The organism is Micromonospora sp. DT229 (assembly GCF_049844505.1).
Classification (GTDB): domain Bacteria; phylum Actinomycetota; class Actinomycetes; order Mycobacteriales; family Micromonosporaceae; genus Micromonospora.
On record NZ_JBNCLD010000022.1, the window covers coordinates 1 to 57,671 of the forward strand.

52 protein-coding genes and 1 pseudogene (1 of these 53 running past the window's edge) are annotated in these 57,671 nt (G+C 70.2%); 27 read left to right on the forward strand and 26 right to left on the reverse strand.

The features are described 5' to 3' along the window. Positions 1 to 129 precede the first annotated feature (129 nt). The 9 genes and pseudogenes from ACLQ2T_RS25470 to ACLQ2T_RS25510 form a co-directional block, all read right to left on the reverse strand. Positions 130 to 540: pseudogene (locus ACLQ2T_RS25470) on the reverse strand (lysine transporter LysE); the annotation flags it as partial. A 230-nt stretch (positions 541 to 770) separates the two neighbouring features. Further along, positions 771 to 1,214 (reverse strand): metal-sulfur cluster assembly factor, encoded by a 444-nt coding sequence (locus ACLQ2T_RS25475; protein ID WP_425768886.1) that lies wholly within the window; start codon positions 1,212 to 1,214, stop codon positions 771 to 773. Then, positions 1,211 to 1,687, reverse strand: a complete 477-nt coding sequence (sufU, locus tag ACLQ2T_RS25480; RefSeq protein ID WP_425768887.1) for a Fe-S cluster assembly sulfur transfer protein SufU — start codon at positions 1,685 to 1,687, stop codon at positions 1,211 to 1,213. The genes ACLQ2T_RS25475 and sufU overlap by 4 nt, the downstream gene beginning before the upstream one ends. Continuing rightward, positions 1,687 to 2,991, reverse strand: a complete 1,305-nt coding sequence (locus tag ACLQ2T_RS25485; protein WP_425768888.1) for a cysteine desulfurase — start codon at positions 2,989 to 2,991, stop codon at positions 1,687 to 1,689. The genes sufU and ACLQ2T_RS25485 overlap by 1 nt, the downstream gene beginning before the upstream one ends. A gap of 26 nt (positions 2,992 to 3,017) precedes the next feature. Further along, positions 3,018 to 3,791: a Fe-S cluster assembly ATPase SufC gene (sufC, locus tag ACLQ2T_RS25490; protein WP_327024995.1), complete on the reverse strand. Its 774-nt coding sequence runs from the start codon at positions 3,789 to 3,791 to the stop codon at positions 3,018 to 3,020. Continuing rightward, positions 3,791 to 4,117 (reverse strand): non-heme iron oxygenase ferredoxin subunit, encoded by a 327-nt coding sequence (locus ACLQ2T_RS25495; RefSeq protein ID WP_425768889.1) that lies wholly within the window; start codon positions 4,115 to 4,117, stop codon positions 3,791 to 3,793. Before ACLQ2T_RS25495 ends, sufC begins: the two co-directional genes overlap by 1 nt. Continuing rightward, on the reverse strand, positions 4,117 to 5,259 hold the full coding sequence (sufD, locus tag ACLQ2T_RS25500) for a Fe-S cluster assembly protein SufD (protein WP_425768890.1): 1,143 nt from the start codon (positions 5,257 to 5,259) through the stop codon (positions 4,117 to 4,119). The genes ACLQ2T_RS25495 and sufD overlap by 1 nt, the downstream gene beginning before the upstream one ends. A 77-nt stretch (positions 5,260 to 5,336) precedes the next feature. Continuing rightward, positions 5,337 to 6,767, reverse strand: a complete 1,431-nt coding sequence (gene sufB, locus ACLQ2T_RS25505; protein ID WP_425768891.1) for a Fe-S cluster assembly protein SufB — start codon at positions 6,765 to 6,767, stop codon at positions 5,337 to 5,339. Continuing rightward, positions 6,764 to 7,555, reverse strand: a complete 792-nt coding sequence (locus ACLQ2T_RS25510; protein WP_425768892.1) for a helix-turn-helix transcriptional regulator — start codon at positions 7,553 to 7,555, stop codon at positions 6,764 to 6,766. Before ACLQ2T_RS25510 ends, sufB begins: the two co-directional genes overlap by 4 nt. A gap of 97 nt (positions 7,556 to 7,652) precedes the next feature. On the opposite strand from ACLQ2T_RS25510, the gene ACLQ2T_RS25515 reads away from it, so the two are divergent. Then, positions 7,653 to 8,636, forward strand: a complete 984-nt coding sequence (locus ACLQ2T_RS25515) for a COX15/CtaA family protein (RefSeq protein ID WP_425768893.1) — start codon at positions 7,653 to 7,655, stop codon at positions 8,634 to 8,636. A 169-nt stretch (positions 8,637 to 8,805) separates the two neighbouring features. Here ACLQ2T_RS25515 and ACLQ2T_RS25520 read toward each other — a convergent pair whose 3' ends face one another. From ACLQ2T_RS25520 to ACLQ2T_RS25530, 3 genes are all read right to left on the reverse strand, one after another. Beyond that, positions 8,806 to 9,729 carry an ATP-grasp domain-containing protein gene (locus tag ACLQ2T_RS25520; protein ID WP_425768894.1) on the reverse strand — a complete coding sequence of 308 codons (924 nt, stop codon included), beginning with the start codon at positions 9,727 to 9,729 and terminating at the stop codon, positions 8,806 to 8,808. A 6-nt stretch (positions 9,730 to 9,735) separates the two neighbouring features. Continuing rightward, positions 9,736 to 10,071 (reverse strand): hypothetical protein, encoded by a 336-nt coding sequence (locus tag ACLQ2T_RS25525; protein WP_425768895.1) that lies wholly within the window; start codon positions 10,069 to 10,071, stop codon positions 9,736 to 9,738. Between the two features lie 256 nt (positions 10,072 to 10,327). Then, the gene (locus ACLQ2T_RS25530; protein ID WP_425768896.1) at positions 10,328 to 11,284 is read right to left on the reverse strand and encodes a heme o synthase; all 957 of its coding nucleotides are present in this window, start codon (positions 11,282 to 11,284) and stop codon (positions 10,328 to 10,330) included. 280 nt (positions 11,285 to 11,564) lie between these two features. On the opposite strand from ACLQ2T_RS25530, the gene tkt reads away from it, so the two are divergent. The 11 genes from tkt to ACLQ2T_RS25585 all read left to right on the forward strand — a co-directional run bounded on the left by tkt (position 11,565) and on the right by ACLQ2T_RS25585 (position 25,518). Next, a complete protein-coding gene (tkt, locus tag ACLQ2T_RS25535) occupies positions 11,565 to 13,703 on the forward strand; it encodes a transketolase (RefSeq protein WP_425768897.1) in 2,139 nt (712 codons plus the stop codon). Between the two features lie 17 nt (positions 13,704 to 13,720). Continuing rightward, a complete protein-coding gene (gene tal, locus ACLQ2T_RS25540; protein WP_425768898.1) occupies positions 13,721 to 14,866 on the forward strand; it encodes a transaldolase in 1,146 nt (381 codons plus the stop codon). Positions 14,867 to 15,166: 300 nt separating this feature from the next. Next, positions 15,167 to 16,681 (forward strand): glucose-6-phosphate dehydrogenase, encoded by a 1,515-nt coding sequence (zwf, locus tag ACLQ2T_RS25545; RefSeq protein ID WP_425768899.1) that lies wholly within the window; start codon positions 15,167 to 15,169, stop codon positions 16,679 to 16,681. Positions 16,682 to 16,712: 31 nt separating this feature from the next. After that, on the forward strand, positions 16,713 to 17,729 hold the full coding sequence (locus tag ACLQ2T_RS25550; protein ID WP_425768900.1) for a glucose-6-phosphate dehydrogenase assembly protein OpcA: 1,017 nt from the start codon (positions 16,713 to 16,715) through the stop codon (positions 17,727 to 17,729). Between the two features lie 58 nt (positions 17,730 to 17,787). After that, positions 17,788 to 18,552 carry a 6-phosphogluconolactonase gene (gene pgl / locus ACLQ2T_RS25555; protein WP_425768901.1) on the forward strand — a complete coding sequence of 255 codons (765 nt, stop codon included), beginning with the start codon at positions 17,788 to 17,790 and terminating at the stop codon, positions 18,550 to 18,552. A 185-nt stretch (positions 18,553 to 18,737) separates the two neighbouring features. Beyond that, on the forward strand, positions 18,738 to 19,940 hold the full coding sequence (locus ACLQ2T_RS25560; protein ID WP_425768902.1) for an ATP-grasp domain-containing protein: 1,203 nt from the start codon (positions 18,738 to 18,740) through the stop codon (positions 19,938 to 19,940). Between the two features lie 11 nt (positions 19,941 to 19,951). Next, on the forward strand, positions 19,952 to 20,983 hold the full coding sequence (locus ACLQ2T_RS25565) for a Gfo/Idh/MocA family oxidoreductase (RefSeq protein ID WP_425768903.1): 1,032 nt from the start codon (positions 19,952 to 19,954) through the stop codon (positions 20,981 to 20,983). Further along, the gene (locus ACLQ2T_RS25570; protein WP_425768904.1) at positions 20,971 to 22,197 is read left to right on the forward strand and encodes an ATP-grasp domain-containing protein; all 1,227 of its coding nucleotides are present in this window, start codon (positions 20,971 to 20,973) and stop codon (positions 22,195 to 22,197) included. The genes ACLQ2T_RS25565 and ACLQ2T_RS25570 overlap by 13 nt, the downstream gene beginning before the upstream one ends. Before the next feature lie 34 nt (positions 22,198 to 22,231). Then, positions 22,232 to 23,491, forward strand: coding sequence for an ATP-grasp domain-containing protein (locus ACLQ2T_RS25575; protein ID WP_425768905.1), 1,260 nt, complete (start codon positions 22,232 to 22,234; stop codon positions 23,489 to 23,491). After that, positions 23,488 to 24,840, forward strand: coding sequence for an MFS transporter (locus ACLQ2T_RS25580; RefSeq protein ID WP_425768906.1), 1,353 nt, complete (start codon positions 23,488 to 23,490; stop codon positions 24,838 to 24,840). The genes ACLQ2T_RS25575 and ACLQ2T_RS25580 overlap by 4 nt, the downstream gene beginning before the upstream one ends. A gap of 54 nt (positions 24,841 to 24,894) precedes the next feature. Beyond that, a complete protein-coding gene (locus tag ACLQ2T_RS25585) occupies positions 24,895 to 25,518 on the forward strand; it encodes a phosphoribosylanthranilate isomerase (protein WP_425768907.1) in 624 nt (207 codons plus the stop codon). Here the strand turns inward: ACLQ2T_RS25585 and ACLQ2T_RS25590 are convergent. Then, positions 25,442 to 27,055: a PLP-dependent aminotransferase family protein gene (locus ACLQ2T_RS25590; RefSeq protein ID WP_425768908.1), complete on the reverse strand. Its 1,614-nt coding sequence runs from the start codon at positions 27,053 to 27,055 to the stop codon at positions 25,442 to 25,444. The genes ACLQ2T_RS25585 and ACLQ2T_RS25590 overlap by 77 nt on opposite strands. Positions 27,056 to 27,574: 519 nt before the next feature. Between ACLQ2T_RS25590 and ACLQ2T_RS25595 the strand changes: the two genes are divergently transcribed. The 12 genes from ACLQ2T_RS25595 to ACLQ2T_RS25650 are packed head-to-tail and all read left to right on the forward strand — an operon-like array spanning position 27,575 to position 40,306. Next, complete coding sequence (locus tag ACLQ2T_RS25595; protein WP_425768909.1) at positions 27,575 to 28,921, forward strand: nucleotide sugar dehydrogenase; 1,347 nt, start codon at positions 27,575 to 27,577, stop codon at positions 28,919 to 28,921. Then, positions 28,921 to 29,985, forward strand: coding sequence for an anthranilate phosphoribosyltransferase (trpD, locus tag ACLQ2T_RS25600; protein WP_425768910.1), 1,065 nt, complete (start codon positions 28,921 to 28,923; stop codon positions 29,983 to 29,985). Before ACLQ2T_RS25595 ends, trpD begins: the two co-directional genes overlap by 1 nt. A gap of 32 nt (positions 29,986 to 30,017) precedes the next feature. Then, a complete protein-coding gene (locus ACLQ2T_RS25605; protein ID WP_425768911.1) occupies positions 30,018 to 30,809 on the forward strand; it encodes an indole-3-glycerol phosphate synthase TrpC in 792 nt (263 codons plus the stop codon). Continuing rightward, positions 30,806 to 31,993, forward strand: coding sequence for a tryptophan synthase subunit beta (gene trpB, locus ACLQ2T_RS25610; protein WP_425768912.1), 1,188 nt, complete (start codon positions 30,806 to 30,808; stop codon positions 31,991 to 31,993). Before ACLQ2T_RS25605 ends, trpB begins: the two co-directional genes overlap by 4 nt. Continuing rightward, positions 31,990 to 32,781: a tryptophan synthase subunit alpha gene (gene trpA / locus ACLQ2T_RS25615; protein ID WP_425768913.1), complete on the forward strand. Its 792-nt coding sequence runs from the start codon at positions 31,990 to 31,992 to the stop codon at positions 32,779 to 32,781. Before trpB ends, trpA begins: the two co-directional genes overlap by 4 nt. Then, a complete protein-coding gene (locus ACLQ2T_RS25620; protein ID WP_425768914.1) occupies positions 32,778 to 33,935 on the forward strand; it encodes a DegT/DnrJ/EryC1/StrS family aminotransferase in 1,158 nt (385 codons plus the stop codon). The genes trpA and ACLQ2T_RS25620 overlap by 4 nt, the downstream gene beginning before the upstream one ends. A gap of 2 nt (positions 33,936 to 33,937) precedes the next feature. Further along, a complete protein-coding gene (locus ACLQ2T_RS25625; protein ID WP_425768954.1) occupies positions 33,938 to 35,056 on the forward strand; it encodes a DegT/DnrJ/EryC1/StrS family aminotransferase in 1,119 nt (372 codons plus the stop codon). Continuing rightward, on the forward strand, positions 35,053 to 35,916 hold the full coding sequence (locus ACLQ2T_RS25630) for a sugar phosphate isomerase/epimerase family protein (protein WP_425768915.1): 864 nt from the start codon (positions 35,053 to 35,055) through the stop codon (positions 35,914 to 35,916). The genes ACLQ2T_RS25625 and ACLQ2T_RS25630 overlap by 4 nt, the downstream gene beginning before the upstream one ends. Then, positions 35,913 to 37,196, forward strand: coding sequence for a M20/M25/M40 family metallo-hydrolase (locus ACLQ2T_RS25635; protein WP_425768916.1), 1,284 nt, complete (start codon positions 35,913 to 35,915; stop codon positions 37,194 to 37,196). Before ACLQ2T_RS25630 ends, ACLQ2T_RS25635 begins: the two co-directional genes overlap by 4 nt. Before the next feature lie 10 nt (positions 37,197 to 37,206). Beyond that, positions 37,207 to 38,316 (forward strand): Ldh family oxidoreductase, encoded by a 1,110-nt coding sequence (locus ACLQ2T_RS25640; protein ID WP_425768917.1) that lies wholly within the window; start codon positions 37,207 to 37,209, stop codon positions 38,314 to 38,316. Then, on the forward strand, positions 38,313 to 39,635 hold the full coding sequence (locus ACLQ2T_RS25645; protein WP_425768918.1) for a Gfo/Idh/MocA family protein: 1,323 nt from the start codon (positions 38,313 to 38,315) through the stop codon (positions 39,633 to 39,635). Before ACLQ2T_RS25640 ends, ACLQ2T_RS25645 begins: the two co-directional genes overlap by 4 nt. Beyond that, positions 39,632 to 40,306 carry a B3/B4 domain-containing protein gene (locus tag ACLQ2T_RS25650; protein WP_425768919.1) on the forward strand — a complete coding sequence of 225 codons (675 nt, stop codon included), beginning with the start codon at positions 39,632 to 39,634 and terminating at the stop codon, positions 40,304 to 40,306. The genes ACLQ2T_RS25645 and ACLQ2T_RS25650 overlap by 4 nt, the downstream gene beginning before the upstream one ends. On the opposite strand, the gene ACLQ2T_RS25655 is transcribed toward ACLQ2T_RS25650, so the two are convergent. The 9 genes from ACLQ2T_RS25655 to rapZ form a co-directional block, all read right to left on the reverse strand. Next, positions 40,293 to 41,231 carry a DMT family transporter gene (locus ACLQ2T_RS25655; protein ID WP_425768920.1) on the reverse strand — a complete coding sequence of 313 codons (939 nt, stop codon included), beginning with the start codon at positions 41,229 to 41,231 and terminating at the stop codon, positions 40,293 to 40,295. The genes ACLQ2T_RS25650 and ACLQ2T_RS25655 overlap by 14 nt on opposite strands. 66 nt (positions 41,232 to 41,297) lie before the next feature. After that, complete coding sequence (locus ACLQ2T_RS25660; protein WP_425768921.1) at positions 41,298 to 41,642, reverse strand: RNA polymerase-binding protein RbpA; 345 nt, start codon at positions 41,640 to 41,642, stop codon at positions 41,298 to 41,300. Between the two features lie 137 nt (positions 41,643 to 41,779). After that, on the reverse strand, positions 41,780 to 42,034 hold the full coding sequence (gene secG / locus ACLQ2T_RS25665) for a preprotein translocase subunit SecG (RefSeq protein WP_327024981.1): 255 nt from the start codon (positions 42,032 to 42,034) through the stop codon (positions 41,780 to 41,782). A gap of 95 nt (positions 42,035 to 42,129) precedes the next feature. After that, positions 42,130 to 42,921 (reverse strand): triose-phosphate isomerase, encoded by a 792-nt coding sequence (gene tpiA, locus ACLQ2T_RS25670; protein WP_425768922.1) that lies wholly within the window; start codon positions 42,919 to 42,921, stop codon positions 42,130 to 42,132. Then, positions 42,921 to 44,144 carry a phosphoglycerate kinase gene (locus ACLQ2T_RS25675; RefSeq protein ID WP_425768923.1) on the reverse strand — a complete coding sequence of 408 codons (1,224 nt, stop codon included), beginning with the start codon at positions 44,142 to 44,144 and terminating at the stop codon, positions 42,921 to 42,923. The genes tpiA and ACLQ2T_RS25675 overlap by 1 nt, the downstream gene beginning before the upstream one ends. A gap of 52 nt (positions 44,145 to 44,196) precedes the next feature. Beyond that, positions 44,197 to 45,201, reverse strand: coding sequence for a type I glyceraldehyde-3-phosphate dehydrogenase (gene gap / locus ACLQ2T_RS25680; protein ID WP_425768924.1), 1,005 nt, complete (start codon positions 45,199 to 45,201; stop codon positions 44,197 to 44,199). 322 nt (positions 45,202 to 45,523) lie between these two features. Next, entirely contained in the window at positions 45,524 to 46,504 is a 981-nt protein-coding gene (gene whiA, locus ACLQ2T_RS25685) for a DNA-binding protein WhiA (RefSeq protein ID WP_425768925.1), read from the reverse strand. A gap of 54 nt (positions 46,505 to 46,558) precedes the next feature. Continuing rightward, on the reverse strand, positions 46,559 to 47,533 hold the full coding sequence (locus ACLQ2T_RS25690) for a gluconeogenesis factor YvcK family protein (protein WP_425768926.1): 975 nt from the start codon (positions 47,531 to 47,533) through the stop codon (positions 46,559 to 46,561). Beyond that, positions 47,530 to 48,444 (reverse strand): RNase adapter RapZ, encoded by a 915-nt coding sequence (gene rapZ / locus ACLQ2T_RS25695; RefSeq protein ID WP_425768927.1) that lies wholly within the window; start codon positions 48,442 to 48,444, stop codon positions 47,530 to 47,532. Before rapZ ends, ACLQ2T_RS25690 begins: the two co-directional genes overlap by 4 nt. 232 nt (positions 48,445 to 48,676) lie before the next feature. On the opposite strand from rapZ, the gene ACLQ2T_RS25700 reads away from it, so the two are divergent. Beyond that, positions 48,677 to 49,327: a hypothetical protein gene (locus ACLQ2T_RS25700; protein ID WP_425768928.1), complete on the forward strand. Its 651-nt coding sequence runs from the start codon at positions 48,677 to 48,679 to the stop codon at positions 49,325 to 49,327. Positions 49,328 to 49,400: 73 nt separating this feature from the next. On the opposite strand, the gene ACLQ2T_RS25705 is transcribed toward ACLQ2T_RS25700, so the two are convergent. From ACLQ2T_RS25705 to ACLQ2T_RS25715, 3 genes are all read right to left on the reverse strand, one after another. Beyond that, positions 49,401 to 50,099, reverse strand: a complete 699-nt coding sequence (locus tag ACLQ2T_RS25705) for a hypothetical protein (protein WP_425768929.1) — start codon at positions 50,097 to 50,099, stop codon at positions 49,401 to 49,403. 88 nt (positions 50,100 to 50,187) lie between these two features. Next, positions 50,188 to 50,493: a hypothetical protein gene (locus ACLQ2T_RS25710; protein WP_425768930.1), complete on the reverse strand. Its 306-nt coding sequence runs from the start codon at positions 50,491 to 50,493 to the stop codon at positions 50,188 to 50,190. Positions 50,494 to 50,530: 37 nt separating this feature from the next. Beyond that, on the reverse strand, positions 50,531 to 51,103 hold the full coding sequence (locus ACLQ2T_RS25715) for a GNAT family N-acetyltransferase (RefSeq protein WP_425768931.1): 573 nt from the start codon (positions 51,101 to 51,103) through the stop codon (positions 50,531 to 50,533). 123 nt (positions 51,104 to 51,226) lie between these two features. Between ACLQ2T_RS25715 and recQ the strand changes: the two genes are divergently transcribed. Further along, positions 51,227 to 53,131 (forward strand): DNA helicase RecQ, encoded by a 1,905-nt coding sequence (gene recQ / locus ACLQ2T_RS25720; protein ID WP_425768932.1) that lies wholly within the window; start codon positions 51,227 to 51,229, stop codon positions 53,129 to 53,131. 85 nt (positions 53,132 to 53,216) lie between these two features. On the opposite strand, the gene uvrC is transcribed toward recQ, so the two are convergent. Further along, positions 53,217 to 55,154 carry an excinuclease ABC subunit UvrC gene (gene uvrC / locus ACLQ2T_RS25725; protein ID WP_425768933.1) on the reverse strand — a complete coding sequence of 646 codons (1,938 nt, stop codon included), beginning with the start codon at positions 55,152 to 55,154 and terminating at the stop codon, positions 53,217 to 53,219. Between the two features lie 193 nt (positions 55,155 to 55,347). Between uvrC and ACLQ2T_RS25730 the strand changes: the two genes are divergently transcribed. Beyond that, positions 55,348 to 57,671 carry the 5' portion of a penicillin acylase family protein gene (locus tag ACLQ2T_RS25730; protein ID WP_425768934.1) on the forward strand. It continues 940 nt past the right edge of the window, so only the first 2,324 of its 3,264 coding nucleotides appear in the window; it begins with the start codon at positions 55,348 to 55,350; the stop codon falls past the right edge of the window.

Sequence of the window (57,671 nt, forward strand, 5' to 3'; positions counted from 1 at the left end):
GGATCAACCGCTCGTCCACAGTAGAAAAGATCTACCAGACCAGGCCGCCCAACCGCCACCCGAGACACGCTCTTAGTGTCCATTCAGCAGCATGGCGACAGCGAGCGCGGCGATGATGACGCTTGATGACAGCGCCGTGAAGTAGACGACGGTGGCCGGATTGAGCAGGGTCAGCGCGAGGATCCCGGCGAACGCCCGGATCGGGGTGTCCAGGTCCCGTCTCACAGCCCGGCCGGTGCCCGCTTCCTGGCCCGCCGAGCCGCGCGGCCGCAGCGCCCGCCACGCCCCCGGCCAGGCCCAACAACACCGCCGCCGCGACCAGCCGCAGCGGCGTGGCGAACGGTGCCAGCCAACCGGCGACCACGGCCCGCCGAACGCCGCCACCCCGGCATAGATCCTGTCGGCGGCGGACGCACCGACCCGGAACGAGGTCCGCGCGGCGAGCCCGAGGATGAGTACGGCGATCGCGCCGACGGGAATGGCCACACCGTAGCCGGCGACCAGGCCGGCCAGGAATGCGCCGGTCACGACGGTCGACAGGGGATCGAGACGCAACGTGCCGAGTTCTGCTGCCGACCCGCGACGACGGTCACGGTGACAGGGGACGGCTCAATCGGAAGCGCCTCGCACACACACATGATCTTGCACGAGGCCGCCGCCTCACGCCAGCGGTTGACGTCCGGCGAATCCTGGGCTGACCTCGGTAAACCCACGCAGAAGACGCCCGGAGCACCGGCCGTGGCCGGGCTCCGGGCGCCTGGATATCCGCGTCAGACGTTGAAGCCGAGGGAGCGGAGCTGATCCCGACCCTCGTCGGTGATCTTGTCCGGTCCCCACGGCGGCAGCCAGACCCAGTTGATCCGGATGTCGTTGACCAGGCCGCCACCCGGGCCGGTGGTCAGCGCCTGGCGGGCCTGGTCCTCGATCACGTCGGTGAGCGGGCAGGCCGCCGACGTCAGCGTCATGTCCAGGGTGGCCACGTTCTCGTCGTCGACGTGCACCCCGTACACCAGGCCGAGGTCGACCACGTTGATGCCCAACTCCGGGTCGACGACGTCCTTCATCGCCTCCTCGACGTCGGCCACGACGGCCTTGCCGCGCGCTGCCGACGTCACCGCACCGGCGGCGGGCGTCGCCGACGCATCGATGGCCGGCGTCGCCGCGCTGTCGGTCGCCACGGCGCCCGACTCCGGCGTGCTGGTTTCCTCGGTCATGCCTTCACCTCCGTCGGGCTCGCGCCCACACCGGCGCGTGCCGCGGCGTCCTTGAACGCCATCCACGGCAACAACGCGCACTTGACCCGGGCGGGATAGCGGGCGACACCCTCGAACGCCACCCCGTCGCCGAGCACCTCCTCGTCCGGCGTGACCTGGCCACGGCCGGACATCAGCGCCACGAACGCCTCGTGCACCTGGAACGCCGCCGCCGCCTCCCGGCCGGTCAACAGCTCGTGCAGCACGCTGGCCGACGCCTGGCTGATCGAGCAGCCCATGCCGTCGTACGACACGTCGTGCAGCACCTCGCCGTCGGTGGCCACCCGGACGGTCACCTCGTCACCGCAGGTGGGGTTGACGTGGTGCGCCTCGGCCACCCGGTCGGTCGGCTCGACGGGGTCGCGCAACCCGCGCCCCTGCGGGTGCTTGTAGTGATCCAGGATGATCTCCTGGTAGAGCGATTCAAGCTGCATCAGCCGAATACCTTCCGCACCTTCTCCAGGCCCGCCACCAGGGCGTCGATCTCCTCGGTGGTGGTGTAGAGGTAGAACGAGGCCCGGGTCATCGCCGGCACCCCGAAGCGGGTGCAGACCGGCCGGGCGCAGTGGTGGCCCACCCGCACCTGCACACCCAGGGAGTCGAGCACCTGCCCGACGTCGTGCGGATGCACGTCGCCGAGGGCGAAGGAGATCGTGCCACCCCGGCCGACCGGCACGTCCGGGCCGAAGATCCGCAGGCCGGGCACGCTACCCAGAGCATCCAGGGCGTACGCGGTCAACTGCTTCTCGTGCCACTGGATCGCCCGCATGTCGAGCGCGGTGAGGTAGTCCACGGCCGCACCCAGGGCGACCGCCTCGGCGATCGGCGGGGTGCCCGCCTCGAACCGGGTCGGCGGCGCGGCGAACGTCGAGCCGGCCAAGCTCACCGTCTCGATCATCGAACCGCCGCCGAACACCGGCGGCATCGCGGCGAGCAGTTCGCCCCGCCCCCACAACACCCCGATGCCGGTCGGGCCGCACATCTTGTGCCCGGTGAAGACGATGAAGTCCGCGTCCAGGTCGACCACGTCGATCGGCATGTGCGGCACGGACTGCGAGCAGTCCCACAGCAGCAGCGCGCCCACCTCGCGGACCCGCTCGGTGATCCGCGCGGTGGCGTTGACCGTGCCGAGGATGTTGGACATGTGCACCAGCGAGACGATCTTCGTCCGCTCGGTGACCAGCTCCGTCAACCCCGACTCGTCCAGCCGACCCTGCTCGGTGACCGGGAACCAGCGCAGGGTCGCACCGGTCCGTTCGGCCAGCAACTGCCACGGCACGATGTTCGAGTGGTGCTCCATCTCGGAGATGACGATCTCGTCACCGGGCCCGAGCCGGAACCGCTCGTCGGCGTCCGCGCGCAGCGAGGCGTTGGAGAAGGCGTACGCCACGATGTTGATCGCCTCGGTGGAGTTCTTGGTGAACACCACCTCGTCGACGCTGGGCGCGTTGATGAAGCCGGCCACCTTCGCCCGCGCCGCCTCGTACCCCTCGGTGGCCTCGGTGCCCAGGGTGTGCACCGACCGGGACACGTTGGCGTTGTGCCGCTCGTAGTGCTCGCGCAGGGCGTCGAGCACCTGGCGCGGCTTGTGCGAGGTGTTGGCGCTGTCCAGGTAGACCAGCGGGTGGCCGTTGACCTGCCGCCCCAGGATCGGGAAGTCGGCACGTACCGCCGCCACGTCGTAGCGCGGCAGGTCGTCGTACTGCGGCATCCCCGGCGGGATCGCGATGGTGGTCATCGTCGTGACCAGCCTTTCCTTGGGACTCAGGCCCGCGCCGAACCGGCCCCGGCCGCGTACCGCTCGTAGCCTTCTTCCTCGAGCTTGTCGGCCAGCTCCGGGCCGCCCTGCTCGACGATCCGACCGGCCACGAAGACGTGCACGAAGTCCGGCTTGATGTAGCGCAGGATCCGGGTGTAGTGGGTGATCAGCAGCAGGCCGGTGTCACCGGTGTCGCGCACCCGGTTCACCCCCTCGCTGACCACCCGCAGGGCGTCCACGTCCAGGCCGGAGTCGGTCTCGTCGAGGATGGCGATCTTCGGCTTGAGCAGCTCCAGCTGCACGATCTCGTGCCGCTTCTTCTCACCGCCGGAGAAGCCCTCGTTGACGTTGCGCTGGGCGAAGGCCGTGTCCATGTGCAGCCGCTCCATCGCCCCGCGCAGCTCGGCACCCCAGGTACGCAGCTTCGGCGCCTCGCCGTCGATCGCGGTCTTGGCGGTACGCAGGAAGTTCGCCACCGACACGCCGGGCACCTCGACCGGGTACTGCATGGCCAGGAAGAGACCGGCCCGGGCCCGCTCGTCGACGGAGAGTTCCAGCACGTCGACACCGTCGAGGGTCACCGAACCGCCGGTGATCTCGTACTTCGGGTGCCCGGCGATCGAGTACGCCAGGGTCGACTTGCCGGAGCCGTTCGGGCCCATGATGGCGTGGGTCTCACCGGAGCGGACGGTCAGGTCGACACCGGCCAGGATCGGCTTGAGCTCACCCTCGGGCAGCTTGACCGATACCTGCAGGTCACGGATCTCCAGGGTGCTCATTATCGGGTCACTCCATTGCTCGGCGTCAGGCTGACGTAGATGTCGCCGTCGCGGACTTCGACGGGGTAGACAGGGACGGGTTCGGTCGCGGGCAGGCCGGTCGGCTCGCCGGTACGCAGGTCGAAGCGGGAGCCGTGCAGCCAGCACTCCAGCGTGCAGCCCTCCACCTCACCCTCGGAGAGCGCCACGGCGGCGTGCGAGCACTCGTCGTGCACGGCGTAGAACCGGTCGTCCTCGCCGTGCACCAGCGCGATCTGGGTGCCCTCGACGTCCGCGCTGATCACGGTGCCCTTCGGCAGGTCCTCGACCGCACAGATCCGGATCATCAGGCGCCCGCCTTGGACAGCCGCGCCTCGATGGTCTCCCCCAGCCGCTCGCGCAGCTCCTCCACCGGGATCTTGTTGAGCAGCTCGGCGAAGAAGCCCCGCACCACCAGGCGACGGGCCTCGGCCTCCGGGATGCCCCGGGCCATCAGGTAGAACAGCTGCTCGTCGTCGAAGCGGCCGGTGGCGCTGGCGTGACCGGCGCCGGCGATCTCGCCGGTCTCGATCTCCAGATTTGGTACGGAGTCCGCCCGGGCGCCGTCGCTGAGCAGCAGGTTCCGGTTGATCTCGTACGTGTCGGTGCCGGTCGCCTCGGCCCGGATCAGCACGTCACCCACCCAGACCGTACGGGCGCTGGCACCCTGCAACGCGCCCCGGTAGCCGACGTAGCTGCGGCAGTCCGGCACGGTGTGGTCGACCAGCTGACGGTGCTCCTGGTGCTGACCGGAGTCGGCGAAGTAGACGCCGTACAGCTCGGCCTCACCACCCCGGTCGGTGTACTCCACCGTGGTGTACTGCCGGACCAGGTCACCGCCGAGGGTGACCTGCACGTGCTGCACCCGGGCGTCGCGGCCCAGCTTCACCTTCAGGTGCTGGGCCTGCACGGCGTCGTCGGCCCAGTCGGCGACCGTGATCAGGGTCAGCTTCGCCCCGTCCCCGACGGTCACCTCGACGTTGTCGGCCAGGGTCGCCGAGCCCACGTGCTCCAGCACCAGGATCGCCTCGGCGAACCGGCCCACCTCGACGAAGGTGTGCCCGAAGGCCACCCCCTCGCTGCCCTCGCCGACCACCCGCAGCAGAGCCGGACCGCTGACCACCGCGTCCTGGGCAACCCGGACCAGCAGCGCCTGCTCGGCACCGCCGTAGGCCAACGCGCTGACCCGGTCGAAGGGGGTGAGCACGCTACCGACCCGGGGGTCGTCGCGGCCGATCCGCTCCACCAGCACACCCTCGGGCAGGTCGGCGTACTCGTGCCGGACCGTGCCGGTGGCGACCCGGTCGTCGCCGACCAGAGCGCGCAGCCGCTTGAGCGGGGTGAAGCGCCACTCCTCCTCCAGGCCGGTCAGGGCCGGGAAGTCGGCGACGTCGTACGAGCGCAGCGCCTGCGACTTGGTGGTCGGCGGCGCGGAAGCCTGGATAGTCATCTCGTCCTTGGTCTGTTCTTGCGACGACGGTCTGGTGCTGGGTTGGCGGGCCGGGCTTACCGGCCCGCCGGGCGGGGTCAGCCGACCGCGCCCTCCATCTGCAGCTCGATCAGGCGGTTGAGCTCCAGGGCGTACTCCATCGGCAGTTCCTTGGCGATCGGCTCGATGAAGCCACGCACGATCATCGCCATCGCCTCGTCCTCGCTCAGGCCCCGGCTCATCAGGTAGAAGAGCTGGTCCTCGCTGACCTTGGAGACGGTGGCCTCGTGCCCCATGGAGACGTCGTCCTCACGGATGTCGACGTACGGGTAGGTGTCCGAGCGGGAGATGGTGTCCACCAGCAGGGCGTCGCACTTGACCGTGCTGGCGCTGCTGTGCGAGCCCTCCAACACCTGCACCAGACCCCGGTACGAGGTCCGGCCGCCACCGCGGGCGATCGACTTCGACACGATGGTGCTGCTGGTGTGCGGTGCCGCGTGCACCATCTTGGCCCCGGCGTCCTGGTGCTGCCCCTCGCCGGCCATGGCCACCGAGAGCACCTCGCCCTTGGCGTGCTCGCCGGTCATGTAGACCGCCGGGTACTTCATGGTCACCTTGGAGCCGATGTTGCCGTCGATCCACTCCATGGTCGCGCCCTCGTGGCACACCGCGCGCTTGGTGACCAGGTTGTAGACGTTGTTCGACCAGTTCTGGATGGTGGTGTAGCGGCACCGGGCGTTCTTCTTGACGATGATCTCGACGACCGCGCTGTGCAGCGAGTCCGAGGAGTAGATCGGGGCGGTGCAGCCCTCGACGTAGTGCACGTAGGCACCCTCGTCGACGATGATCAGGGTCCGCTCGAACTGGCCCATGTTCTCGGTGTTGATCCGGAAGTAGGCCTGCAACGGGATCTCCACCTGCACGCCCTTCGGCACGTAGATGAACGAGCCACCGGACCACACGGAGGTGTTCAGGGCGGCGAACTTGTTGTCGCCGACCGGGATCACCGTGCCGAAGTACTCCTTGAAGATGTCCTCGTGCTCCTTGAGGGCGGTGTCGGTGTCCAGGAAGACGACACCCTGCTCCTCCAGGTCCTCACGGATCTTGTGGTAGACCACCTCGGACTCGTACTGCGCCGCCACACCGGCGACCAGCCGCTGCTTCTCCGCCTCCGGGATGCCCAGCCTGTCGTAGGTGTTCTTGATGTCCTCGGGCAGGTCCTCCCAGCTGGTGGCCTGCTTCTCGGTGGACCGGACGAAGTACTTGATGTTGTCGAAGTCGATCCCGGTGAGGTCGGCGCCCCAGGCCGGCATGGGCTTGCGCTCGAACAGCCGCAGGCCCTTCAGCCGCAGGTCGAGCATCCAGGCCGGCTCGTTCTTCTTGGCCGAGATGTCCCGCACCACCGCCTCGTTGAGACCACGCTGAGCCACAGCCCCGGCGACGTCCGGGTCGGCCCAGCCGTACTCGTAGTTGCCCAGGGCGGCGAGCTGCTCCTCCTGGGTCAGGGGCTGGACGATCTGCTCGGTCATCTATCTGTCCTCACAGTGGTGACGGTCATACCGGACTGGGCAGGCGGCGAGCCGGGAATGTGCGTGGTGCACACCCCGTCGCCGTGCGCGATGGTGGCCAGGCGTTGCACGTGCGTGCCGACCAGGCGGGAGATCACCGTGGTCTCGGCCTCGCACAGCGCGGGGAACTCGGCGGCCACGTGTGCCACCGGGCAGTGGTGCTGGCAGAGCTGGCCGCCGGAGGCGATCGTGGACGCACTGGCAGCGTAACCCTCGGCGGTCAGTGCGGCGGCGAGTGCCTCCGCGCGAGCCATCGGGTCGTCCCCGGCGTCGGCCAGGGCCGCGTGGCAGCGGGCCTCCAGGGCGGCCACCTGCTCGGCGGCGAACTGCTCCACCGCGCGTGGGCCACCGGTGCGCGCGATCCAGCGCAGCGCGGCGGTGGCCATGTTGTCGTAGTGGTGGGTGCCACAGCGACTACGGGCGGCATCGGTCAGCAGGAAGACCTTGGCCGGTCGGCCCCGCCCCCGGTGACCGCGTACCGTCTGCTCCCGGGCGACCACGTCGCCGTCGGCGAGCATCGCGTCGAGGTGCCGGCGGATCGCCGCCGGGCTGAGCCCCAGCGCGCCGCCCAGTTGGGCGGCGGTGGCGGCCCGGCGCTCCAGCAGCAGCTGGGTGACCCGGTCGCGGGTCGACAGGTCGGCGCTCGAAGCGCCCTCGGCGACCGGCCGGGCGGGGGCGGGCGGCAGCGTACGACCGGCGGCCGAATCGCCCGCCGGCTGGTACTCAGGGAGCCCTGCCGCCTTTTTCACAACGCCCACGTTACGTAATTCAACCAGGCCCTGCAAACGGCGTACCGGTGATCCGAACCACCGATCCGGCGGAGTCACCCGATCGGGGACAACTACGGTGCGTAGGATTCGCTCCGTGAAGCCACCTGCCCGGTTCTCGGTCTCCACCACGCTGCTCCGCCGCCTGGCGTTCGCCAACATCGTCGCGAACGTGGTGATCGTCGTGACCGGCGGGGCGGTCCGGCTGACCGCCTCGGGCCTCGGCTGCCCCACCTGGCCCAGGTGCACCGATGATTCGTACACCACGACCGCCGAGATGGGCGTGCACGGGGTGATCGAATTCGGCAACCGGCTGCTCACCTTCGTCCTGGTGGCGATCGCCGGTGCCACCCTGCTGGCCGTCCTGGCACACCGCCCGCGTCGACGGGGTGCGCTACCGCTGGCGCTGGGCGTCGTGCTGGGCATCGTGGCGCAGGCCGTGATCGGCGGCATCACCGTACGCACCCAACTGCACCCCTCGATCGTCGGCATCCACTTCGTGGTCTCGATGCTGCTGCTGCTCGTCTCGTACGCCCTGTGGCGGCAGGTGCGCGAACCCGACGGCCCGAAGGTCGCCCTGGTTCCCCCGGCGCTGCGGACCCTGACCTGGATCACGGTGCTGGTCAGTGCGGCGGTGATCATCGTCGGGGTGCTGGTCACCGGCAGCGGCCCGCACGCCGGTGACGCCGACGCGGTCCGCAACGGGCTGGACCCGCAGACCATCTCCCAGGTACACGCCGACCTGGTCTTCCTGCTGATCGGCCTGACCGTCGGCCTGTGGCTGGCGCTGCGTGCCCTCGGCGCCCCGGCCGGGACGGTACGGGCCGCCCGCACCCTGCTGGTGGTCGAGCTGGCCCAAGGCGTGATCGGCTTCGTGCAGTACTTCGCCAACCTGCCGGTGCTGCTGGTCGGCGCCCACATGCTCGGCTCCTGCCTGGTCTGGCTGGCCACCCTGTCGGTGCTCTGGTCGATCCGGGAACGTCGCCCGGTCGACCCCGGCACCACCGCCCCGCACACCCGGACCGGCACGCGGACCCAGGAACCGGTCGCCACCCACGCCTGACCCGCCCCAGCGCCGCACGCCCCACACCACCCGAAGGGCCCGCCGACCCGAAGCCGGGAACTCCAAGATCACGCTCGATGCCGGATCGAGTGGCTTCGGTCGCGAGGAAGGCCACTCGATCCGGGATCGTGTCAGCCCAGCTCCGCGGCGACGGCGTCGGCGGTGCGGGTCAGGCGGCGGTGCGGGTCAGGTGGAGGTGGATGGCCTCGGCGAGGCGGTCCGGGGCACCCTCGGCGTAGCCGAGGAACAGGGCGGGCTCGGTCAGCTCCAGCTCCACGAGCACGGGGTCACCCTCCGGGCCGGGAATCAGGTCCACCCGGGCGTAGAGCAGGCGGTCCGACCCGCCGGGCAGCGCGGCCAGCGTCCGCTCCGCCACTACGAGCTGGTCCCCGGTGGCGGTCCGCGGATCGATCTCCTCGGCCTTGTACAGCCCCTCCGTACCCAGGTCGGGGCCGGTGAGCATCGGCCCCTTGCGGATGGCGTGGCTGAACGTCAGCCCCTGCGGACCGGCGAAGTAGAGCAGGGCGGTCTCCCCCACGGTGTCCACCGCACTCAGGTACGGCTGGATCATGGTGATCCGGCCTGCGGCGCCGAGCCGACGGACGTGCGCCACGGCCAGTTCCCGGTGCTCCGGATCGGCAAGGTCGTAGCGGCCGGTGTCCTGGCTGCCGGCACTGACCGAGGGCTTGATGACGTACCCGCCTTCGTCGGCGGGAGGTTGCCAGTCCTCGCCGGGCAGCACCCAGCTGGTGGGCACGGTGGGCACCCCGGCGGCGGAGAGCTCGTCCAGGTAACGCTTGTCGGTGTTCCACCGCACCACCTCGGCCGGGTTGGCCAGGCGGGGCACCCCGGCGGCCCAGGCGACGAACTGGGCGTGGCGGAACGTGTAGTCCCAGGGCGAGCGGAGCACGACCAGGTCGTACCCGGCCCAGTCGACGGTTGGGTCGTCCCAGACGGCCGGTTCGGCGGTGATGCCGCGCTCGGCCAACGGGGCGATCACGAGGCGATCGTCCGCTTCGAGGTCGATGAATTCGGTGCAGGTGACGAGAGCGACCCGGGGTTCCCCCCGGGTCGACTGGTGGTGGTCGGTCAACTTATCTCAACGGGCCATCGTGCGTCGGGCCATCGATCGCCAGAGGTCGTTGCTCGGGCGCATCTGGTCCATCAGTTCCCGCTCCCAGGCGTTCTCCACGGCTACCCCGGCCTGCGCGCAGGCCTCCCGGGCGACGACCGTGTCCTGTGCGAACTGGTCGCCCCACGCACCGTCCGAACCCACCAGGACGATCCGTGCGCCGCGCTTGCCGACGTACTCGATGACCGCCTTCGCCCCACCGTGTCCGGTGGCGAACGACTTGATGCCCGCGACCAGCCCGTTGGGGGCCGACCCGGAGGAGGTCTGATCAGCCGTCAGCGTCGTATCGGAACCATCTGCCATACCGCGAAGCCTAAGCAGACATGGGGCCGTACGCAGGAGAACCGTAAGCGTTTTGTGATACCGATAACGCCGAGGTTTACCCAGGCAGCGATGCCTTTTGCCCGTATTTACCCGGACCAAAGCGGCCACACCGGTCGGCCAGACCGGGGTCAATGGCCCAGATCACCCGGGTCACCCGACGAACCTGATGTGTTGACAATTCCGACAACCGAGCCATCGGCGGCCACCCTTGACGAGAGGGCCCCGGCGTTACACCTCAGAGGAGGGCGTCGAGGGCAGCGGCGGCGAAGACGATGGTCAGGTAGGTCGTGGACCAGTGGAACAGCCGCATCGGCTTGACCGGCTCGCCCCGCCGGGCCCGACCGGCCAACTTGTGCGCCTCGATGATGAAGATCGCGCCCACCACCGCGGCCGGCACCCCGTACACCGGGCTCAGACCCAGCGCCCAGACGGCCAGCGAGGAGAGCACCGTCAACCAGGCGAAGAAGACGATCTCGGCGTTCACCCGGCGGACGGAGGCCACCACCGGCAGCATCGGGATGCCGGCGCGGGCGTAGTCGTCCTTGTACTTCATCGCCAGCGGGTAGAAGTGCGGCATCTGCCAGAAGAAGACCACCGCGAACAGACCCCAGGCGACCGGGGACAGGGTGCCGGTCACGGCCGCCCAGCCGATCAGCACCGGGGCGGCCCCACACGCTCCGCCCCAGAAGGTGTTCGCGGCCGTGGTCCGCTTGAGCCACAGGGTGTAGACCAGGTCGTAGTAGACGATCGCGGCCAGGGTCAGCCCGGCGGCCAGCAGGTTGGTGAAGGCCGCCATCAAGACGATCGAGACCACCGCCAGCACCAGACCGAAGATCAGGGCGTTACGCGGCGTCACCGTGTGGGCGGGCAGCGGGCGGCGCTTGGTCCGCCGCATCACCTGGTCGATGTCGCGGTCGATGTAGCAGTTGAGCACGCTGGCCGCCCCGGCGGCGAGCGAGCCACCGACGAGCACCACCGCCATCAGCCACAGCGAGGGCAGACCGCCGTGCGCGAGCATCATCGCCGGCACGGTGGTCACCAGCAGCAGTTCGACGATGCGCGGCTTGGTCAGCGACACGTACGCGGCCACCACCGCCCGCACCTCGTGCGAGCGGGCCGGCGACTCCTCCGCCGAGCGCACCGGCGACTCCCCGGCAGGGTCACTGACCGGGCGCTCGGTGATCATGCTCACGGATTGCCACCTTCCGGCGTGGGCAGGGGAGGTCGGGACGGTCGGACCCAGCGGATCGACATACAACCGCCCCACACACTACGCGCTGTCGTTTTGGCTGCCCGGGCGACCCGGCAACGGTGCCAACCGTCACACCGACGGTGGATCCGCGCAGCTGAACCCGGCGACCGACCGGAACCGTACAGACCAGCATGTTGAGATCCTCGGGCGCACGTTTAGGCACGCTCGATAGGGTCACCAGTGAGGGTTCCGCCCAACTCGCCGAGGAGCACTAACCACCGTGGCTGCCAAACGACCCGAGCACCCCGCATTTGACTGGTCCGACCTCGACCGCCGCGCCGTGGACACCGTCCGCGTGCTGGCCATGGACGCCGTGGAGAAATCCGGCAACGGCCACCCCGGTACGGCGATGAGTCTCGCCCCCGCGGCATACCTGTTGTTCAACCGGGTCATGCGGCACAACCCGGCCGACCCGTCGTGGCCCGGTCGGGACCGCTTCGTGCTGTCCGCCGGTCACTCCAGCCTGACGCTCTACATCCAGCTCTTCCTGGCCGGCTACCCGCTCAGCCTGAGCGACCTGAAGTCGCTGCGGCAGTGGGGCTCGCTCACCCCGGGGCACCCCGAGCACGGGCACACCCCGGGTGTGGAGACCACCACCGGCCCGCTCGGGCAGGGCATGGGCAACGCCGTCGGCATGGCCATGGCGGCCCGCCGCGAGCGCGGTCTGTTCGACCCCGAGACCGAGCCCGGCGAGTCCGTGTTCGACCACCACATCTGGTGCATCGCCTCCGACGGTGACATCGAGGAGGGCATCAGCCACGAGGCCAGCGCCCTGGCCGGGCACCAGCAGCTGGGCAACCTCTGCGTGATCTACGACGACAACGAGATCTCGATCGAGGACGACACCCGGATCGCGATGAGCGAGGACGTGGCGGCCCGCTACGCGGCGTACGGCTGGCACGTGCAGACGGTCGACTGGCGCAGCGGTGACGCCGACCAGGGCGACTACCACGAGAACGTCGAGGAGCTGTACGCGGCGCTGCTGGCCGCCAAGGCGGAGACCAGCCGCCCCTCGTTCATCGCCCTGCGCACCATCATCGGCTGGCCGGCGCCGAACAAGCAGAACACCGGCAAGATCCACGGCTCGGCGCTGGGTGCCGACGAGGTGGCCGCCACCAAGAAGGTCCTCGGCTTCGACCCGGCCGTCTCGTTCGAGGTGGCCGAGGAGGTGCTGGCCCACGCCCGGGGCGCCCTGCCCCGGGGCGAGGCCGCCCAGCAGGAGTGGTCCACCGCCTTCGGCGCCTGGTCCGAGGCCAACCCCGAGCGCCGCGCCCTGTACGACCGGCTGGCCGCCCGGGCCCTGCCGGAGGGCTGGACGGAGGTCCTGCCGGAGTTCCCGGCCGACGCCAAGGGGGTGGCCACCCGGGCCGCCTCCGGCAAGGTGCTGGGCGCCCTGGCCCCGGTGCTGCCCGAGCTGTGGGGCGGCTCCGCCGACCTGGCGGAGAGCAACAACACCACGATGAAGGGCGAGCCCTCCTTCGTGCCCAGCCAGTACGCCACCAAGGAGTTCCCCGGCCACGAGTACGGCCGCACGCTGCACTTCGGCATCCGTGAGCACGCCATGGGCGCGATCCTCAACGGCATCGCCCTGCACGGTGGCACCCGCCCGTACGGCGGCACCTTCCTGGTGTTCAGCGACTACATGCGGCCCTCCGTACGGCTGGCCGCGCTGATGAAGCTGCCGGTGGTCTACGTCTGGACGCACGACTCGATCGGCCTCGGCGAGGACGGCCCGACCCACCAGCCGGTGGAGCATCTGACCGCGCTGCGCGCCATCCCCGGTCTGGACGTGGTCCGCCCGGCCGACGCCAACGAGACCGCCTGGGCGTGGCGGCAGGCCCTGGAGCACACCGACCGGCCGACCGCCCTGGCGTTGAGCCGTCAGCCGCTGCCGACCCTGGACCGTTCCCAGCTGGCCGGTGCCGAGGGGGTCGCCAAGGGCGGCTACGTGCTGGCCGAGGCGTCCAACGGCAAGCCGCAGGTGATCATCGTCGGCACCGGATCCGAGGTGCAGCTCTGCCTGACCGCCCGGGAGCGCCTGGAGGCCGACGGCACCCCCACCCGGGTGGTGTCGATGCCCTGCCAGGAGTGGTTCTACGAGCAGGACGAGGCCTACCGGGAGTCCGTGCTGCCGCGCGGGGTGAAGGCCCGGGTGAGCGTGGAGGCGGGCATCGGGATGTCCTGGCGCGGGATCGTCGGCGACTGCGGCGAGATCGTCAGCCTGGAGCACTACGGCGCCAGCGCCCCGCACTCGGTGCTGTTCGAGCAGTTCGGCTTCACCCCCGACCGGATCGTGGCCGCCGCGCACGCGGCGCTGACCCGGGCCGGGGACATCACCGGTTTCACCACCGGCAACTGAGGGGAGCGTTGGCGCACATGACTACCGACAGGCTGGGTGAGCTTTCCGCCGCGAAGGTGGCGGTCTGGCTCGACGACCTTTCTCGGGTACGACTGTCCTCCGGCGGGCTGGACCAGCTGCGCCGGGAGAAGCACGTGGTCGGGGTGACCACCAACCCGACGATCTTCGCCAAGGCGTTGAGCGACGCCGACACCTACGACGGGCAGCTGCGGGACCTGGCCGTGCGGGGGGTCGACGTCGAGGAGGCGGTCCGCATGCTCACCACGTACGACGTGCGGTGGGCCTGCGACGTGATGCGCCCGTCCTACGACGCCAGCGGCGGGGTCGACGGCCGGGTCTCCATCGAGGTGGACCCGCGGCTGGCTCACGAGGCGGAGCGCACCGTGGCCGAGGCCAAGGCGCTGTGGTGGCTGGTCGACCGGCCGAACCTGTTCATCAAGATCCCGGCGACCCAGGACGGCCTGCCGGCGATCACCGCCACCCTGGCCGAGGGGATCAGCGTCAACGTGACCCTGATCTTCGGGCTGGACCGCTACTCGCAGGTGATGGAGGCCTTCCTCGCCGGCATGGAGCAGGCCAAGGCCAACGGCCACGACCTGTCCAAGATCGCCTCGGTGGCCTCCTTCTTCGTCTCCCGGGTCGACACCGAGGTGGACAAGCGGCTGGAGAAGATCGGCTCGGAGGAGGCCAAGGCCCTGCGCGGCAAGGCCGCCGTGGCCAACGCCCGGCTGGCGTACGAGCGCTACAGCGAGGTCTTCGGCAGCGACCGCTGGCAGGCCCTGGCGGCGGCCGGGGCGCACCCGCAGCGCCCGCTGTGGGCCTCCACCTCGACGAAGAACCCGGACTACCGGGACGTCATCTACGTCGAGGAGCTGATCGCCCCCGGCACGGTCAACACCATGCCGGAGGCGGTCATCCACGCCTACGCCGAGCACGGCGAGACCCAGCCGGACACCGTCACCAACGCCTACGACGACGCCCGGCAGGTCTTCGAGCGGCTGGCCGCGGTCGGCGTCGACATGGCCGACGTGATCGAGGCCCTGGAACGGGAGGGCGTGGAGAAGTTCGAGGCCAGCTGGCAGGAACTGCTCGACGGGGTACGCAAGTCGCTGGTCGCCGCCGCGAAGGGCACCGGTCACCCGGGCGGCGCCGCCCAGGCGTAGGCGCCCCGGTCTCCCCGCGCCGCCGCCGATGACCGGTGGCGGCGCGGGTGATCCGGGGGCCCACGGTTGGGTAGCGTTCTTCAGGTAACCGGTACGGTCGATGTTGATCTGCCGGTGCCCGGTGAGCCGTATTCCTCTGGGAAGCTACCGGCGGCACAGGCCGGTGATCGGCGGGCCCAAGCCGGTCGGCGGGGCCCGCCGCGGTGACCGCGCCGGACCGACCGGTCGACGGGCCCGGCCCGGTCGGGGCCCTGTGGGCATGACGATGGACGATGTGGACGAGCGGAGCGAGGAGGCGGCGTGAACCCGCTGCGCGACCCGCAGGACCGGCGACTACCGCGGATCCCGGAGCCCTGCGCTCTGGTGATCTTCGGGGTGACCGGGGACCTGGCCCAGAAGAAGCTGCTGCCGGGCATCTACGACCTGGCCAACCGAGGGCTGCTGCCGCCCGGCTTCGTGGTCGTCGGGTTCGCCCGGCGTGACTGGGGCGACGGCGACTTCGCCTCGCTGGCCCGGGAGGCGGCCAAGAGCCACGCCCGCACCCCCTGGCGCGAGGAGGTCTGGTCGCGCCTGGAACACAACATCAAGTTCGTCGGTGGCTCGTTCGACGACGACGCGGCCTTCGACCGGCTCAACCAGTGTCTGGACGGTCTGCGCGACAGCCACGGCATCCACGGCAACGCGGCCTTCTACTTCTCCATCCCGCCGGCCGCCTTCCCGGTGGTGCTCAAGCAACTGGCCCGTACCGGCATGGCCGACAACGACAAGTGCGGCGGCTGGCGTCGGGTCGTGGTCGAGAAGCCCTTCGGGCACGACCTGCCCTCGGCGAAGGCCCTCAACGACCTGGTCGACGACGTGTTCACCCGGCGGGACGTGTTCCGCATCGACCACTACCTGGGCAAGGAGACCGTTCAGAACATCCTCGCCCTGCGCTTCGCCAACAGCCTCTTCGAGCCGCTGTGGAACTCGCAGTACGTCGACTCGGTGCAGATCACCATGGCCGAGGACGTCGGTATCGGCTCCCGGGCCGGTTTCTACGACTCCGTCGGCACCGCCCGGGACGTGTTGCAGAACCACCTGCTGCAACTGCTGGCCCTGGTGGCCATGGAGGAGCCGACCAGCTTCGACGCCGACGAGATCCGGGCCGAGAAGCTGAAGGTGCTCAAGGCGATCACCCTGCCCAAGGACGTCAGCGAGGGCACCGTACGCGGGCAGTACCTGCCCGGCTGGGTCGGTGGCCAACGCGCCAAGGGCTACCTGGAGGAGGACGGGGTTCCCCCCACCTCGACCACGGAGACCTACGTGGCCGTCCGGCTCGGCATCCAGAACCGCCGCTGGGCCGAGGTGCCCTTCTACATCCGGGCCGGCAAGCGGCTGCCCCGGCGGGTGACCGAGGTGGCGGTGATCTTCAAGCGGGCCCCCCACCTGCCGTTCAACACGACCGACATGGAGATGCTCGGCAACAACCAACTCGTCATCCGGGTCCAGCCGGACGAGGGGGTGGTGCTCAAGTTCGGGTCCAAGGTGCCGGGCACCACGATGGAGGTCCGGGACATCGCGATGGACTTCCAGTACGGCGAGGCCTTCACCGAGTCCAGCCCGGAGGCGTACGAGCGACTCGTGCTGGACGTGCTGATCGGTGACCGGACCCTGTTCCCGGACGCCGCCGAGGTCGAACAGAGCTGGGCCGTGGTGGACCCGCTGGAACACGCCTGGGAGGGCACCAAGCCCGAGTCCTACCGGGCCGGCGAGTGGGCTCCCCGCGCCGCCGACGAGATGCTGGCCCGCGAGGGTCGGGCCTGGCGGCGGGCGTGACCGGGCACCCCGAGCGAACCTGGAGGCTGCGTTGATCGGACTGTGGGACACCACCGGCAACGAGGTGGTCAAGGCGCTCGCCGCCGAGCGGCGCAGCGCCGGTGGGGTGGCCAGCGGCATGGCCCTGACCCTGATCGTGGTGGTCGACGAGAAACGGGTCCGCGACGCCGAGGCGGCGGCCACCATCGCCGCCGCCGCCCACCCGTGCCGACTGCTGGTGGTCGTCCGCTCCGACCTGGAACGGGACCGCAGTCGGCTGGACGCGGAGATCGTCGTCGGCGGGCGACTGGGCCCCTGCGAGGCCGTCGTCATGCGGATGTACGGACGGCTGGCGTTGCACGCCGAGTCGGTGGTGATGCCGCTGCTGGTGCCGGACGTACCCGTGGTGACCTGGTGGCACGGCGAGCCGCCGATGGAGATCGCCACCGACTTCCTGGGGGTGGTCGCCGATCGGCGGATCACCGACTCGGCCCAGGCCGCCGACCCGATCGAGGCGCTGCGGCAACGCGCCCGGGACTACGCTCCCGGCGACACCGACCTGGCCTGGACCCGGATCACCCCGTGGCGGGCCGTGGTGGCCGGAGCCTTCGACACCACGGAGGCCCAGCTGACCGAGGCGGCCGTCATCGCGCCGCCGAGCGACCCCACGGCCGCCCTGATGCGCGGCTGGTTGCGCAGCCGGTTGGGCATCAAGCCACGCTGGGAGCGGACCAGGGAGTTCCCCCGGATGCGTGAGGTGCAGTTGCGCTGCGCCGACGGCGACGAGCTGACCCTCACCCGGGACGACAACGTGGCCATCTTCCGGCGTACCGGCCAGGAGGACCGCATCCTGCCCCTGGTCCGTCGGCCCCTGGGCGACGAGTTGGCCGAGGAGTTGCGTCGACTCGGCCCCGACCAGGTGTACGCGGAGGCCCTGGGTGCCTTCGCCGGGCTGACCACCCTCGATCGTCGTCCCAGCCAGCGGGTGCACGTCTGGAAGGACCCGGCCACCGCGGAGCGGGCCGAGGCCGGGGTCACCGCACACACCTCGACGAGTACCCAATCCTGACCGTCCACCCCGCAAGAGGGCATTACACCGACCGCCGGTGCGGTCGTGGAAGGACACCATGAGCGAGGCGAGTGTCGCCGTACACGCCGATGCCGACCTGCTGGCCCAGGCGGTCGCGGCGCGGTTGGTGGTGAAGTTGCTCGACGCGCAGGCCGAGCGTGGGCAGGCGGCGGTGGTGCTGACCGGTGGGCGGATAGCCGCCGCCGTCTACCGGGCCGTCGCGGCCCTGCCCGCCAAGGACGCGGTGGACTGGTCTCGGGTCGACATCTGGTGGGGTGACGAACGGTTCCTGCCCGCCGGTGACCCGGAGCGCAACGAGACCCAGGCCCGGGCGGCGCTGCTCGACGCGGTGCCGGTGGCGCCGGAGCGGATCCATGCGATGCCGCCCTCGGACGCCGGTGCCGACCCGGAGGAGGCCGCCGCCCAGTACGCCGCCGAACTGGCCCGGGCCGCCCGACCCGGGACGGCCGTACTCCCCCACTTCGACGTGCTGATGCTCGGGGTCGGCGAGGACGGCCATGTCGCCTCGGTCTTCCCGGAGCATCCGGTGCACTACGAGAGCCGGCCGGTCAGCGCGGTGCGGGGCAGCCCCAAGCCGCCCCCGGTGCGGATCACCCTGACCCTGCCGGCGATCAACACGGCCGAGGAGGTCTGGTTGATCGCCAGCGGGGCCGACAAGGCCCACGCGGTCGGTATGGCCCTGGCCGGGGCCGGGCCGGTGCAGATCCCGGCCGCCGGGGTGCAGGGCACCAGCCGCACCCTGTGGCTGCTCGACCGGGCCGCCGCGGCCGACGTCCCCGCCCGCTTCCGCAGCCTCCGCTGAGGTCGCTGGTCAACACCGCATTCACCGAACTGGTACCAGCGACTGTCACCTAGCTGGTCTGGTTCTCGCCCCATCCTGGTCGAAGACTGTGCTCACCGGCTGAAGGCGAGCGTCGCTCGTCCACACCTGCCGGGACTCACGCCATCGGATCGCCACGCGGCGGAGCAGGCTCGGGAGGGGATACGGTGAAGGAACTGTTGCTGATCGGTGCCGGCTACATGGGCACCCCCTACCTCACGGCCGCCCGCCGCCTCGGGGTACGGGTCACCGTGCTCGAGTCGGCTCTGCACCGCGACCGGCTCGCCCCGCAGGCGGACCGCTTCATTCTCACCGAGGGCACCACCGAGGAGGACTGGGCGGCAGCGGCCACCGCCGCCGCCTACTCGTGTGAACCCGACGGGGTGCTGGGGTTCGCCGAACCGCAGGTCATCGCCGCCGCCCTGGTGCAGGACGCGCTCGACGTGCCCGGTCCGTCGCTGCACGCCGCCGTCGTCTCCCGGAACAAGGCGCTGCAACGTGGCTGTTTCGCGACAGCGGGGCTGTGCCAACCGAAGTACCTGATCGTGCCGGATGTCGAATCGGGCGTGAGCTGGGCGCGCAGCCGCTATCCGGTGATCGCCAAGCCACTGCACAGTAGCGGGAGCGCCGGTGTCGTCCAGGTGGCGGACGAACCCACGCTCGTCGCCCTGCTCCGATCCCGGTTGCCGCAGGAGAAGGTGCTGCTGGAGGAGTTCCTCCTCGGCGCGGAGTACAGCTGGGAAGCACTGGTCCGGGGCGGCGAGGTGATCTTCGCGAATGTCACCGCGAAGGAGACGACCGGCCCACCGGACTTCGTCGAGCTGGCGCACGTCGGTGGCGCGCGGTTGTCCGACGCCGACATGTTCACGGTGGACAGTCTGGGCCGTGGTGTCGTGACGGCGATGCGGATGCAGACCGGAATCGCGCACCTCGAATTCCGGATGACCGCGAACGGCCCGGCGATCGTCGAGGTCGCGGTGCGCACGCCGGGTGACTACATCATGGACGTCCTCGCGCTCACCCACCGGTTCGATCCGTACGCCGCGCTGATCGCCATGGCGCTGGATCTGCCGGTCACCCTGCCTTCGTCAGCGACGCCGGGGGCGCACGGCGCCAGTTGGTTCCCGCAGTTCCCGGCCGGTCGCGTCGCACGCGTCAACGGCCTGGACACCTTGCACACCCAGCCCTGGGTGGCCGACGTCAAGCTCAAGGTGCGGGCCGGCGACACGATCGCGCCGTACTCGTCGTCGGCGCAACGGGTGGGACACGTGCTGTTCCAGGCTCCCGATCTCGATGAGTTGACCTCGGCCATGGAGCTGGCCCGCAAAACGCTCACCGTGGATCTGGTCGACCAGCCGCAGGTCCGTTAGGGAGACCCCTCATGCAAGGCGATCTTCAGCCGGTCATCGTCGGCTACGGACGAGCCGGCTGTGACCTGCACCATCGCGCATTGCGTCCGCTTCTCGACCCGGGCGACACGGTACTCGTCGTCGATCCACGGCCGGTGCCGACGCAGCCTGGGATCCGGTGGGTGGCGACGCTCACCGAAGCGGCGGACGCCCTGCACGCGATGTCCGTACCGATGCGGCGGGCGGTCTTCCACCTGACCACTCCCCCTGCGGCACACCTGTCCGGAGTGGAGCAGCTCGTCGCGCTCGGTGCCCGACAGGTGATCCTGGAGAAGCCGATCGCCACCAGCGTCGCCGAGGCGCGCCGGATCGCCGACCTGTCGGCCGACATCGTCGTCATGCCGGTGAGTGTCTGGCTGGAGAGCGCCACGACCGCGGTGGTGGAGCAGGCTGTCGCCGCCGGAGAGATCGGCCGGTTGACCGCCCTGCACATGGAGCAGAGCAAGCCCCGGTTCCGCCGGAACCTGGAGACGACCGACGCGCACAGCACGCCCTTCGACGTCGAGCTTCCGCATCAGATGCTGCTCGCGCTGCACCTGGCCGGAGTGGACGCCACCGTCGAGTCCGCCGTCCGGTGGCCGATGTCGTCCTGTGACCGCTACGGGCACGTCATGGGTGGCGCCGCAGTCACGCTGACGCACGGGTCGGCGGTGACCAGCACCCTGCTGTCCGATCTGACCTCTCCGATCCGGCGCCGCCGACTCGTCGTCACCGGTACCCGTGGCCAGATCGTGGCCGACTATCCGCTGAGCTCCGACGACGACTACGGGCAGGTGCGCATCCGTGGCCGTGGCGATCGCCAGATCGTGCAGGATCTGCCGCTGTCGCAGTTCGTGAAGGCCGCGTACGACTCACGGCGCGGTGTCGGCCGCCCGCCCCGCGGCGATCTGGACATGCATGTACGCAGCATCGAGTTGCTCGACCAGGCTGGGCGTACCGCCGTGACCGTTCCGCCTCAGGTGACGCTTCCTCAGCTAACGGAGTTCGCATCATGGCAAGGCTGACCATCATCGAGCCCAGGTCGTCCGGCTGCCTGCTCATCGATCGCGCCCGGGAGCTCGGCCACGATCCGGTGGTGCTGACCGCCGACCGTGGCGAGCGGACGGTCCCCCGCGAGCGGTTGGCCGCCGCGAGCGAGGTCAGGATCGTCGACACCAACGACGACGCAGCCGTTCTCGACGTCCTTTGGAAGTTGCACGACGCCGCGCCGCTGCGCGCCGTCCTGCCCGGCTTCGAGCACTACGTCCCCGTTGCCGCTCGGGCGGCGGCCGACCTGGGTCTGCCGGGGATCGATCCCGATGCGGCGATGAAACTGCACTACAAACATCTGATGCGGCAGGCGGTCACCGACGCGGCTGTGGACCAGCCCGCAGCCGTACTGGTCACCGAACCGGGCGAGGCCGAGGCCGCGGTGACGAAGGTCGGGTTGCCCTGCGTGGTGAAGCCGGTCAACCAGTCCGGCAGTCTGTTCGTCCGCCGGGTGGACACGCTGGACGAGGCCGTGGCCGCCATCGACCGCATCCGCAACCCGGCGTCCACCTATCTGGATCGGCGGACGCTGCCCGTCGCCCTGGTCGAGGAGTACGTACGGGGGCCCGAGTTCAGCGTCGAGGGTTACGTCCACGACGGTATGGCGCACGTCCTGGGCATCACCGAGAAGGTGCTCGGGGCGGAACCCTGGTTCGTGGAGGTGGGGCACGTCGTGCCGGCCGATCTGCCGGACGGCCGGGCAGCCGAGGTGACGGCGTACGTCCGGCGGGTGATCGCCGCGCTCGGTCTGGGGCTCGGCCCGTTCCACGCCGAGGTCCGGCTGGCCGACCGAGGGCCGCTGTTGATGGAACTCGCGGCGAGGCTGCCGGGCGACCGGATCCCGTACCTGCTGTCGCTGGCGCGCGACATCGACATGCACGCGATCACGCTGCGGGCCTACCTGGGTGAACCGATCGGTGCACCGGCGCGTGGCGCCCGTCGACAAACCGCGGGCATTCGTTACTTCCTGCGGCCCGAGATCCGCCGCTTCGCGACGATGACGGTCGGCGGCCGGGTGGCCGACGATCCTCGGGTCAAGGAGATCTCCCTGCTGCATCAGCCCGGCGTCGAGGTGCCGGATCCGGGGAGTTCGTCGGGTCGGCTCGGTTACGTCGTGGCGACCAGCGCGACATATCAGGAGACGACCGCTCTGCTGGACGCGGTGGACGCGGCGGTCGTCTTCTCATGATCTTTTCATCCACCACCTGCCTCAGGAGTTGACCGTGGCCAGTCACATTCTCATCCTCAACCGGTGGAGTAACGAGTTCGGCGAGTATCACCGGTACGTCGACCACCGAAGCAATCGGGTGGCGTATCTGACCACGCCGGCCGGCCGGGAGCCGTTGGACGAGCAGCTCGCCGAGGCGATCGTCACGGTCCCGGATCTCGGCGACACCGCGGCGGTCACCACCCATGCCAAGGACTTGTCCACCCGGTACGGGCGCTTCGACCACATCATCGCGCTGTCCGAGTTCGACCTGGAGACCGCGGCGACGTTGCGGGCGGCGCTCGATGTGCCGGGCAGGAACTCCGCCCAGGTGCGAAAGGTCCGCGACAAGCTGGTCATGAAGCGGCACATCGAGCAGGCCGGGCTGCGGGTGCCGGCGTACGGCCCGGCGAACTCGGCCGAGCAGGTACGCGACCTCGTCCGGCGGGTGGGCCTGCCGATCGTGCTCAAGCCTCGGGCGGGCGCCGACAGCCAGGGCGTCTTCGTCTGCCACACGGAAGCCGAACTGGACAGGCTGCTGGCCGACGAGTCGTTCATCGACTACGAAGGCGAGCAGTTCGTCGAGGGCGGGCTCTACCAGGTCGACGGAGTGGTCCAGGGCGGGCGGCTGCGGGTCGTCCGCAGCTGGCAGTGCCTGACCGGATGCCTCGACTTCGCCCAGGGTACGCCGTTCGGCTCGGTCGCCAACGACGATGCCGAGTTCGAGCGGCGGGTGGTCTCCTACACCGAACGGGTGCTGGCCGCGTTGGACCTCACCGACGAGGTGTTCCACCTGGAGTTCTTCCGCACCACCGCACCGGCCGGCGACGACGAACACGGCGACCTGGTCTTCCTGGAGATCGGCGCTCGTGCGGGCGGCGGCCAGGTGCGGTTCGTCTGGCGTGACGTGTACGGCGTCGACCTGATCGATGCCTCGGTCAGGTTGCAGATCGGCGCCGAGTTGGAGCTGCCCCCGATGGACCTCGGCACCGTGGCCGGCTACCTGATGATGCCGGAGCCACCGGTACGCCCGGCGGTCGTCCACGCGGTCAGCTCCCTGCGGGGCCGGGTGGACGACCTGTACGACGAGACGCTGCCGCCGCCTGGCGCGATCCTCAACGGCACGGGCGGTGCCCGCCACACGGCCGGCACGTTCCGGTTCCGTGCGCCCGACGCCACTCGGGTGAAGCAGGCGATCTCCCGGGCCATCGAGTTGTACGAGCTCTCCTGGTCCCCGGCGGAGGCAGAACGCGACGGCACCGGAGCGCACGGGTGAGCCGGGACCCCGGCAGCGATTCGCTGCTGTCCGACCCCCCGGCGGCCGACCGGCCGCCGGAGGTGGCGGCATCGTTGTGGCGCCATCCGGATTTCCTTCGGCTCTGGGGAGCGCAGACCATCGCGATGCTCGGTTCCCGAGTGACCGAGCTGGCGCTGCCGCTGACCGCCATTCTGCTCCTGGACGCCGGCCCGACCAGCCTGGGCCTGCTCAACTTCGCCGAATACCTGCCCTTCACCCTGGTCACGTTGTTCGCCGGGGTGCTGGCCGACCGCTACCGGCGTCGAGGGCTGCTCATCGGTGCGAACATCGGCCGGGCGTTGATCCTGGCGGTGGTGCCGATACTCGCGCTGACCGATCAGTTGTCCATGTCGGCGCTCTACGTCGTGGCCTTCCTCGTCGGGGTCCTGACCTCGCAGTTCGATGTCGCATACCAGGCGTACGTGCCGGTGCTCGTGTCCCGCTCCCAGCTCGTCGAGGCCAACTCGAAACTCCAGTCCACCCGGTCCATCGCCGAGACCGGCGGCAAGGGTTTCAGCGGTGTGCTCATCCAGGTGTTCACCGCTCCCGGCGCCATCATCGTCGACTGCCTGACGTATCTGGTCTCAGCCGCGTCGCTGCTGGCCATCAAGACCCCTGAACCACGTCGTCCGGTCAGCTCCCGAGGATTCAAGGGCGTGTGGAGTGAGATCGGCGAGGGGTTGCGGGCAACCCTCGGTCATCGCATTCTCCGCTCCGTCCTCCTCCAGGCCGCGTGGTTCAACCTGTTCCACGATGTCGTTCTCGTGCTGTTTCCCCTGTACGGCCTCAAGGACCTGGAGCTGACGCCGGCGCTGCTCGGGTTCATCATCGCCTCGGCCAGTGTCGGCGCCTTCGGCGGTTCGCTGATCGCCGGGTGGCTGGCGCGTCGCCTCGGGATCGGCCCGGCCATGGTCATGGGCGTGCTGACCTCGGCACTCGGCCTGCTGGTGTTGCCACTGGCCGCCGGCCCGCCGATGACGCAACAGCTTCTGCTCGGCGCGGGATACGTGATCAGCGGGGTGGGCATCACGATCTTCAACATCCACTCGGTGGCACTGCGCCAGGCGATCATCCCCAACCGCCTCCTTGGGCGGGTCAGTGGCACCTACCGTTTCGTCGCGTGGGCGGTCATCCCGATCGGTGGCCTGCTCGCCGGTGTCCTGGCAAACGTCCTGAACGCCCGAGGCGCTCTGTTGATCGCCGGCATCGGCCTGCTCGTCGGGGCGGTGGTGTTCGCGTTCACCCCGGCCGGGCGGATCGCCGAGGCACCAGACGGTACTGAGACCGCGACACCCACCGAGCTCAAGCGTTCGGGCGATCCGGGGTAACCGATTCAACCGGGCCCGCCGGACGATGGAGAATCAGACGACGAAGGAGGAGGCTTGTTCATCAAAGTCTGCGGCCTGCGGACCCCGACCGATGTCGCCGCCGCCGTGCAAGTCGGGGTGGACGCGGTGGGCTTCATGCTGACGGAGAGCGTTCGTCGAGTCACCCCGGCGGAGGCCGGTCGCCTGGCAGCCGAGGTGCCGCCAGAGGTGCTGACCGTCGGGGTGTTCCGCGGTGAGCCGGTCGACGTCATCCGCGACTGCGTGAACACGGCCGGTCTTCGCGCGGTGCAACTGCACGGCGACGAACCTCGCAGTCACTACGAGGCACTGCGCGACCTCGGGGTCACCCTGATCCGGGCCACATCGTTGGCGAGCGGTTCCGACCTCCAACCGGGCTCGTACGGCGAGGACATGCTCATCATCGACTCACCCCAGCCGGGTTCCGGCAATCAGTGGAACTGGTCCTCCCTGAAGACAGCACCGGTGACCGGGCGTTGGATACTGGCCGGTGGCCTCAACCCCGGCAACGTCGCCGCCGCGGTCACGACACTGTCTCCGTGGGGCGTCGACGTCTCCAGCGGTGTGGAGGTGCGCCGCGGAATCAAGGAACCGCTGCTGATCGCGGAATTCGTAGCGGCTGCCCGATCGAACGGGTCAGACTCGCCCCAGTCCGAGTAGGTTGCCGGCGCGCGTGCTGGGCATATGCCTCACCGACCCGGGCGATCGCCTCGTTGATGTCGCTGGGCCGTACCGCCGAGTAGCCGATGACCAGCGCAGGGCGGGCGGCGACACCCGGGGTCTCGGCAAGACGAAAGTGCGCGCCGCCGCGCAGCAGGACCGACCGGCGCAGGGCTCCTTCGACGACGGCCGCCTCGTCGACGTGGTAGGGCAGTTCGATGTAGACATGACGGCCGGCCGACGACCCCCTGATGCTCGCACCGGGCAGGTGTCGCCGTACCGCCTGGGCCACGGTCTCCAGCCTGGACCGGTACCTCGGACGCAGCCGGCGCAGGTGCCGGTCGAGCAGACCCGCGCGCAGGAACTCCGACACGGCCAGTTGAGTGATGCTGTCAGAGCCCTGGTCCGAGTTGGCCCGCGCGCGTTCGACCGCACGGAACAGCCAGTCCGGCAGGGCGAGCCAACCGATCCGCAGCCCGGGAGCGAGCACCTTGCTCAGGCTTCCGCCGTAGACGACCCGTCCCGGATCGCTGCCCTGGATCGCCGGGGGCCGTTCACGCTGGTCGAACCAGAACTCGGTGTCGTAGTCGTCCTCGATGATGATCCCGTTGACGTCACTCGCCCACTTGAGCAGCGCCTGCCGGCGTTCGAGCGACATCGTGCCCCCGGTGGGGAACTGGTGCGCTGCGGTGACCAGGACAGCACGGACACCACTACGGGCCAGGGCATCGATGTCCACGCCGTCGGCATCCACCGGTAGGGGCACCGCGCACATACCGGTGTCGCGGATGAACTGGAACTGCTTGCCGCTACCGGGATTCTCGACGCCGAGCCGGTCGATGCCCATCGTCGGCAGGGTCCGACAGATCAGACCGAGGCCGTGGGCGAAGCCCAACGTGACCATGGTGTGGGCAGGTTCCACCCGCACGCCCCGCACCCTGCCGAGGTAGCTCGCCAGTTCCGTGCGCAGCGCCGCGATGCCGGATATCGGCGGGTAGCTCAAGCCGTCGTGACCCAGGCTCTGCGTCGCCCGCTGGTAGCACGACAGCCATTCCTGCATGGGGAAGTTCGTCACGTCCGTCGCGCCGACACGCAGGTCCCAACGTACCGCCGGTGCGGGCGGCCGGTCGAGGATGGAACCCCGATCCACGGTGGCGACGGGGCGGGCCGCGACGCGGGTGCCCGATCCCTGAACGGATTCCAGATATCCCTCGGCGCTCATCTGCTCGTACGCCTCGACCACCACACTGCGCGACACCCCGATGTCACGAGCCAGCAGACGGCTTGACGGCAGGGGCACACCGGGCAGGAGAGCACCACTTCGAATCTTCTCCTTGATGGCGCTCTGGATCTGCCGGCTAAGCGGCTGATCGACGTCCCTGCGAACGCTAATTGTCAGGTGCCACGGCATTCCGGATTTTCCCCCTCCGCATGACAGCGTCGCCCCAGGCGTCCGCTCATCGGATGCCCGTGCGGAAACTTCAGGTCGATCGCCAATGATCGGATCCGATGAACGCGGCCCCACCCATAACGGCACGCCGGCGTGGATTCTAACGTCGCCCCTCAGTCGACGCCGGACCGGCACTAACGAACAGCAGAGACGACCTGTCCGGTGCCGAGGATTCCTCCGCGGGCCGGGCTACCCATAGCGCGTTATTTGGCCGAAACCGCCGGGGATGACCACAACTCGCAGCGAACGTCGTCGGACCCCGTGCACCCAGTGAGCCATTGGCCTCCGACCACCAATGCCCACTTTCTACGCTTTGGTGGTCGGTTTGGCGGTATGAGCATCAACGAAAAGGGGTCACTTTCTATCGGTCAGCGTCAATCGCTGCCCAGTTGGCAGGAAGGAAAACCATTCCGGCCGAGAAAAGATTGACCATTACGCGGACGACGCCCAGCTCACCGCCGACGATTCGAGGTGTACGCCGACCCTGGTCTGCCGACGTCCTGCTTCAGTGGTCTGGGCCCTGCTACCGGCCGGCTGATTGAATCTGGCCGGCACTCAGTGGCCGAGCATTCACGCCCACCGCTTGGAGCTGTACGAATGGTTAGCATGGTCAGCTCACCCACCGAAACCAGGGTTCCCGACCCGCCGGTCGGCGCCGATATCGCGGTGTCCGACTTCGACCGACGCATCGCCAGCCGGAAGGCGGTGGTCGGCATCGTCGGGCTCGGTTACACCGGCTTGCCGCTGGCTACCGGGTTCGCCGCAGCGGGCTTCTCGGTGGTCGGCCTCGATACGGACGCCGAAAAGATCAACGCAATCGTCCGCGGCGAGTCCTACCTGCCCGACGTCTCGGACCTGGAGCTGGAAGAACTGCATCCACGGCTGTCGGTGGGCACCTCGCCGGACACGATGGCCGTGGTGGACGCCGTGGTCGTCTGTGTCCCGACACCGACCAGCGACGGCGTCGCCGACCTCTCGCATGTCGACGAGGCCCTTGCCGCAGTGGTCCCGCACCTGCGGCCGGGAACGTTGCTGGTGCTCCAGTCAACCATCCCGCCGGGCACCACGTCCGCCGCGGCTCGTCGGCTCGCCAGCGAAGGCGGCATCCGCATCGGTGTCGACCTCTACCTGGCGATGGCGCCGGAACGGATCAATCCGGCGAACGCCGACGGCTGGCGAATGAACAACACGCCCAAACTGGTCGGCGGCTTCACCGCCGAGTGCACCCGCCGGGCGACGATGCTGTTCGAGCAGGTCTGCGAGCGGGTCCACCCGGTCTCCAGTCCGGAGGTCGCCGAGCTGGCGAAGGTCTTCGAGAACACCTTCCGGCTGGTCAACATCGCCCTGACCCTCGAACTGTCCGACCTGTGCCGTCAACTGCGGATTCCGGTCCGGGAGGTCATCGACGCGGCGGCGACCAAGCCGTACGGCTTCCTCGCGCACTATCCGGGTCCCGGAGTCGGTGGCGAGTGCATTCCGGTCGACCCGCTCTTCCTCCAGCCGTTGGCGAAACTGGCGGGCACGGACCTGAGCCTGGTCCAGGCCGCACACCGACGGATCGCCGAGCGTCCCAGCCAGGTCATCGACCGGATCGGGGAACTGCTCGTGGCCCGGGGGCGAACGATCCAGCAAGCCCGGGTGCTGATCGTCGGCGTCAGCTACAAGGAGGGCGTCGCCGACCTGCGCAACGCACCGGCCCTGGACATCATCCGTGGGCTGCGGCGCCGCGGCGCGATGGTCAGCTACTACGACCCGCTGGTGCCGTCGATGGTCCTCGACGGCCAGGCCGTGCCCGTGGCGTCCTGGACGCCGAAGGAACTCTCGGCGCAGGACTGCGTCGTGCTGGTGACCCCACACAATCGCATCGCGGCAGACCCGCACTGGAGCGCGGCACCGCTGGTGCTGGACACCCGCAACGTGCTGGCATCGGCCGAAAACGTCGAAATCCTGTGATGCCGGCATCCCGATCCCTGGAGCAGGTCGGCGGGTCGTTCATCCGATCGGCCACCCGGGCGGCCGTCGCGGGCCGGGACCTCGACGCGGCCGAGGCCACGCAGGCCCTGGCCGCCGTCTTGCACGGTGCCGATCCCGCCGACACGGCGGCCCTGCTCACCGCACTGGCCGCCAAGGGCCCGTCCGCGACCGAGGTCGCGGCGACTGTCCGGATCGTCCTCGCCGTCGCGCCCCCCGTGGCCTGGACGGGTCCCGCAGTAGACATCGTGGGAACCGGCGGGGACGGCAGTAATTCGATAAACATCTCCACGGTCGCCGCCCTGATCGCCACGGCCGCGGGCGCCACGGTCGCCAAGGCCGGCAACCGGGCCGCGACCAGTCGATGCGGCAGCGCCGACCTGCTGGAGGCGGTCGGGGTGCCGGTGGACCCCTCCCCCGACATCGTCGAGGCGCTGCGCCTGCACCGTTTCGCCTTCCTCTTCACTCCCGCCGTGCACCCGGCCATGCGGGCGTTGACGCCGCTTCGTCGGCAACTCGGTTTCCGTACGATCTTCAATCTGTCTGGACCGCTGGCGAACCCGGTGCCGCTGACCGCCCGCCTCCTCGGCGCGGCCGACGCACGCGAGCAGGAAGTCCTCGCGGAGGCCGCGGCCGAGTTGGGCAGCACGCCCACCTGGGTCGTCCGCAGCGCCTCCGGCCTGGACGAGCTGTCCACGGCCGAGCCCAACACCGTCATCGCGGTCGCGGACGGCCGGACGGAGACCTTCCGCATCGACCCCCGCGACCTGCCGGTCGCGCCGGCAGGACTGGACGACCTGCGCGGCGGCGACGCCCGGCACAACGCCGAGATCGTCAAGGGCATCCTCGCCGGCACCGCGCCGCGACCCGTCACCGACACGTGCCTGCTCAACGCGGCCGCAGCGCTGCGTCTCGCCGGCCTCACCGAGGACCTCACCGACGGGCTGGAACTGTCCCGGCAGGCGATCACCACCGGGCGGGCCGCCGCCCTGCTCGCGGCTCTCCGCCGTGAGCCGACGGCCGCCACCGAACGCGACTCGCGATGACGCGGTCACCACTACCGAGCAAGGAGTTCCGCATGCATCTCGACGACATAGTCGCGGCGAAGCGGTCAGCCTGGTCAGGTGCGCGAACGCCGGTGTCCAAGGCGGGCGGCCGTGCCACACCCGCCCGTCCGGGCGCCTTCGCCGCCGCCCTGAACGGCACCGACGTGGGCATCATCGCCGAGGTCAAACCGAAGTCGCCGTCCAAGGGAGACCTGCTGCCACTCGCCGAGGCGGTGCCGCTGGCACGCACGTACGCCGCAGCGGGCGCTGCCGCGGTGTCGGTTCTCGCCGACACCCCCTACTTCGGCGGCTCGCCTGACCTGGTCGCGCAGATCGCCGACGACGCCGAGGTCACCGTCCCGGTGCTGTTCAAGGACTTCCTGGTCGACGTACGGCAGGTGCAGCTCGCGTACGACTGCGGTGCGGACGCGGTGCTGGTCATCGTCCGGGCGGTCGACGACGCCCTGCTCACCGATCTCCTCGCGGCCGCCGGCGATCTCGGGCTCGACGCGCTGGTCGAGACGTTCACCGAGGAGGAGGTGGATCGGGCCCTCCGGGCCGGCGCCCGGATCATCGGCGTGAACAACCGTGACCTGCGCACCTTCGAGGTCGACCTGGACAACTCGATGCGGCTGCGCCGGCTGATCCCGCCGGCCGTGCTCACGGTGAGCGAGAGCGGGTTGAACACCGCCGCCGACCTCGCCCGTATCGGCGCGCAGGGCTTCCACGCCGCCTTGATCGGCGAGAGCCTGCTGACCAGCGACGACCCGGCGGACAAGCTCCGTTCGCTGCGCGGTGCCCCGATTGCGCAGGCAGTGCGATGAGCGGGTGGTTCGGCGGGTACGGCGGCCAGTTCGTCGCGGAGACGCTGGTGGCTCCGCTCGAGGAGCTGGAGGCGGCGTACCAGAAGGCCCAGGCCAGTGAAGAGTTCCTCGGCGAACTGGACGACCTGTTGACCAGGTTCGTCGGGCGCCCCACCCCGCTGACCAGGCTTCGCAGGTTGGGGGTCGAGGCCAACGGCTGCACGCTCTGGCTCAAGCGGGAGGACCTGACCCACACCGGCGCACACAAGATCAACAACGCGGTCGGGCAGGCCCTACTGGCCCGACGCATCGGCAAGCAACGCATCATCGCCGAGACCGGTGCGGGACAGCATGGCGTCGCCGTCGCGGCGGCCTGCGCTCACCTTCAGCTCGACGCGACCATCTACATGGGACGTGTCGACGCCGAACGGCAGGCGCCGAACGTGCAGCGGATGGAGTTGCTCGGGGCCGAAGTCCGCCTGGTCGACAACGGCACGGCGACGCTCAAGGACGCCATCAACGAGGCGATCCGCGACTGGATCGCCCACCCCGACTCCACCCACTACCTGCTCGGGTCGGTGGTCGGGCCGCATCCCTTCCCCACGATCGTGCGCGGCTTCCAGTCCGTCATCGGTCGGGAGGCACGGCAGCAGTTCCAGGACACCGTCGGCGGTCTGCCCGACGCGGTGGTGGCCTGCGTCGGCGGCGGCAGCAACTCGGTCGGGATGTTCAGCGCGTTCCTCGACGACCCGGTACGCCTGATCGGCGTACAGGCTGCCGGTGAAGGGCTGGGGCCGGACGGCCGGCACGCCGCGCCACTGCTCTACGGTGAGCCCGGTGTCCTGCAAGGTACCCGCACCTACCTCCTTCAGGACGACGACGGACAGATCCTGCTGACCCACAGCGTGGCACCGGGACTGGACTACCCCGGCGTCGGACCGGAGCACAGCTACTTCAAGGACACCGGCCGGGTCGAGTACCGGACCGCCAGCGACGACCAGGCGCTCGCCGCCTTCGCGCTGCTCAGCCGCGCCGAGGGGATCATCCCCGCCCTCGAGTCCGCACACGCGGTGGCGGGCGGGCTCGAACTGGCCGAGGAACTGGCGCCAGGCAGCAACATCCTGGTGAACCTCTCGGGACGCGGCGACAAGGACCTGGTCAGCGCGCTGGCGGCGCTACGCGAGCGGGATGGAGCAGATCAGTGAAGCGACTTGAGCAGGCGTTCGCGGACAGCCATCGGGAGACCGCGCTGGTGGCCTACCTGACCGCCGGCTACCCGAGCCTCGACGAGACCGTCGATCTTGTCGACGCAGCCTGCGCGGCCGGAGCGGACATCATCGAGCTGGGTACGCCGTTCTCCGACCCGCTCGGCGACGGTCCGGTCATCCAGGCCACCACCCAGCAGGCCCTGCGCGCCGGCGTGACGGTGGCGGCGACGCTCGACCTCGTCGCCAAGGTGCGGGCCACCGGCAACGATGTGCCGATCATGCTGATGGGTTACTGCAACCCCTTCCTCCGGTACGGGTTGCCGAAACTCTTCGCCGACGCCGCATCGGCCGGTGCCGACGGTTTCATCGTCCCGGACCTGCCCGCCGCCGAGAGCACGGACTGGCTGGTGGAGGCGGAACGGCACGACCTGGGCCAGGTCTTCTTCGCCGCTCCGGGCAGCAGTCCCGAGCGGCTGCGCCGCACGGCGCAACGGTCCCGCGGCTTCCTGTACTGCCTCGCCGACAACGGGGTGACCGGGGTCCGGGACCGGCTCGCCGACGGTATCGACGCCTACCTCGCCCGCGTCCGCGCCGTGGCGACCACGCCCGTCGCGGTGGGCTTCGGCATTTCGCGACCGGAACACGTCGCCGCCCTCCGGGGCAAGGTCGACGGCGTCATCGTCGGCAGCGCCCTGCTCAAGCGGATCGCTGAGGCCGACACCCGGCAGCAGCGGATCGCGGCGACGACGGCCCTGATCAGTGAGCTGAAGGAGGCGTGCCGATGAGTGCTCCGGCGACGGCGTCCGCGACCGCAGTGCCGTTCTTCAGCGGCGCGGCATCGATCCGGCGGGACTGGGCTGGGCTCGCTGCCCGGCTGCGTACGGTCACCGCCACGGGACAGTTCACCTTCGGACCGGTGGGCGGCGAACTGGAACGGGCGATCGCCGAGCGTACCGGCGCCCGGCACGCGGTGGCGGTGGGCAACGGTACGGACGCCTTGATCATCATGCTGCGGGCGGCGGGGATCGGGCCCGGCGACGAGGTGATCGTTCCCGCGTACACGTTCTTCGCCAGCGCGTCCTCGGTGCTGCACGTCGGCGCCAAGCCGGTCCTGGTCGACATCCAGCCCGGTTCCTACGCGTTGGACCCCGAACGGGTCCGCGCCGCCGTCACGGACCGGACCCGGGCCATCATGCCGGTGCACCTGTTCACCCAGATGGCGGACATGGTGGCGTTGGGCGAGCTGGCCGACGAGTACGGCCTGCAACTGCTGGAGGACAGCGCCGAAGGCATCGGCATGCACATCGACGGCCGGCACGCCGGCTGTTGGGGCCGGGCCGGCGTGCTCTCGTTCTTCCCCACCAAGACCCTCGGCGCCCTGGGCGATGCGGGCATGCTGCTCACCGATGACGAGGAACTCGCCGAGACGGCGCGCCGACTGCGCTGCCACGGTCAGCTCAGCGACGGGTCCTACGAGTACCTCGAACTCGGCTACAACAGCCGCTGCGACGAGGTGCAGTCCGCTTTCCTGCTGTGGCGGCTGGAGACGCTGGACGCGGAGATCGCCCGCCGGGCCGAGGTGGCGGCGCGGTACGACCAGCGGCTGGCCGACCTCACGCCGCTGGTTCGTACGCCCTGGCTCGCTCCCGCCCGCAAGCAGAGCAACCTCGTCTACTACGTGTATCTGATCGAGTGCGAACGGCGTGACGAGTTGGTCGCCTACCTGACCGCGCACGGTGTGGGCACCGAGGTGTACTACCCCCGGCCGCTCACCGAGCAGCCCTGCCTGACTACCCGTGCCGGGGTGGATCAGCCCGTACCGGTCGCGAAGGCGGCCAGCCGGCGTGCGGTCGGACTGCCGATGTATCCCGACCTGACCGACGAGCACGTCGACCGGGTCTGCGACCTGATCCACGAGTTCTACCGGGAGCAACCGTGACCATGGCAGTCCCGTACTTCGACTACGCCACCCGGTACGCCGGGTGGGCCGACGACGTCCTGGAAGCGGTTCGGGAGGTCGGCGAGTCGGACGAGTTCATTCTCAAGTCCCGGGTGGCAGCTCTCGAAGCAGCGGTGGCGCAGCGAATCGGCGCCGCCGAGGCCATCGCCGTCGCCAACGGCACCGGCGCGTTGACGGTGATCCTCGCGGCCATGGGCATCGGCCCCGGCGACGACGTGGTGACGCCCGCCTTCTCGTTCATCTCCTCGGCGAGCACTGTGGCCCTGCGCGGTGCGCGTCCGGTCTTCGCCGACGTCGACTACGACACGGCGATGCTGACCGTGTCAACCGTCGAGGCCGTCCGCACCGACGCGAGCCGCGCGATCCTGCCGGCGTACCTCTTCGCGAGCAGCCCCGACATGCCGGCGCTGCGGACGCTGGCCGACCGTCACTCGATGCGCCTGATCGAGGACAGCGCCGTCGCACTGGGTGGCTCGGTCGCGGGCCGGCCCGCCGGCCGCTACGGCGATGCCGGGGTGTTCTCCTTCTTCCCCGGCAAACCGCTGGGCGGAATCGCGGATGCCGGCATGATCGTCACCGACGATCCGGAGTTGGCCACCACCTGCCGGATGCTGCGCAACCACGGCCAGGATCTGAAGGTGCGATTCCTGCACCACCTGGTCGGTTTCAACTGCCGGATGGACGAGGTCACCGCGCTGTTCCTGCTGCGCCGACTGCCGCACCTCGACCAGTTCCTGGCCGACCGCCGCCGGCTGGCCCGGCAGTACGGCGAACTGCTGCGCGAGGCGGCACCTGAGGTGCTGACCCCGCCCGGCGACTACGCCGAGCAGGCGGTCTACACCTACGTCGTACGCGCACCGCAGCGCGACGACCTGCGCTCCTATCTGGCCGGGCGAGGTATCGAGACGAAGGTCTACTATCCGCGGCCGCTGCACCTGCAACCTGCGTTCCGCCACCTCGGCCACGGGCCGGGCGATTTCCCGGTCGCCGAGCGGCTGTCCCGCGAGTGCCTGGCGCTGCCACTGCATCCGGAACTGCCCGACGGCACCGTCGAGCGGGTCGTCGAGGAGATCGCCCGCTTCTACCGGCAGGGAGCATGACGGCGGTGGGGGTCTGGGCCAGCCGGGTCTGCGGGATCGGGGACGAGGCCGCACCGGACCTCGTCGGACAACTCGACGTGCACCGCGACCTGGGCATGTCAGGGGTGGAGTTGCGCACCATCGACGGTCGGGGTCTGCACGAACTCACCGTCGGCGAGGTGGACGACCTGCGCGGGCGGATAGCGGCCAGCGGTCTGCGGGTACCGGTGCTGGACACTCCGATCGGCAACTGGTCCACCACCGTCGCCACCGATCTCGACACCGAACTGTCGATCCTGAGCCGCACCGCGGCAGTCGCACACGCCCTGGACTGCCGGTGGCTGCGGGTGATGTCGTATCCCAACGACGGCCGGCCGGACGAGGCGTGGGCTGCCGAGTCGCTGCGGCGGATGCGGCTGCTGACCGGCGAGGCGCGCCAACTCGGTGTCGTCCTGCTGCACGAGAACTGCCAGGGGTGGGCGGGTTCCTCCGCCGCCAACACGCTGCGCATGCTCGAACACGTCGACAGCCCGCACCTCAAGCTGATCTTCGATGTGGGCAACGGCCTGGCGTACGGCTACCAGGCTGAGGAGTTCCTCGCGCAGGTGCTGCCCTGGGTCGAACACGTACACGTCAAGAACGGTCATCGCGACCCGGACGGGCAGGCCCGGTTCACCCTGCCCGGCTCCGGCGAACTGGACCTGACCGCCTGCATCCGTCGGCTGGAGGCTGCCGGCTACCGGGGTTGGTACAGCCTGGAGCCACACGTGGCGCACATTCCGCACCTTCAGGTCTCGGGTGAGGCGGGGCAGTTGGAGGCCAGCTACCGGGCCTACGCGACACGCTTCCGCACGATCATCGAAGCGGCGGCACAGCCGTGACTGCCTGCTGGACCGAGGCCGACCTGGGCTGGTTGACGGAGTTCATGGCGGTGGACTCCGTGTCGCCATTGGAGGGTGGACGCCTCGCCGCCACCCGACAGGCGCAGGAGGTGTTCCTCGCGGGTGCGCGTGAGCGCGGCTTCCAGGTTCGCCATTACGACAGCCCGCCGGTAGAGAGCATGACGTCCGAGGACATCCCGATGCCGGTACGGCGGGCGTTGGAAGCCGACCCGGACACCTTCCTCGACGCCCAACCCTGCCTTGTGGTGGCCATGGGAGAGCCAGCGCCGGCGGAACGACGACTGGTCATCAACTTTCACGTCGACACCGTCGGCCCGCACATCGAGCCGCGCCTCGACGGCGACATCCTGCACGGCCGGGGCGCCGTCGACGACAAGGGCCCCGGGGTGGCCGCCGCGGTGGGCGTCGCCGCCGCGTTCGCGGCCCATCCCTGGCTGGCCCAGTGCATCGAGGTCGTGCTGACCAGCGTGCCCGGTGAGGAAGGCGGCGCGATGGGCGTCTTCGGCACCCGATGGCTGGTGCGGCAGGGCTACACGGGTCGGCTGATGCTGTTCGCCGAACCCACCGGCGGCCGGGTGCTCGATGCCTGTACTGCGGCGATGACCCCGCGACTCCGGGTGGTCGGCGAGGGCAGCACGGACGACCATCCCGGCGACGCGCACAACGCCACCGTGGCGCTGGGCTTCCTCGCGGATCATCTGGTCCGCGCCGTCGGCCCCCGAGCGGCCGCCCTCGGCGCCAAGCTCTGCGTCGCCGGCCTGCACACCGGGACCGCACACAACCGGGTGTACGGCGAGGGTGAGTTGCTGCTCAACATCGCCTATCGGGACGAGGTCGGCGGGGAGGCGTTGGTCCACGAGGTACAGCGGGCGTTCGACGAGGCCCGTGACGTCTTCGCCAAGGCGCACCTCGGCAACCCGTTCACCGCACGACTGGTCGACGACTGGGATCGGGTGGTGCGCCTGGACTGGCTCAAGCGTGGGCTGCCGGTGCTCGACAACCGTGACCCGGAGATGGAAGACCTGCTCGCCGAGGCGGGATTTGCCCGACACGACGGCCTGGCCGACGGCAGCGCCTTCACCTGTGACGCCATCTGGGCCGGCGGACCCGACCGGTACGTCGCGGTGTGCGGACCGGGCCGGCTCGACGAGAACGGCGCGCACACCGCGGCCGAGTGGGTACGCGTCGACGACCTGGCGACCTACGCGAGACAGATCCGCGACCTCGTGGTGCGTTTCGGCGCCACGTACCGACAGTAACGGGAGAGACATGGCCAACAGTGTGACGGTCGAGCACACCCAGCTCACCGCCTTCGTACGGAAGGTGTTGCTGCGCTGCGGACTCGACGAGCCGGCGGCGACGACGGCGACCGAAGTCATCTGCTACGCCGACATACACGGATTCACCACCCACGGCACCAACGCGCTGGCCGGGATCTACGCCCCGCGCCTGCGCGCCGGAAGCATCCGGCCGGACGCGCAACCAAAGGTCGTGGTCGAGACCCGGACGACGGCCGTCATCGACGGCGACAACGGCCTGGGGGCCGTCACGATGGTGGCCGCCGTCGACCTGGCCATGGCCAAGGCGCGGGAACTCGGCCTCGGCATGGTGACGGTACGCAACAGCAGCCACTTCGGCAGCGCCGGCTACTACGCCAGCCGGGTCGCCGCCGACGGCCTGATCGGAATCGTGATGTCCAACTGTGGCGCACAGGGTGTCGTCCCACCGCTGGGCGGCGTCAAGCGGCTGCTCGGTACCAACCCGCTGAGCGCGGCGGTGCCGGTGTCCCACGGTGCACCGTTCGTCCTGGACATGAGCGCCACCGCCGTGGCCACCGGCAAGATCCGGGCGGCCCAGCGTGAAGGACGGCCGGTTCCCGAGGGCTGGCTGGTATCCCCCGACGGGGCGCCGACGACCGACCCCAACGCCTACTTCGACGGGCACGCCGACGTGGCCTGGCTGGGCGGCACGGCGCAGACCGGTGGCGCCAAGGGATACGGCCTCGCGTTGCTGGTCGACCTGCTGTGCGGCCCGCTGGCCGGAGCGGCGTACGGGCCCCGGCCGCAGGCGCTGACCGAGACCGAGCCGGCCGAGGACGTGAACATCGGCCAGGTGGCCCTCGTGATCGATCCCGTCGCGTTCGGCGTCGCCGACACCTTCCCGACCGAGACCCGCGCACTGCTGGACACGGTGTCGTCGTCACCCGCCGCACCGGGCCAGCGGGTGACCTACCCGGGCGCCCCGGAGGCTGAGCGGGCCGCGTTGTCGCACACCGAGGGGATCCGGCTGCCGGACCACGTCGCCGTCCAGTTGGTACGGCTCGGTGCCGAACTCGACGTGGCCGTCCCGGCTGCGCTGGCTGAGGCTGGGCCGGCATGAGGATCGGCGTCATCGGGCTCGGCGTGATCGCCCCGTACTTCCTCCGGGCCGTCGAGGACGACGAACAGCTCACCCTGACCGCCGTCTGTGACCGCAACGAGACGAAACTCGCGGATTTCACCGATGACCCGCGCGGCATCGCGACCTACACCGACCACCGCGAACTCCTCGCCTCGGGCCTGGTCGACGCGGTCGTGCTCACCCTGCCGAACGCGGTGCACGCCGAGGTGGCCGCCGACGCGCTCCGGGCCGGTGTGCACGTGTGCTGCGAGAAGCCGATGACGGTGCACCTGGCGGACGCGCGCGAGCTCGTGGCGTTGGCGCGCGAGTCCGGCCGGACGCTGTTCACCGCCTTCCATCGGCGGTACAACCGCAACGTGGCCGAGTTGCGCGACGGTGTGGGTGATCCGACGACCATCGAGCGCCTGGTGTGTCGTTACTCCGAGCGCATCGAGGAGCACACCGGTTCGGAGGCGTGGTATCTCGATCAGGATCTGGGCGGCGGTGGCTGCGTCATCGACAACGGCCCGAACGCGCTGGACGCGGTGCGGACGATCGTCGGCGATCTGGAACTGGTCGACGCCACGATCGGGGATGTCCGTCGCGGCGTGGAGTTCTGCGCCGAACTCCAGTTGCGCTCCGAGCACGGGGTGCTGATCACGGTCGAACTGGACTGGGCCCTGCCGTCGGGAGAGGTCAAGGACATCACCGTGTACGGCAAGGACGGCTCCGTCCGCTCGGCCGACATGCTGGCCGGATTCCCCGGGTTCAAAACCTCACTCGACCACGAGTACGCCGCGATCATGGCTGATTTCCGGCACGCGGTGTCCCTCGGTGACGCCTACACCGATGCGGGTCCGGACATCGTCGCTCTCGTCGAGCAGGCGTACGCGGTCGCCCGGCGCAAGGAACCACGGCTGCGTACGCCCTCGAAGCGGCCGACCGTGGCGCGGCTCGTGAAGCTGTTGTTCCACCGCCGCGACGATCGCGGCATGACCATGTCACCGTGGCTGTCACGATGTGTCCAACAGGGTGAGATCCACGAACTGGTGACGACCACGGACCAGCCGACCCGGCCAGGTGACCGGGTGGACGCCGTTGGCTTTCTCGGATTCGCCGAGTTCGCCACGGCGACCGTGGTGCAGCGGGGCGACGTGGTGGTCTGCAACGGCCGGCAGATCGGCACGGTCGCCGGTTTCGACGAATGTCACTGGCCCAACCACTACAACATCCTCATCGACACCGACCGCATCGTGACCGCCGAGGACCTAAGCTTGCAGGTCGGCGATTCGCTGCAACTCTTGGAGGCTGTGCGATGACTACTCAAGCGCACCTGCCCGTGGCCGAGGTCACTGTTTCCCCGCAGGTCGCGAGCGCCTTCCCCGACGTCAGGGTGCTCTGCGTCGAGGCCGAGGTGGGCGGTGGCGATGCCATCGACCGCGAGGTGCAGGAACGCTGGGCGCAAGAGCACGCCAGGTGGCACGGGGTGGCGAAGGCGGAGATCCGCGCACACCCCGCGGTCGATGCCTATCGACGCTTCTCCCGCCAGATCGGCGTGGACCCGGACCGGCAACCACCGTCGATCCAGGCACTCATCGAGCGTGGTCTGCGGACGAAACCGCTCGGCAACTGGCCGAAGATCAATCCCACGGTGGACGCGGTTAACGTGACCGCGGTGGCGACGATGGTCGCGCTCGGCGTGTTCGACGCGGAGCGGCTCACCGGGCCGGTCAAGCTGGCCCTAAGCCAAGGTGGGGAGCGCCTGAAGCCGATCGGCGCCCAGGAGGAGTTGGAGTTGGAGCCGGATCGGTTGATCCTGGCTGACGACGCCCGGGTGCTGTCGCTGTTCGCCCACCGCGACGGCGTGCACCAGGCGGTGCGTCCGGAGACCCGCCGGGTGTTGTTGCTCGCCTGCGTCGTGGACGGTATCGCCGCTGACCATTCGGTGGACGCGCTGCGGCACTCCGCCGCCCTGCTCAACCTGCGCTGACTGTGCGGCTGGCCGGTCGCTGTTCCTCGCGGCCGGCCAGCCCACCGCCTCGTCGGCGCCGAGAGGGCAGCATCCCCAGGCTCACCCCCGCCCCGACCACCATGGCGCCGATCAGGACCTGCACCGACAGTGTCGCCGTGCCGATCCACACCGCGATGAGGGTGGCGGCCACCGGGACGATGCCCGTCAACAGGCCGGCACGGTCCACTCCCAACGATCCGACGGCGGCGTACCACAGGGCGAACGCCAGTGCGGTGACCACCACCGCGAGGAAGGCCAGCGACAACGCCTCGGTGCCGGTGGGCGCGGTGGCGACCCGGCCGCGCTCGATGAGCAGCGCGGTCCCGGCGAGCATGACGCCGGCGAGCGCGCAGGTGTACGCGCTGAGCCGGACCGGCCCGAGTCGGGGCAGCAGCGGGACGGCGAGCAGGGAGAAGAGGCACTCACCCGCCAACGCGCCGAGCGACCACAGCACGCCGGGCAGACTGAACTGTCCCCCGCCGAGAACGGTACCGACTCCGACCAGCACGATCACCGCCGATGTCGCCACGAGCAGCGACGGCCGGCGACCCGCCAGCAACGGTCCGGTGATGGCGAGTACCAGCGGAGCCGCCCCGACGATGGCACCGAGCACCGGCGGGTCGGTGTACCGGGCGGCCTGAAGCAGACACACGTTGAACGCCGCCAGGCCGGTAGCGGCCAGCAGGGCGAGTCGTGCCCAGTCCGATCGGCCCACCCGGACCCATGGCAGCCGGCGCAACCACAGGTAGCCCAGCAGCAGCAGTGCCGCCGCCGCGTAGCGCCACGCCTGACCGGTCAACACCGGGTATGACGTGAGCAGTGGACTGACGGCGGCGGAACTGCCCACGAACGCCATGGCGAGCGTTCCGCTGATCAACCCCGCCCGGTAACCGGTCATAGCCATATGCGTGAGCATAAGACCTCGGGCATTCACGGGGATGATCACCCTCGGCGTGCCGTGCCGGCAGGATCAGCCCCTGCCGCGCCGCTGCCGCAGGGCGGCGAGGGCCTCGGCGAGGATCGCCTCCCCCTCGGCGTCGGTACGCCGCTCCTTCACGTACGCCAGATGGGTCTTGTACGGCTCGCTGGTGACCCGGCCGGGTGGGTCCTGGGCGTCCGGACCGGCGGGCAGCCCGCAGCGGGGGCAGTCCCACAGATGCGGGGTCGGCGCCTCGGCGGCGATGCGGATGTCGGTGCGGTGCCCGTTGCGGCACCAGAAGCTGACCGAGCGGCACGGGGCCGGCCGGTGGCGTTCGGGGTGGCGGGGCGGCGCGGACCCGACTCGGGCGCCTCGGATGACATTGCCGTTCGACACGGCGCTCGCTCCTGTCGTCGGAGGGAACCGCCGTCGAGGGGTGGACGGCGGGCGACGCGGTGCAGCGGGTGAAACGACGTGCGCGCGGCCCGTCGGGTGACGGACCGCGCGCAGATTGTACGACTAGTGGCGCCTGATCAGACGCCCACCTGCAACCGAAGCCAGAGGCCGAGCCCGACGATGCAGGCGAACCAGACGATGCCCACCAGCACGGTGTAGCGGTCGAGGTTCTTCTCAGCCACTGACGACCCGGCCAGGCTGGAGCTGACGCCACCGCCGAACATGCTGGACATCCCACCACCCTTGCCGCGGTGCAGCAGAATAAGCAGGACGAGCAGTACGCTCGTGATGACCAGCAACACGATCAACGTGTAGGCGAACCAGATCGGCATGGCGGGGGTCAGTCCTCTCGTTACGATCCTCGCCCGGGCAGTTCGGGCACGGCGGCACCGACCGGCGGACGGGCGGAGTCAAGGATAGCGAGCGATCAGCCGGTGATGTGCTCCGGGAACCGGCAGATCTTCGCGAACTCCTCGGCGTCGAGGCTGGCACCGCCAACCAGGGCGCCGTCCACGTCCGGCTGGGCCATGATCGACGCCACGTTCGACGACTTCACCGAGCCGCCGTAGAGGACCCGTACCTGGTCCGCGGTGCCCTGGTCGAAGGTCTCGGCCAGCCGGGTACGCAGCGCGCCGCACACCTCCTGGGCGTCCTGGGGGGTGGCCGTCTTGCCGGTGCCGATCGCCCAGACCGGCTCGTAGGCCACCACGACCTTGGTCACCTGCTCGGCGGAGAGCCCCTTGAGCGCCCCGTCGAGCTGCTCGGCGCAGTGCGCGACCTGCCCGCCCTGCTCCCGGACGTCGAGCCCCTCCCCCACGCAGAGGATCGGGGTGAGCCCGTTGGCCAGGGCGGCCTGCACCTTGGCACCGACCAGCGCGTCGTCCTCGCGGTGGTACTCCCGCCGCTCGGAGTGCCCGACCACCACGTAGGTGCAGCCCAGCTTGGCCAGCATCGACCCGGCGATCTCACCGGTGTAGGCGCCCGAGGCGTGCGCGGAGAGGTCCTGTGCCCCGTAGCCGATCAGCAGCTTGTCGCCCTCGACGACGGTCTGCACCGTGCGCAGGTCGGTGAACGGGGGCAGGACCACCGTCTCCACCTCGGTGAGCTGCTTCTCGGTGAGGCTGGCCGCCAGCTTCTGCACCAGCAGGTTGGCTTCCAGGTGGTTGAGGTTCATCTTCCAGTTGCCGGCCATCAGGGGCCGGCGGGGGGTGCTCGCCATCAGTTCTCCAGGGCCGCGATGCCGGGGAGGGTCTTGCCCTCCAGGTACTCCAGGGAGGCGCCGCCGCCGGTGGAGATGTGTCCGAAGGACTTCTCGTCCAGGCCCAGGGCCCGCACCGCGGCGGCCGAGTCACCGCCACCGACGACACTGAAGGCGTCGGACTCGGCGATCGCCTCGGCGACCCCCCGGGTGCCGTTGGCGAACGCCGCCATCTCGAACACCCCCATCGGGCCGTTCCAGAAGATCGTCCGGGCGTTGGCCGTGCCGTCGGCCGAGGAGCCCCGCAGCGCGGCGGCGAAGCCGGCCACCGTCTCCGGCCCGATGTCCAGGCCGACCCGGTGGCTGGGGATGCCGTCGGCCGGTACCACGTCGTGCGCGGCGTCCGGGGCGAAGGCGTCCGCGGCCACCACGTCGACCGGGAGCATGATCTTGCCTTCGGAGCGCTCCAGCAGGTTGCGGCAGGTCTCGATCATCTCCTCCTCGAGCAGCGAGGTGCCGATCTCGTGGCCCTGCGCCTTGAGGAAGGTGAAACACATGCCGCCGCCGATGAGCAGCCGGTCGACCGTGGGCAGCAGCGCCTCGATCACCGCGAGCTTGTCGGAGACCTTGGAGCCGCCGAGCACCACGACGTACGGCCGTTCCGGGTTGCCGGTGAGGGTGGAGAGCACCTCCACCTCCCGCAGCACCAGGCGACCGGCGACGTGCGGCAGCCGGGCCGGTACGTCGTACACGCTGGCGTGCTTGCGGTGCACCGCGCCGAAGGCGTCGTCGACGTAGGCGTCACCGAAGGCGGCCAACTGGTCGGCGAAGGCACCCCGCTCGGCGTCGTCCTTGCTGGTCTCCCCCTTGTTGAAGCGGAGGTTCTCCAGCAACGCGAGCTCGCCGTCGCCCAGTGCCGCGACGGTGGCCTGGGCGGACTCACCGACCGTGTCGGTGGCGAAGTGCACCGGGGCACCGAGCAGCTCGCCGAGCCGCCCGGCCACCGGGCTGAGACTGAACTGCGGGTCCGGGCTGCCCTTCGGCCGGCCCAGGTGCGAGCAGACGATCACCTTGGCGCCGGCCTCGGTGAGCGCACCCAGGGTGGGCAGGACGGCCCGGATGCGGCCGTCGTCGGCGATGGCGCCGGTCTGCTTGTCGAGCGGGACGTTCAGGTCGGCGCGCACCAGCACGCGCCGACCCGACACCCCCTCGGCGAGCAGATCGTCGAGGGTACGGATGCTCACAGAGCTAGCCTCCCGTTCGTGACTGCGGGGCTCGCAAGCTCACTCCTCGCACTCACAGCGACTGACCGACCAGCTTGACGAGGTCGACGAGGCGGTTCGAGTAGCCCCACTCGTTGTCGTACCAGCCGACGACCTTGACCTGGTTGCCGACGACCTTGGTCAGCGGCGCGTCGAAGATGCACGACGCCGGGTCGGTGACGATGTCGGCGGAGACGATCGGGTCCTCGTTGTAGGTGAGGATGCCCCGCAGCGGACCCTCGGCGGCGGCCTTGATCGCGGCGTTGACCTCGTCCACCGTGGTCGCCCGACCGACCGTGACGGTGAGGTCGGTGGCCGAGCCGGTGGGGATCGGCACCCGCAGGGCGTACCCGTCCAGCTTGCCCTTGAGGTCCGGCAGCACCAGGCCGATGGCCTTGGCCGCACCGGTCGAGGTCGGCACGATGTTCAGCGCGGCGGCCCGGGCCCGACGCAGGTCGGAGTGCGGCGCGTCCTGGAGGTTCTGGTCCTGGGTGTACGCGTGGATGGTGGTCATCAGACCACCCTCGATGCCGAAGGTGTCGTGCAGCACCTTGGCCATCGGCGCCAGGCAGTTGGTGGTGCACGAGGCGTTCGAGATGATGTTGTGCTTGGCCGGGTCGTAGGAGCCCTCGTTGACCCCCATCACGACGGTGACGTCCTCGTTCTTGGCCGGCGCCGAGATGATGACCTTCTTGGCCCCACCGTCGAGGTGCGCCTTGGCCTTGTTGGCGTCGGTGAAGAACCCGGTGGACTCGATGACGACGTCGACGTTCAGCTCACCCCACGGCAGGGCGGCCGGGTCACGCTCGGCGTACGCCTTGATGCTCTTGCCACCGATGGTGATCTCGTCGGCGGTGGCCTTCACCTCGTGCGGCAGGCGGCCCAGGATGCTGTCGTACTTGACAAGGTGGGCGAGCGTGGCGTTGTCGGTGAGGTCGTTGACTGCAACGACCTCCACGTCAGCGCCGGACGCCAGCACTGCCCGGAAGAAGTTACGGCCGATGCGGCCGAAGCCGTTGATGCCAACCCGGATGGTCACAGGTCCCATCTCCTCGCGTTTTGGTTCGCCGGCGTGGAGACCCTCGGCCGGCGAAGCGGTGTGCGCCGACCGTTGGAGCCGGCCGTTGACGATTCATCTCGGCCACCCCGCCGCGGTCCGAGGGACCTGACCGCCCGAGGCGGTGGGTACGGCGGGTGCACCGGTTCCGGCCCCCTTGCCGTACGCAAGCGACCCTATCCGAGCGCGTCGAGCCGCGCTGCGTCGGGTGGTTGTCCACCCCACACCACACGGGACACCGCACCGCGCCGACGGCGCGTGTCGGCCCGACACCGACCCGCCCGCCGGACGACCCACCGTCCTATCAGACCACGAGCATGTCGGGCGTGACTGCCGCTTCGGTATCCGGGATGCCCAGGTCCCGGGCCCGTTTGTCGGCCAGGGCCAGCAGCCGGCGGATCCGACCGGCGATGGCGTCCTTGGTCAACGGCGGGTCGGCCAGGGCGCCCAACTCCTCCAGAGAGGCCTGCCGGTGCTCCAGCCGCAACCGACCGGCCGAGGTCAGGTGCTCCGGCGCGTCGTCGGCGAGGATCTCCAGCGCCCGGGTCACCCGGGCCGCCGCGGCCACGGCCGCCCGCGCCGAACGACGCAGGTTTGCGTCGTCGAAGTTCGCCAGCCGGTTGGCCGTGGCGCGTACCTCCCGGCGGACCCGACGTTCCTCCCAGGCCAGCACGCTGGCGTGGGCGCCGATGCGGGTGAGCAGGGCGGCGATGGCGTCGCCGTCCTTGACCACCACCCGGTCCACCCCGCGGACCTCACGGTTCTTGGCGGTGATGCCGGTGCGGCGGGCCGCCCCGACCAGGGCCAGGGCCGACTCCGGCCCCGGGCAGGTGATCTCCAGGGCGCTGGAGCGGCCCGGCTCGGTCAGCGAACCGTGCGCCATGAACGCGCCCCGCCAGGCGGCGACCGCGCAGCAGACGTTGGCGGCCACCACGTGCGGCGGCAGTCCCCGCACCGGCCGACCCCGCACGTCCAGCAGACCGGTCTGCCGGGCCAGCGCCTCGCCGTCCTTGACCACCCGGACGATGAAGTGGCTGCCCTTGCGCAGCCCACCGGAGGCCAGCACATGAATCTCACTCGGGTAGCCGTAGACCTCGGCGACCTCCCGGCGCAGCCGACGCGCCACCGCGCCGGTGTCCAGTTCCGCCTCCACCACCACCCGTCCGGAGACGATGTGCAGCCCACCGGCGAACCGCAGCAGCGCGGCCATCTCCGCCCGCCGGCAGCAGGGCTTGGGCACGTCGACCCGACTCAGCTCGTCCTTGACCGCAGCCGTCATCGCCATTGTGCGTCCCCTCACGGACCGGTTCCGGCGTGTCGCCGGAGATTACGTACGTGTCTAACGATCGGCGCCCAGTACGGGCACCAGGGCGGCGGCCAGTGCGGCCGGATCATGACGGGGAGTACCGTCGTCGACCGCGACGGGAGCGAGGACCAGTCGGGCTCCCAGCGATTCTGCCGCACGGTAGACCGGGGCCGGATCACCGACCGCCTTGGAGTCGGCGAGCACGTAGTCGACCGTCAACTCCGGCAGGTACCAGCGCAGGGCCGCCAGGTGGTCGGCGACGGACAGGTCGAGAGTCTCCTGCTCGGCGGCCAGGTTGAGGGTGACCAGCCGACGAGCGGAACTGGCCAGGATCGCCGCGGCCAGCTGCGGTACCAGCAGGTGCGGCAGGACGCTGGTGTACCAGCTACCCGGCCCGAAGATCAACCAGTCGGCGGCAGTCGTCGCGGCGACGGCCTCCGGACAGGCCTCGGGGGCCTGCGGGGTGAGCCGCAGCGACTCCACCCGACCCGTACTCACCGCTACCTGGTGTTGGCCGCGTACGGTGCGCACCTCGTCGGGCCGGTCCGGATCGGTGCCGCGTACCTGCGCCTCGATGTCCACCGGCTGGCAGGACATCGGCAGCACCCGGCCGACCGCGCCGAGCATCGCCCCGGCGTGCTCCAGGGCGGCCACCGGGTCACCCAGCAACTCCATCAGCCCACAGAGCACCAGGTTGCCGACGGCGTGACCGGCCAGGCCGTCCCGGTGCCCACTGTCGGCGGCCACTGCGGCGAACCGGTGCTGGAAGAGCCCGGCGCTGCGTCGGGTGGCCGGATGGTCCCCGGCCAACGCGACCAGTGCCTGCCGCAGGTCGCCGGGGGGCAGGCCACCCCGCTCGGCGCGTAATCGCCCGCTGGAGCCGCCGTCGTCACCGACGGTCACCACGGCGGTGATGTCCAGATCCAACTCGGGTGCGCAGCGGCGCAGGGCCCGCAGCGCGGCCGACAGGCCGTGCCCACCCCCGAAGGTCACCACCCGGATGGTCATTCCCGCCCCAGGTCCCGGTGCTGCGCGTTGGCGGCCAGGCCGGCACGGCGCAACCGGGCGGCCAAGTCCTCGGCGATGGCCACGCTGCGGTGCTTGCCGCCGGTGCAGCCCACCGCGACGGTCAGGTACCGCTTGCCCTCCCGTTCGAAGCCGGCCGTGGTGGCGCCGACGAGATCGGTGTACGTCGAGACGAAACTGTCCGCGCCCTCCTGCCCCAGCACGTACGCGCTGACCGCCTCCTCCCGGCCGGTGTGTTCCCGAAGTTCCGGCACCCAGTACGGGTTGGGCAGGAACCGGGCGTCCAGCACGAAATCGGCGTCCGGCGGCAGGCCGTACTTGAAACCGAAGGAGATCACGGTCACCCGCAGCTTGCGGGCGTCCTCCCCACCGAACAGCTCCTCGATGCGCCGACGCAGTTGGTTGACGTTGAGGTGGCTGGTGTCGATGATCACGTCGGCCTGGTCGCGGGCCTCCTCCAGCAACCCCCGCTCGACCGCGATGCCGTCGGCCAGCCGCCCGTCACCCTGCAAGGGGTGGGAACGGCGCACACTCTCGAAACGGCGGATCAACACCTCGTCGTCGGCGTCGACGAAGACCACCCGGGGGGCGTAGCCGCGCTCCTTGAGCTCCCGGATCGCCTCGGCCAGGTCCGTGGAGAAGGCCCGGGAGCGTACGTCCAGCACCATCGCGGTACGCCGGGCCGCCCCGCCGGCCTTGACGGCCAACCCGGCCATGTCCAGCAACAGGGCCTGGGGGAGATTGTCCACGACGTAGAAGCCGACGTTCTCCAGGGCCCGGGCGACCGTGCTGCGCCCACCGCCGGACAGCCCGGTGACCACGACCAGGGTGGTGTCCGTCTCCGCCGCCCCGGAACCGCCGGTGTGATGACCGTTCGTGTGCGCCTCGCCCACCCATCAACCCCCAAGCTGTGGCGCTCCGGTCAGGCCGACCGGGCATGGTCAAAGCGACTCTAGTGCGGCCCGCCGGACCCTTGCCACCGACGCCCCGAGCTCGCCGGCCAGCCCGCTCGCGCCGGTGGACCCGCCGGTCGACCGCTCTGTCGACTGACTCGGAGCGCCGGGACTCCCCCCGGCTGTCGGCTGACTGACGGCGAGGGGCCGGCTACGGCGTTATCCTCCGGCCATGGGCAGACACGGAGCGCGACTGCGCTGGGTGGTGGCCCTGGTCTCGGTCACCGTCGCCGTACTGGCCACGATCGACCACGCGCGGGAACGCCAACGTGAGCACAATGCCAGCCCCGAGGCGGTCACCGTCACCGTCGAGGCGATGTTGCCGCAGCCGGACCAGGTGGCCGACCTGGCCGTCGCGTACGGCTGGCGCGACGGCTCCGCCCCGGTCGGGGACCCCGATGACCAGTCCGTGCTGCTGCGGTTGCGGTGGTCCGGCCCAGGCCAGCCCGGCACCTATCAGGTGATCCTGCTGGACAACCGGCTGGATCCACCCCGGGTGGTGCCCCCGACCGGTGGCTGGGACGCCGCCGGCAGCACCGGGTTCAACTGGGCCGGTTCGTACGAGACCCTTGCCGCGCGGTACGACTTCCTGGCCGGTGCCGTCTCCCGCCCGGAGTCGAGCGACTCGCTGCGTACCCCGGACAACCTCGGCGCGGTCAGCACCCGGGCGGTCGCCGAGGGCGACCTGGTGGCCCTGTTCCGGATGGGCCTGGCCGCCGCCCCGCTCACCGACCCCGCCGACCTGCTGGTCGCCCTCTGCTACGTCGACCCCGCCGGCACCCCCCGCTGGGCCAAACCGGTGCCGGTCCCCCGGCCCTCCTGAGCAGGGCTGATGGGGTGCCCATGATGGATGATCCGCTTCTCCGCGGCAGCCCGGGTGCAGCCGGTTCGGTGGCTCAGATGGCCTGGAGCCAGCGGGTGTGGATGTCCTGGTAGCGCAGCGGATCGACGGCGGCCGGGTCATCGAGAAGTTCGACGAGCAGGGCGCCGTTCGGCAGCCGGCGCACCCGGTCGGCGATCTCGGGCAGGGGTGCCGGTGGCAGCCGACGATCGGGACCCAGGTAGGTCCACCAGCCGAGTTCCGCCGGCCAACCGCCGGCGGGATGCCAGCCGTCGTGAATGTCCAGGTGCCACACCTGATCGGTGGACCACTCGTCGAGAATCCGCCCGAAGTCGGCGTGCAGTCGTACGGCGACCTCAAGCCACAGGTCGGTCAGCAGAGCATGCAGTTCACGGAAGGTGTCGGCCGCCGGCACCGGGCGGCGGTGACAGTATCCCGAATCCAACGCCCAGCTGAGAGTCCCCGCCTGCCACTGCACGAAGAAGACGTCGACCTCGTCGCTCATCCAGAACTGGCCACTCGCGGTGCCCGCCGCCATGGCCTCCAGTGCCGCCTGCGGGTCGTCCACCGTACGCAACTCGCTGTCCGGTTCGATGAACAGGTTGATCAGCCCGTCGGGGCGTTGCGGCACCAGGCCCCGGGCGCCCGCCAGGGCGTACAGCTCACGGAGGGCCGACTCCGCCGGCGCCCGCACGTGCAGTTCCCAGATCCAGTCCGACCCCACCCCGGCATGGTGGCGATCAGTCTCGGGCACCGCAAGCCACCAAGGTCACCTGCTGATCTGCGCCTGGTTGATCAGGTCCCGCACCCTCCACCGAGCGGATCCTGGATGACCAGCGCGGTCATCCGGCAGGGTCAGGTGTGCTGGGGTCGACCATGGCCAGGAAGGCACGGATGTTCTCCCGGTGCTCATCGAGCGACAGGTCCGCGGTCGGACTCAGTCCGAATCCGTAGCCGGGATTCGGCCCGCTGAGCCAGGTGTAGTCGGTGCCACCGCCCTCGTCCGGGCGCAGGGCGAAAATCTCTCCATCGACCTCTAGCGTCAGCGAGGTGACATCGACGGCACCTTCGGCTCGGGGATGCAGGCCGGGCTCGGCCAGCGGGTGAGGTGCCCGGTCGCCGTCGTCGTCTGAATAGAACTCCTTCACCCGGCCATTGTCATGGACCGGCCCAGCCGGTACGGGTTCACCGCAGATCCAGCCGCATGAGCACCCGGGGGAACCCGGCGAGTACCGAGGTGGTGTCGGCTGCCTTGACGAAGCCGGCTTGCTCGAAGACGGCGCGGGTGCCGACGTAGGCCATGGTGAGGTCGACCTTCTCGCCGCGGTTGTCGACCGGGTAGCCCTCGATGGCCGGTGCGCCGCGCTCCCGGGCGAAGGCGACCGCACCGGCCAGCAGGTGGTGCAGGATGCCCTGCTTACGGTGGCCGGGGCGGACTCGGAAGCACCACGCGCTCCACACATCGAGATCGTCCAGGTGCGGGATCCGCCGGTTGCCGGCGAAGCTGGTGTCGGCTCGCGGGTGCACCGCCGCCCAGCCGACGACCTCCTCGCCGTCGTAGGCGAGCACCCCGGGAGGAGGGTCCATCCCGACGAGTTCACGCACCCGGTCGCCGCGCATCGTCCCGCGTAGTCGCTGGTTCTCCTTCGACCCGATGCGGTAGCTCAGGCACCAGCACACGTTCGCGTCCGGCCGCTTCGGGCCGACGAGGGTCGCGACATCCTCGAACACGGTCGCCGGGCGTACCTCAATCGCCATGGCCCCACCCTGCCACCGCCCACCGACATCTCTTCCCGACCCGGTGGACACACCGCGCCCACCGATCCCTCGGCCGGGAATGGCGACCGGTCCGCCGGAGCGGGCGGCTCGTAGAATCCTCGGATGGTCTCCCCCGCCGACACGAACATCGCCGACGTGAGCATCGCCGATCTGGCCACCTCCGACGCGCCGGCCGGGGAGAAGGTGACAGCGGCGCTGGAGGTGCTGCGGCGGGTCTTCGGGTACGACGCCTTCCGGGGCTTCCAGCGCGAGGTCATCGACCATGTGGTGGCCGGCGGGGACGCCCTGGTGCTGATGCCGACCGGGGGCGGCAAGTCGCTGTGCTACCAGATCCCGGCCCTGGTCCGCGACGGGGTGGCGGTGGTCATCTCGCCGCTGATCGCCTTGATGCAGGACCAGGTGGACGCGTTGACCGCAGTCGGGGTGAAGGCCGGTTTCCTCAACTCCACCCTCGATCTGGACACCCGCCGGCTGGTCGAGGCGGAGTTCGTGGCCGGGGAGATCGACCTGCTCTACCTGGCTCCGGAGGCGTTGGCCAGCCGGGCCACCCTGAGCCTGCTGGACCGGGGCCGGATCAGCCTGTTCGCCATCGACGAGGCGCACTGCGTGTCGCAGTGGGGGCACGACTTCCGTCCCGACTACCTGAACCTGTCGATGCTGCACGAGCGCTGGCCGGGGGTACCCCGCATCGCGTTGACCGCGACCGCGACCAGCGCCACCCGGTCCGAGATCGCCACCCGGCTCAATTTGACCGAGGCACGGCACTTCGTAGCCAGCTTCGATCGGCCCAACATCCAGTACCGGATCGTGCCGAAGCGGGAGCCGCGCAAGCAACTGCTGGCCCTGCTACGCGACGAGCATCCCGGGGATGCCGGAATCGTCTACTGCCTGTCCCGCGCCTCGGTGGAGAAGACGGCGGAGTTCCTGGTCGCCAACGGCATCGACGCGCTGCCGTACCACGCCGGTCTGGACGCGAGGACCCGGGCGGCGAACCAGCAGCGGTTCCTGCGCGCCGACGGGGTGGTGATGGTGGCGACCATCGCCTTCGGGATGGGCATCGACAAGCCGGATGTCCGGTTCGTCGCCCACCTCGACCTGCCGAAGTCGGTCGAGGGCTACTACCAGGAGACCGGCCGGGCCGGGCGGGACGGCCTGCCTTCGACGGCCTGGCTGGCGTACGGGCTCCAGGACGTCGTGCAGCAGCGCAAGATGATCGACACCTCCGAGGGTGACCTGGCGCACCGGCGTAACCTCGCCGCCCATCTCGACGCGATGCTGGCGCTCTGCGAGACGGTCCGCTGCCGCCGGGTGCAGTTGCTGGAGTACTTCGGCGAGTCGGCCACCGGCGACTGCGGCAACTGTGACACCTGCCTGGAGCCGCCGGAGTCGTGGGACGGCACGGTCGCCGCGCAGAAGCTGCTCTCCACGGTCTTCCGACTGGACCGGGAACGCAACCAGCGCTTCGGGGCCGGGCACTGCATCGACATCCTGCTGGGCCGCAACACCGACAAGATCACTCAGTACCGGCACGACTCACTCACCGTCTTCGGCATCGGCGACGACCTCAGCGAGGCGGAGTGGCGGGGAGTGGTGCGTCAACTGCTGGCCGAGGGCCTGCTGACCGTCGAGGGGGACTACGGCACCCTGGCCCTCACCGACGCCAGCGCCGAGGTGCTGGGCCGACGCCGTACGGTGATGCTGCGCCGTGAGGCGGCCCGCCCGGCCCGTGCGGCGCGCACCGCCAAGCCGCGGGGCGCCGCCACCGTGGTCGCCGAACTGCCCCCCGAGGCGACCGGCACCTTCGAGCGGCTGCGCGCCTGGCGGGGGGTGACCGCCAAGGAGCAGGGAGTCCCCGCGTACGTCATCTTCCACGACGCGACGCTGCGCCAGATCGCCGCCGACACCCCGTCCTCGCTGGCCGAGCTGTCCCGGATCAGCGGCGTCGGCGAGAACAAGCTCGCCAAGTACGGCGAGCAGATCCTCGAAGTGCTCTCCGGGGCCGACTGAGGGCCGTACCGAACACCTGCCGGACCGCGAGGGCGAGCAGCAGCTGCTCACAGGCACCGGGCGCGGGCCGCCGCCACGTCGGCGGTTAGTCGGTGGACGGTGCCTTGTCGCCGTTGAGGGCGGACAGGATCGCCTGGGCGGTGCGGGGGCCGATGCCGGGGACTTCGGTGATCTCCTCGACGGTGGCCGCCGAGAGGCGCTTGAGCGAGCCGAAGTGGCGCAGCAGGGCCTTGCGGCGAACATCGCCCAGGCCGGGGATGTCGTCCAGGAGGGATGCGGTCATCCGCTTGGAGCGGCGTTGCCGGTGGAAGGTGATGGCGAAGCGGTGCGCCTCGTCGCGTACCCGTTGCAGCAGGTAGAGCCCCTCTGAGGTGCGCGGCAGGATGACCGGGAAGTCGTCGTCGGGCAGCCACACCTCCTCCAACCGCTTGGCCAGGCCGCACAGGGCCACGTCGTCGATGCCCAGCTCGGCCAGGGCCTGGGCGGCGGCGGCCACCTGGGGGGCGCCGCCGTCGACCACCACCAACTGCGGGGGGTAGGCGAACTTGCGCGGGCGGCCGGTGGTCGGGTCGACGCCGGGGCGGTCCGGGTCGGCGGCGGTCTCCTCACCGATCTCGCCGGTCTCGGCGCGTACGTCGAGGTAGCGGGCGAAGCGGCGGCGCAGCACCTCGGACATCGCCGACAGGTCGTCCGTGGCTCCCCGGATGATGAACCGGCGGTACTCGCTCTTGCGGGGTAGGCCGTCCTCGAAGACGACCATGCTGGCCACCACGTCGCTGCCCTGGATCTGGGAGATGTCGAAACACTCGATGCGCAGGGGTGCCGTCCGCATCCCGAGCGCCTCGGTGATCTCGTCCAGGGCCTTGCTGCGGGTGGTCAGGTCACCGGCCCGCTTGAGCTTGTGCCGGGCCAGGGCGTCCTTGGCGTTGCGCTCCACCGTCTCCAGCAGGGCACGCTTGTCCCCACGCTGGGGCACCCGCAGGCTGACCCGGCTGCCCCGGTGGGTGGCCAGCCAGTCGGTCAGGGCCTCGGCGTCGGCCGGCAACTCCGGCACCAGCAGCTCGCGCGGCACATCGGCCTCGCCGCTCTCACCCCCGTAGACCTGGGTGCAGAAATGGTGCACCAGATCACCCGTGGTGAGGTCTTCGGTCTTCTCCACCACCCAGCCGCGCTGGCCCCGCACCCGGCCGCTGCGGACGTGGAAGACCTGCACCGCGGCCTCCAGGGGGTCGTCGGCGAAGGCGACCACGTCGGCGTCCGTACCGTCGCCGAGCACCACGGTCTGCTTCTCCATCGCCCGGCGCAGGGCGGCGACGTCGTCGCGGAGTCGGGCCGCCCGCTCGAACTCCAGCTCCGCGCTGGCCTGGGCCATCTCGCGTTCCAGCCGGCGCACCATGGTGTCGGTGCGCCCGGCCATGAAGTCGCAGAAGCCGTCGACGATCTCGCGGTGCTGCTCGGCGGTGACGCTGCCGACGCAGGGGGCGGAGCACTTGCCGATGTAGCCGAGCAGGCAGGGTCGGCCGACCTGACCGGCCCGCTTGAACACCCCGGCCGAACAGGTCCGCGCCGGGAAGACCCGCAGCAGCAGGTCGAGGGTCTCGCGGATCGCCCAGGCATGGGAGTACGGCCCGAAGTAGCGCACCCCCTTGCGCTTGGCCCCGCGCATCACCTGCAACCTCGGGTATTCCTCGTCGAGGGTGACCGCCAGGTAGGGGTAGGACTTGTCGTCGCGGTAGCGGACGTTGAACCTCGGGTCGTACTGCTTGATCCAGGTGTATTCGAGCTGGAGGGCCTCGACCTCCGTGCCGACGGTGACCCAGTCGACCGATTCGGCCGTGGTGACCATCTGCCGGGTCCGCTCGTGCAGCCCCAGCAGGTCGGCGAAGTAGGAGTTGAGGCGGCTGCGCAGGTTCTTCGCCTTGCCGACGTAGATCACCCGACCGGTGCCGTCACGGAACCGGTAGACCCCCGGGGACTCCGGGATGGTGCCGGGGGCGGGGCGGTAGGTCGACGGATCAGCCACCCTTCGAGCCTAGTCGCCGCCCCCGACAGCCCGAATCGTCCCTGGTCGACGCCTTCCTGCCCGAGCGAGCCCGACAGGGTAGACCATCCCGATTGACGTCTTCCAATATTGACCGGTCCGGCCTACCATCCAGTAACCGAATGTTCTTCATGTAATGATCCCGTCCGATGGCCCCCGTCCACAGAGGATCGCCATGACTGGTCACACCGCCACCCGCCGGCTGTTCGCCGGGGCGACCGGCGCCATCGCCGTCGCCGCCCTGCTGGTCGCCGTCCCGACCAGCGCCACCGCCACCGCCCCCACCACCGCAGCGCCGGCGACCAGCACCCTCGCGGTGAATGTCGCCAGCGCCTTCGCCGGCAACGACTACTGCCTCGGCGAATGCTCGGAGATCCTGCCGCCGGGCCAGAACGGCAACGCCACACTGGTCGAGATCCTCGGCAACCAGGCCTTCGGCACCCTGCCCCGGCACTCCGCCGACCAACTCGACAAGTACGCCAACCTGGTTTACGGCTACGCCGGACTGCGCGAGGACAAGGTCGGCGAGTTCTTCCACGACGCCGCCTTCGGGGTCGCCCCCAACCAGGTCGAACGCGACTACTCCCCGCGCTCGGACGTACGCATCGTGCGGGACAAGGCCACCGGGGTACCGCACATCACCGGCACCACCCGGTCCGGCACCATGTACGGCGCCGGTTACGCCGGGGCCGAGGACCGGCTGTTCACCATGGACCTGCTCCGCCACGTCGGCCGGGGCACCCTGACCTCCTTCGCCGGTGGCGCCCCCGGCAACCGCGCCCTGGAACAGAGCGTCTGGCGTACCTCCCCCTACACCGAGGCCGACCTGGCCGCCCAGGTCGAGGCGCTGCGGCACAAGGGTGGGGCCCGCGGCGAGCAGCTCTACACCGATGTGCAGGAGTACATCGCCGGCATCAACGCCTACATCCGCACCTGCATGTCCGGCCGCAACTGCCCCGGCGAGTACGTGCTGACCGGCCACCTCGACGCGATCACCAACGCCGGTGGACCGAAGCCGTTCACCATGACCGACCTGATCGCCATCGCCGGGGTGGTCGGCGGTCTGTTCGGCGGCGGAGGCGGCAACGAGATGCAGTCCGCCCTGGTCCGCATCGCCGCCCGCGCCAAGTACGGTCCGGTCGAGGGCGACCGGGTGTGGAACGGCTTCCGGGGCCAGAACGACCCGGAGACCGTGCTGACCCTGCACGACGGGCAGAGCTTCCCGTACGGTGCCGCCTCCCCCGACGCCCCCAGCGTGGTGCTGCCCGACGCGGGCTCCGCCCGGGTCGAGCCGGTCGTCACCGACCCCACCGGCTCCGCCACCACCGCCGGCACCAACAGTTCCTCGGAACTGGCCGCCGCGCTGTCCGGGCTTACCATCACCCCGGCCAACCGGGGCATGTCCAACGCGGCGGTGATCTCCGCCGAGCACTCCGCCACCGGCCACCCGATCGCGATGTTCGGGCCGCAGACCGGCTACTTCTCCCCGCAACTGCTGATGGTCCAGGAGTTGCAGGGCCCCGGCATCAGTGCCCGGGGAGCCGCCTTCGCCGGGCTGAACCTGTACGTGCTGCTCGGCCGGGGTCAGGATTACGCCTGGAGCGCCACCTCCGCCATCCACGACATCACCGACACGTACGCGGTGCCGCTGTGCGTGCCCGGCGGCGGTACGCCCACCCTGGCCGGCAATCACTACCTGTTCCGGGGCCAGTGCCTGGCGATGGAGGAGCTGTCCCACGTCAACCGGTGGAGCCCCACCGTGGCCGACAGCACCCCGGCCGGGTCGTACAGGCTGGTGGCCTGGCGGACCAAGCTGGGCCTGGTGGCCTGGCGCGGCACGGTGGGCGGGGTCCCGCACGCCTTCACCCAGCTGCGTTCCACCTACGGCCGGGAGGCCGACTCGGCGATCGGGTTCCAGATGTTCAACGACCCGACCCAGATGGGCACCGCCTCGGCGTTCCTGGAGTCGGCCCACAACGTCGAGTACGCCTTCAACTGGTTCTATGTCAACTCCACCCAGTCGGCGTACTTCAACTCCGGGCTCAACCCGGTGCGGGCCGCCGGCAGCAACCCGAACCTGCCGATGAAGGCCGAGCGGGCCTACGAGTGGCAGGACTTCGACCCGGACACCCGCACCGCCCGGTACGCCCCGCGCTCGGCCCACCCCCAGTCGATCGACCAGGACTACTACATCAGCTGGAACAACAAGCAGGCCAAGGACTTCGGGGCGGCCGACGGCAACTTCAGCTTCGGCGCCGTGCACCGGGGTGACCTGCTGGACAAGCCGGTGAAGGCGGCCATCGCGGCGGGCCGCAAGTTCGACCGAGGCTCGCTCACCGAGTTGGTGCAGCGGGCCGGGCTGACCGACCTGCGCGGCGCGGAGGTGCTCGACGAGCTGATCCGGGTGCTGGAGAGCCGGCCGGTCACCGACACCGCCCTGGCGGCCGAGATCAGCCGGCTGAAGGCGTGGCGGCAGGCCGGGGCGCTGCGGGTGGAGAC

Coding starts and splice junctions, on each gene's coding strand:
- ACLQ2T_RS25475 (WP_425768886.1), bottom strand. CDS start 1,214: ATGACCGAGGAAACCAGCACGCCGGAGTCGGGCGCCGTGGCGACCGAC.
- sufU (WP_425768887.1), bottom strand. CDS start 1,687: ATGCAGCTTGAATCGCTCTACCAGGAGATCATCCTGGATCACTACAAG.
- ACLQ2T_RS25485 (WP_425768888.1), bottom strand. CDS start 2,991: ATGACCACCATCGCGATCCCGCCGGGGATGCCGCAGTACGACGACCTG.
- sufC (WP_327024995.1), bottom strand. CDS start 3,791: ATGAGCACCCTGGAGATCCGTGACCTGCAGGTATCGGTCAAGCTGCCC.
- ACLQ2T_RS25495 (WP_425768889.1), bottom strand. CDS start 4,117: ATGATCCGGATCTGTGCGGTCGAGGACCTGCCGAAGGGCACCGTGATC.
- sufD (WP_425768890.1), bottom strand. CDS start 5,259: ATGACTATCCAGGCTTCCGCGCCGCCGACCACCAAGTCGCAGGCGCTG.
- sufB (WP_425768891.1), bottom strand. CDS start 6,767: ATGACCGAGCAGATCGTCCAGCCCCTGACCCAGGAGGAGCAGCTCGCC.
- ACLQ2T_RS25525 (WP_425768895.1), bottom strand. CDS start 10,071: ATGGCAGATGGTTCCGATACGACGCTGACGGCTGATCAGACCTCCTCC.
- tal (WP_425768898.1), top strand. CDS start 13,721: ATGACTACCGACAGGCTGGGTGAGCTTTCCGCCGCGAAGGTGGCGGTC.
- pgl (WP_425768901.1), top strand. CDS start 17,788: ATGAGCGAGGCGAGTGTCGCCGTACACGCCGATGCCGACCTGCTGGCC.
- ACLQ2T_RS25565 (WP_425768903.1), top strand. CDS start 19,952: ATGCAAGGCGATCTTCAGCCGGTCATCGTCGGCTACGGACGAGCCGGC.
- ACLQ2T_RS25570 (WP_425768904.1), top strand. CDS start 20,971: ATGGCAAGGCTGACCATCATCGAGCCCAGGTCGTCCGGCTGCCTGCTC.
- ACLQ2T_RS25595 (WP_425768909.1), top strand. CDS start 27,575: ATGGTCAGCTCACCCACCGAAACCAGGGTTCCCGACCCGCCGGTCGGC.
- trpD (WP_425768910.1), top strand. CDS start 28,921: ATGCCGGCATCCCGATCCCTGGAGCAGGTCGGCGGGTCGTTCATCCGA.
- ACLQ2T_RS25605 (WP_425768911.1), top strand. CDS start 30,018: ATGCATCTCGACGACATAGTCGCGGCGAAGCGGTCAGCCTGGTCAGGT.
- trpB (WP_425768912.1), top strand. CDS start 30,806: ATGAGCGGGTGGTTCGGCGGGTACGGCGGCCAGTTCGTCGCGGAGACG.
- ACLQ2T_RS25620 (WP_425768914.1), top strand. CDS start 32,778: ATGAGTGCTCCGGCGACGGCGTCCGCGACCGCAGTGCCGTTCTTCAGC.
- ACLQ2T_RS25625 (WP_425768954.1), top strand. CDS start 33,938: ATGGCAGTCCCGTACTTCGACTACGCCACCCGGTACGCCGGGTGGGCC.
- ACLQ2T_RS25630 (WP_425768915.1), top strand. CDS start 35,053: ATGACGGCGGTGGGGGTCTGGGCCAGCCGGGTCTGCGGGATCGGGGAC.
- ACLQ2T_RS25640 (WP_425768917.1), top strand. CDS start 37,207: ATGGCCAACAGTGTGACGGTCGAGCACACCCAGCTCACCGCCTTCGTA.
- ACLQ2T_RS25645 (WP_425768918.1), top strand. CDS start 38,313: ATGAGGATCGGCGTCATCGGGCTCGGCGTGATCGCCCCGTACTTCCTC.
- ACLQ2T_RS25650 (WP_425768919.1), top strand. CDS start 39,632: ATGACTACTCAAGCGCACCTGCCCGTGGCCGAGGTCACTGTTTCCCCG.
- ACLQ2T_RS25655 (WP_425768920.1), bottom strand. CDS start 41,231: ATGGCTATGACCGGTTACCGGGCGGGGTTGATCAGCGGAACGCTCGCC.
- secG (WP_327024981.1), bottom strand. CDS start 42,034: ATGCCGATCTGGTTCGCCTACACGTTGATCGTGTTGCTGGTCATCACG.
- tpiA (WP_425768922.1), bottom strand. CDS start 42,921: ATGGCGAGCACCCCCCGCCGGCCCCTGATGGCCGGCAACTGGAAGATG.
- whiA (WP_425768925.1), bottom strand. CDS start 46,504: ATGGCGATGACGGCTGCGGTCAAGGACGAGCTGAGTCGGGTCGACGTG.
- ACLQ2T_RS25690 (WP_425768926.1), bottom strand. CDS start 47,533: ATGACCATCCGGGTGGTGACCTTCGGGGGTGGGCACGGCCTGTCGGCC.
- ACLQ2T_RS25700 (WP_425768928.1), top strand. CDS start 48,677: ATGGGCAGACACGGAGCGCGACTGCGCTGGGTGGTGGCCCTGGTCTCG.
- ACLQ2T_RS25715 (WP_425768931.1), bottom strand. CDS start 51,103: ATGGCGATTGAGGTACGCCCGGCGACCGTGTTCGAGGATGTCGCGACC.
- recQ (WP_425768932.1), top strand. CDS start 51,227: ATGGTCTCCCCCGCCGACACGAACATCGCCGACGTGAGCATCGCCGAT.